The sequence below is a fragment of the Pseudomonas sp. PIC25 genome, assembly GCF_002286785.1.
GTDB lineage: Bacteria > Pseudomonadota > Gammaproteobacteria > Pseudomonadales > Pseudomonadaceae > Pseudomonas_M.
Genome location: NZ_MUJY01000032.1, coordinates 1 through 54,414, shown reverse-complemented (window position 1 = coordinate 54,414; position 54,414 = coordinate 1). Strand labels below are relative to the sequence as shown.

Sequence of the window (54,414 nt, the reverse complement as noted above, 5' to 3'; positions counted from 1 at the left end):
CCGACTTTCAGTGTGCTCTTGGATACGCGGACCTTGGCGGTAGCGCCCAGATCACCATAGGTGTCCTGAGCCTCACCGGTTTCCTTGTCCACTTGCAGCAAGCCAGTGCCGGAAGTACCACGACCGGAATCCAGCTTCACGCCCAGGGTGCCGATGGCATCCAGACCGAAGCCGACGGTGCCTTCGGTGAAGCCCGACTCGTAACGCACGATGAAACCCTGTGCCCACTCTTCGGACTTGCTGCGGAACTCGGCCGGGGTCTTGCCGGTGACACGCGGCGGGTTCGGCTCGCCCAGGTCCTGGCGGAAGTCGCGGTTCATGTAGAAATTGCGCAGCTCCAGACTAGCCTTGCTGTCCTCGAAGAAGCCGGCAGCGCTCGCCTGCTGGCTGAGGGTGATGCCCAGGGTACCGGCGGCGACGGCCAGCGCCAGGGTGGTTTTTTTCATTATGGTTTCTCCAGTGTGTTTACGGTTGGGCAAAACGGTCCGGGGAAACTTCACGGGAGAAGCGGCAGCCCCGGGACCGGATCCGACAAACCGCACGCCGTCGCACGAGCGGACAAGGTCCGTCGCGTACAAGGCATGCGGTTGGAAAACTAGGAGTATTCGATCCGTGGACGGACGAAGGCCGCGGACGGGAAGACGGGCGTTACGGCGAACACCGGATATCGGCAGTGTTTCATCGGCTGCTCTCTCATCTTTTTATAGTGGCCTTACATGGCATCATCGAGATGGTCGAGCCAAGGCAGATATTGTGCCAGTCATTACGATCACCCCTGCCACGCTTGTTTCAGAGGTATTTCAAAGTATTTACGGATGTGTTTCCGCGCACCCATAGGCAAATTTCCGCCCACGCTGATAATAAATTTGGCGGGTTTCCGCCAATCACAGTCGTAGGCCGACCTTCAGCTCCCCACTCGGCTGACCAATAAAATTTGGTCCATGTCACGAAACGCCGACGCCAGGTGGCTTTCAGCGATCAGGCACGGCCCCGGAGCACGCCAGGATCTCCCGCAATGGCTCCCGAAGACTGGGCGATGCCAGCAGCCGTTCGAGCTGCCGCTCGATGAGTGCCATGGGGTTTGCCGGGCCGAGATGCTCCGGCTGGATATCCCCACCCTTGCTGACCAGCAGCGCGAAGTGGATGACATTTTCCAGCTCCCGGGTATTGCCAGGCCAGATGTACCCTTCGAGTTGCCGCTGGGCCTCGGGGCTGAGCAACGGCGGCGACAGGCCCAGCCGCTGGGCGTAGATACCGAGGAAGTATTCGGCCAGGGGCAGGATGTCGCCGACCCGCTCGCGCAACGGTGGCCAATTCAGCCGGCCTTCGCTCAGGTAGAGATAAAGACGCTCGTCGAAGGTGCCGGCCTCCACCGCTCGCACCAAATCGATACTGGTCGCGGCCAGCAAGCGGACATCGAGCGGATTCGGCCGCTGCGCGCCGACTCGCATCACCTCGCGATTCTCCAGGGCGGCCAGCAGTTTGGCCTGCAGAGAGAGCGGCAGGTCACCGATCTCGTCGAGGTAGAGACTGCCGCCATTCGCCGAGCCGAACCAGCCGGCACGCCCGGCCGTTCCGGCACGGGCTCCGGCAGCATGGCCGAACAGCTCGGCCTCGGCGTGCTTCGGGCTCAATGCGCCGCAATTCACAGCGACGAACAGCCCCTGGCGGTCGCTGCTGCGATGGATGTGGCGCGCCAGCAGCTCCTTGCCGCTACCGGTCTCGCCCTGGATCAGCACCGGCAGCGCGCTCGCCGCCAGCCGTTCGACCTCGGCGCGCAACCGTTGGGAGGTGGGGTCGGCGAACACCAGGGCGCGCGCCCGGATACTCAGCGGGCTGCGGTCCGCGTCGGACAGCGTCAGCAAGGCGGGAGGAGCGGAAAACGTCATGGCAATCCAGTCAGGCTCGGCGCCGCTCCAGTTGTTCGATGCGGTTCTGCAGGCGATAGTGATAGCCGAACCCCTGCTCCCAACGACGGTGGCCGGACTTCACATTGATGTGGCCGGCGCCGGACAGGATCGCCGCTTCCGCGCCCCAATCGCACGCCATTTCCAGCGCCCGGACCGCGCTGGCCGCCGCATCGTTGTCCGAGCCGACCAGTTGGCTCGGGAACGGCAGCGGGCCGCGGGGGATGGGGGCGAAGTTACGCAACGGTTCAGGGCAACCCACCCGCTCTACGTCGGCCGGAGCCACCAGCAGCGCGCCGCGCACACGACTCAACGATGCTGTCGGCGCCTGGGCCGCCCAGTGGGCCACGGTGACACAACCGAGGCTATGGGCAATCAGCACCACCGGCCGGGCGTCCGCCGTCACCGAGCGCTCCAGCTCGGCGACCCAGTCGGCACGACGCGGCAACATCCAATCGGCCTGCTCCACCCGGGCGCTGTTCGGCAGGCTGCGTTGCCAGTGGCTTTGCCAATGGCCGTCGGCGGAGCCTTGCCAGCCCGGCACGATCAGATAGCGGATGGGTTCGCTGCGCATGGCGCTGCCTCCTGCTGTTCACGAGCAGGCAGTATAGGAAGACACCTTATATGAGTTAAGGAATAAGAAATTATTTACTTATTCCTTAATTAAGAAAAGGGCGCACCACATTACCGGCACGCCCTTCGATTCAGGCCAGAACGATCTGGTTCTTGCCTTGGCGCTTGGCTTGGTACATAGCTGCGTCTGCACGGGCGAACAGGGCGCTGAGGCTGGTGTCCTTCGGGCCGAGGCAGGTCAGCCCCTGGCTCACTGTGACGCCGAACGACTCGCCGTCGACATGGATGACCAGGCGCTGGATTTCCCGCTGTAGACGCTCGGCGATCTGTTGCGCCAGTTCCGGGGCGCAACCGGGGAAGACCGCGGCGAACTCTTCGCCACCGATCCGCCCGAACAGGTCGCCCCGTCGCAGGGCGCCGGCGCCGCATTGGGCGACGCGCTGCAAAACCAGGTCGCCGGTCTGGTGGCCATGGGTGTCGTTGATCCGCTTGAAGTCATCGATGTCCAGCAAGAGGAACGCCAGCGGGTTGCCGTACTGCCGCGCCAGTTCGAATTCGCGCTGGGCGCATTCGAAGAAGTGCCGGCGGTTGCTGCTCTGGGTCAGCACGTCGGTGGTGGCGAGGCGATGGAGTTCGCCTTCCAGTTGTTTCTTCTCGGTGATGTCTTCGGCGATGCCCACCACGATCGGCGGCTTGCCGGTCTCGCCGCGCTGGCTGACGAAGCACTTGTCGCTGAGCCAGCGGATCTGCCCGTCGGCACGGATGATCCGGTACTCGCGGACCTCGATGGCGCCTTTCTCGATCACTTCGGCGAGGCTCTGCTCGGCGTAATCGAGGTCGTCCGGATAGATGCTGTTGAGCCATTCGCCATAGTCGGCGAGCAGCAGCGCGGCGGAGCGGCCGAAGATGCGCTCGTAGGCCGGGCTGACGTAGATCATCTTCCTGGCTTCCCAGTCGAAGGCCCAGAGCACGGCATTCACGCTGGCCAGCAGCGAACTGAACAGTTGTTCGCGCTCGCTCAGCCGTGCCACTTCGGCACGCGCATGCATCAGCGCGAGCAGCGTCTCGGCGGGAGCCGGCAGCTCGGCGATTTCTGAAACGGGAAGCTCGTTTTTGCTATCCATCTAGCACGACCCAAAACTGGAGGGCTATTCCTGACGTATGCCGCAGGCATACGGGCACAATGAAGCCCGCCGGATGGCGAGCACTCATCAGATGAATTACAGCGCATGAAGTTCCGGTCAGCCTGCGCGCCAGCGAAGCGTGCCGATCAACGGTTGATCCGGACGACGGCGCGTCAGGAACGGGCGAGCGGCGTCCGGCGGCTCGCCCGCGCCACGCTGAGCGGGTCCAGTGCGCAGAGCGCTTCGTACTGGCTGACGAATACGCGCCCGCCGAAGCGTTCGAGAAAGTCCGAGCGCCTGAGCTGGTCCATCACCGGGCCCTTCACTTCCGACAGGTGCAGTTGCACCCCGGCGGCATGCAGGCGTTCGACGATGGCCTCCAGGCTGTCCAGGGCGCTGGCATCGATCAGGTTGACTCCGGAGCACATCAGCACCAGATGACGCACCTGCGGCCGCGCCGCCACCAGGGCGGCGATGCGTTCCTCCAAATAGCGCGCATTGGGGAAATACAGGCTCTCGTCCACCCGCAGCGACAGCACGCCGGGGCTTTCCACCACATCGAAACGCTCGACATTGCGGAAATGCTCGCTGCCCGGCAGTTGGCCGACCACCGCCATGTGCGGGCGGCTGGTTCGCCAGAGGAACAGCAGTAACGACAGCCCGACGCCGATCAGGATGCCCGTTTCGACACCCAGCAGCAGCACCCCGGCCAACGTGGCGAACTGGGCCGCGCCGTCCTGCCGGGAGAAGCGCCAGGTGCGGCGCAGCGCGCCGAGGTCCACCAAGCTGAGCACGGCGACGATGATGGTCGCCGCCAGCACCGCCTGGGGCAAGTTGTGGAACAGCGGAGTGAACAGCAGCACGGTGACGGCGATCCCCACGGCTGTGAGCACACCGGCCATGGGCGTCCTCGCCCCGGCGTCGAAATTCACCACTGAACGGGCGAAGCCACCGGTGACCGGAAAGCCGCCGCTCACCGCCGCCGCCAGGTTGGCCGTACCGAGGCCGAGCAGTTCGCTGTCCGGTTCGATGCGTTCGCGGCGCTTGGCGGCCAGGGTCTGCGCCACCGACACCGATTCGACGAAGCCGACCAGGCTGATCAGCAAAGCCGCCGGCAACAGTTGCAGCGCCAGCGACAGGTCCAGCGTCGGTAACGCCAGCCCCGGCAAGCCTTGGGGAATCGCCCCCACCACCTTCACCCCGGCCTGATCCAGGTGCAGCGCGGAGACCGTCAGTACAGAGATCAGGATTGCCAGTACCGGCCCGGCCTTGGCCAGGTTGCCGGCCAGACCGGTCCTCAGGCCGAGCTTCACCAACAGCGGCTTGAGACGCGAACGCACCCACCAGAGGAACACCAGGCTGGTCGCGCCGATTGCCAGCGTGGGCAGGTGCGTCTGCGGCAGGCTGGCCACCAGGGCGGGCACGAGCTGCGCCAAGGTGTCGCCGGCAACCGGCACCCCCAGGACATGCTTGAGCTGACCGACGGCGATCAGCAGGCCGGAAGCGCTGATGAACCCGGAAATCACCGGGTGGCTGAGGAAGTTGGCGACGAAGCCCAACCGCAGCAGCGCCATGCCGGCCAGCAGCAGCCCCGACAGCAACGCCAGCAGCATGGCGGCACCGACGTAATCGGCGCTGCCGGCGGGGAACAGCGGGTCGAGCGTCGCCGCGGTCATCAGCGAGACCACCGCCACCGGCCCCACCGCCAGGGTACGGCTGGAGCCGAACAGGGCGTAGGCCAGCAGGGGCAGGATGCTGGCGTAGAGCCCGGCCACCGGCGGCAGGCTGGCGAGCATGGCGTAGGCCAGGCTCTGCGGGATCAACATCAGCGTCACGATCAACGCGGCCAGCCCATCCTGGGCAGCCATCGAGCGATCGTAATGCCGCCCCCATTCGAGGCAGGGCAGCCAGCGGCGCAGTTTCATCCACGCTTCTCCTGCTGGAAGTCGCAGGCCGGCGTCGCCTCCACCGGACGCGGCTCATGGGGCAGGCGATGGGGCTCGGCAAGCCATTCGCGACCGCGCAGCATCAGGTCGAAATAGATGCTCGGCATCGCCTTCACCTTCAGGTCCCAGGCCATACGCCGGGGAACTCGCGGGTCCAGGGGAAAGGTGGGCAGCAGCTTGCCGCCGTAGCCGAACTCGGCCAGCACCACCTTGCCGCGCTCCACCGTCAGCGGGCATGAGCCGTAACCGTCATACAGCGCCTGCGGGCCGCGGCCGGCGAGCACCGCCAGGACGTTCTCGGCGACCACCGGAGCCTGCTTGCGTACTGCCGCGGCAGTCTTCGCGTTGGGTGCGGCGCACACATCGCCGAGGCTGAAGATGTTGCCGTAGCGCGGATGGCGCAGGGTCTCGTGATCGGCCTCCAGCCAACCGTCGGCGTTGGCCAGCGGGCTCTGGCGGATGAAGGCCGGTGCACGTTGCGGCGGGACCACGTGCAGGAAGTCGAAGTCCTTCTCGACGAGGGCGCCGCCTTCGGCTGCGGTCGGCTTGAACCAGGCCTTGTGCGCCGGTCCGTCGACCGCCACCAGGTTGGTGTTGAAATTCAGTTGCGCACCGTAGCGCTCAACGTATCGCATCAGCGGCGGCACGAAGTCGGCGACACCGAACAGCACCGCACCCGCCGAGCAGAACTCCACCTCGATGTCTTTCAGCACACCCTGGCGATGCCACCAGTCGCAGGACAGGTACATGGCCTTCTGCGGCGCGCCGGCGCACTTGATCGGCATGGGCGGCTGGGTGAACAACGCCCGACCGTGGCGCAGCGCCTGCACCTGCTGCCAGGTGTAAGGCGCCAGCTCGAACTGGTAGTTGGACGTCACGCCGTGCTTGCCGAGGGTCTCCTGCAAGCCTTCGATGGCACCCCATTCCAGGGTCAGGCCGGGGCAGACCACCAGCACCCGGTAGCCCAGGCGATTGCCATCCTCCAGCACCACCCGCTGCTGTTCAGGTTCGAAACCCGCCACCGCCGCACGCACCCATTGCGCGCCCTTGGGAATGCAGCGGGACATCGGCCGCTCGGTGCGGGCACGGTCGAACACACCGGCGCCAACCAGCGTCCAGCCCGGCTGGTAGTAGTGCTGCTCGCGCGGCTCGATCACTGCGATACGCAGGCCGGGATCGCGCCGCAGCAGGCTGGCGGTCACGGCGCATCCCGCCGCGCCACCGCCCACGACCAGGACGTCGTAGCGGGCGGTATGGGTCGGCGGCTGGATCGCCTCGGTGTGTGGCGCCTGCTGCCAGCGCTGTTCCAGACGCGGCAACAGCCCGACGAGGTCGTAACCCGCAGCCTTTGCCGCCGTCATCAACGTCTCGGGGTCGAGGTGATGCGCCTCGCTCAACGCCCACAGGCTGGTGGAGCGAGTGCCGGTGCGGCAGAACGCCAGGACCGGCCCTCGCACCTGGTCGAGCAGCGCAGTGAAAGCGGCGACGTCGTCATCGCCGATCTGCCCGGAAATCACCGGCAGATAGTGGTAATCCAGCCCGCTGGCCTTGGCGGCCGCTTCCATCTCGGCGGAGGTCGGCTGGCCCTCGCCTTCGCCATCGGGGCGGTTGTTGATCACACAGCGGTAGCCGGCGGCAGCCAGGGTGCCCATGTCGGCCGGCTGTAACTGAGCGGCAACGGCGATGAACGGGGTGAGGCGTTTCAACGAATCCATGACGCGGACCTCCGCTCAGAGCACGTTCAACGGGATTTTCAGATAGCGAGTGCCGTTGCCCTCGGCGGGCGGCAGCTCACCGGCACACATATTCACCTGCACCGACGGCAGGATCAGCGTAGGCATGCCCAGGGTAGCGTCGCGGGCGCTGCGCATGGCGACGAAGTCGTCCTCGCTGACGCCTTCATGGACGTGCACGTTATGCGCACGCTCCTCGGCCACGCTGGTCTGGTAGCGAAAGTCTTCGCGCCCCGACGCCTTGTAGTCGTGGCACATGAACAGGCGGGTATCGTCGGGCAGCTCGAACAGCTTGCGGATCGAGCGGTACAGCACCCGCGCATCGCCACCGGGGAAGTCGCAACGGGCGGTGCCGTAGTCCGGCATGAACAGGGTGTCGCCGACAAAGGCGGCATCGCCGATCACATAGGTCATGCACGCCGGGGTGTGGCCCGGTGTATGCAGGGCACGGGCTTCGAGGGTGCCGATGGTGAAGCGGTCGCCGTCGTGGAACAGGTGATCGAACTGGCTGCCGTCGGTGGCGAATTCGCTGCCGACGTTGAACAACTTGCCGAAGACGCCCTGGACCACAGTGATGCGGTCGCCGATAGCCAGCCGGCCGCCCAGCGCCTGCTTCAGATAGGGCGCGGCGGACAGGTGGTCGGCGTGTACGTGGGTTTCCAGCAGCCATTCGACCGTCAGCCCTTGCTCGCGGACATAGGCGATCAGGCGATCGGCGCTGGCGAAGGAGGTGCGCCCCGCCGCCGGATCGTAGTCGAGCACCGAGTCGACGATGGCGCAGCGCCCGGTGGCGAGGTCGCTGACCACATAGCTGTAAGTGAAGGTGTGCGGATCGAAGAAGGCTTCAACGTGGGGTTGCATGTTCGTCATCCTCAAGAATCGCGGAACGGGATAGTTAATGAAGAGCGTAACTGTTATTTGGTTCTATACTTAGACCTTTTAAGAATATAAGAGAGGAGCCTTCTTCCCCTACGCCCTAAGCCATAGTAACTATCTGATTCAAAAGAAAAATAATGGTGATTCGACGATAGTCGCAGAGAGCTGTCGAAAGGATGGCAAGACGCGACGACCGAGCCAACGCCTCGGTCGTCGTGTAGATGCAGGTCGGGATCAGTGGGGCCGGTTACGGCAGGTATTCAGCCCGAGCAGCGAATAGGCGGGACAGAACCTGAACAGGCCGGTGGCAATCGGCACCACCCCGATCCAGCCCCACAGGCCGATCACGCCGCTCAGGCTGAGGCCGATCAGAATCAGGCCGGCGGCGATGCGCAGGCCACGGTCGAGGGTTCCAACATTGGCTTTCATGATGACCTCCAGGGTCAGTGGGCGCGCCGTCGCTCCAGCGCGGTGTACAGCAACATCCCGGCGATCATCGCCAGAACGAACAGCAGCACCTGCCAATGCCCGGTGAGCAGGATCGCCAGCGCCGGGCCGGGGCAGATACCGGCGATGCCCCAGCCGACGCCGAAGACGAGGCTGCCGACGATCAGGCGGCGATCCAGCTCACGCTTGCGCGGCAACTGTATGGGCGCACCCAGCAGCGAGCGTTCATGCCGGCGCGCCCAGGCGAACGGCAGCAGCGCGGCACCGATGCCACCCACCATCACCAGCGCCAGGGACGGGTCCCAGGCACCCGCCAGGTCGAGAAACCCGAGCACCTTGGCCGGGTTGGCCATGCCCGCCAGCAGCAGGCCGAGACCAAACAGCAGGCCGGCGGCGAATGCTGTCAGTTTGCGCATGCTCAGCCCCCCAGAAGGTGACGCAGGGCAAACACAGTGGCGAAACCGCTGGCCATGAAACACAGGACCGCCACCAGCGAGCGTGGCGACAACCGGGCCATGCCGCAGACACCGTGTCCGCTGGTGCAACCGGCACCGTAGCGGGTACCGACGCCCACCAGCAGGCCGGCGGCGACCAGCCCCGGCCAGCCAGTCTGGAATTCCACCTCGGGCAGTGCGCCGGACAGCAGCCAGAGCAACGGCGCCAGCAGCAGGCCGAGCAGGAACAGCGCCTTCTCGCCACGCCCCTCGGCGCCGGGCTCCAGCAGGCTGCCGAGCAATCCGCTGATACCGGCGATCCGGCCGTTGAAGAGGACGAACGACCCGGCCGCAATGCCGATCAGAATGCCGCCGGCAAGTGCGCTCCAGGGGGTGAAGTTCGTCCAGTCGATAGTCATTGGTTTTCCTGCCCCTCGCAGAACAGTTGGTACAAGGTATTGATCACGGCCAAGGCCGCCGGACTACTGATCCGGTAAAAGATCTGCTTGCCCTCGCGGCGGGTTTCCACCAGCCCCTCGCGGCGCAGCACCGCTAATTGTTGCGATAGCGTCGGTTGCTGGATGCCGAGCAGGGCCTCCAGGTCGCTGACGTTGCGTTCGCCTTGGGAAAGCTGACAGAGCAGCAGGAGCCGGTCAGGATTGGCCAGGGCCTTGAGCAACTGGCCAGCGGCATCTGCATTGGCGCGCAACTGCTGGATATCGATTTCCGATGAGGTCATAGCGAGCCTTTCAGTTATATTATTTACAATATATATATTGATAGAATGATTTCAAGCCGCATCGGCTTAACGGTCGAATCGGTGCCGGCAAACCGCCATCTGTACTGGAGAATGCAATGAGCGACAACCAACGGATTCACCTGCGCCTGCGGCAGGAAGAGGATTACCGCTGCACCCTGGCGTTCGACGACGGCGTTCCGCCCCTGACCGCCGACGAGCCGCCGCCCCTCGGCCAGAGCCAGGGACCGAGCCCGGTGCAACTGTTGCTCGCGGCGGTCGCCAACTGCCTGACCGACAGCCTGCTGTTCGCCCTGCGCAAGTTCAAGCAGGACGCCGAGCCGTTGTCCGCCAACGCCGTCGCGGAGGTCGGGCGCAATGCGGAGAACCGCCAGCGGGTAGTGGGTATCGAAGTGGATCTCAGCCTCGGCAAGCCGGCGGCGGAGATGCAGCACATCCCGCGCATTCTCGATCAGTTCGAGGCGTTCTGCACTGTGTCGCAGAGCGTGGCGGCGGGCATTCCGATCCGCCTGCGGGTGTTCGACCGCGACGGCCAGTTGCTGAAAGGCGAGTGAACCCCGAAAAGCAGAACGCCCCGAACCGGTCGGGGCGTTCTGGCGATGCGTCGGCGATCAGGCGATGGCCGGTGCCGGGCGCAGCGAATAGGTCTTGAGCTGCTCGGCGAATTCTCGCAGCGACTGGATGCCGCTGGCTTCCGCCTCGTGGACCCACTCCTTGATGGCCGCGAGCATATCGTGGCCGTTGGCGCTGGTCTTGACCCAGATCTGCTGCAGGGCTAGGCGCTTCTCATAGATCACCTTCAGCGCCTGGCTGTGCGCCAGCATCTCCTGGATGCGCATTTGGTGACGCTCTTCCAGCAGGCTGGTTTCGCGCGACAGCAGGCGCTTGGCACGACGGAACAGATGGCGGACCGACTCGTCGGCCTTGGCCAGTTCCTGTTTCACCAGCGGCGCGATCACCAGCTTGCGGTACTGCGCCATGATCTGGAAACGGTTGTTGAGGATGGCCATGGCGGTGTCCATGTCCAGCTGGCCCTTGCCTTCCACACGGTGGGCGATGGGCGCCACGCGGGCGACCTTGGCCAGGCCGAACAGGCTGAACAGCTTGATCCAGGCGAAACCGATGTCGAACTCCCACTTTTTCACCGACAGCTTGGCCGAGTTCGGGTAGGTGTGGTGGTTGTTGTGCAGCTCTTCGCCGCCGATCAGGATGCCCCAGGGCACCAGGTTGGTCGCGGCATCGCGGCATTCGAAGTTGCGGTAGCCCACCGCATGGCCGAGGCCGTTGATCACACCGGCCGCCCAGAACGGAATCCAGATCATCTGCACGGCCCAGACGGTCAGGCCGAGGGCGCCGAACAGCGCCAGGTCGATCAGCGCCATCAGGGTCACACCCAGGTTCGGGTAGCGGCTGTAGACGTTGCGCTCGATCCAGTCCTCGGGGCAGTTCTTGCCATAGATACGCAGGGTGTCCTCGTTCTTCGCCTCTTCCTTGTACAGCTCGGCGCCCTTGCGCATCACGGTGGACAGGCCCTTGATCACCGGGCTGTGCGGGTCGTCCACGGTTTCGCACTTGGCGTGGTGCTTACGGTGGATGGCGGTCCATTCACGGGTGTTCATGGCGGTGGTCATCCACAGCCAGAAGCGGAAGAAGTGCTTGAGCGCGGGGTGCAGTTCCAGTGCGCGGTGCGCGGAGTAACGATGAAGATAGACAGTGACGCTGACGATGGTGATATGGGTCAGTACCAAGGTGACCGCCACCAGTTGCCACGGTGACAGATCGAGAAAACCGTTGTACCACATGCGGGTATTGCCCTCGGAGGATGGAAACGCAGCTTGTCGAACAAGCATCGCCGCATTATCACTGACCGGGGCCAGAAAACCAGTCCGTCTTTTAGATAAGACAGGGCACTGTGCCATCACGCTATACTCGCCGCATGCCCGCAGGACTACCCCCTTGAAGAAACTCCAGCAGAGCGCGTTGCGCATCAGCCTGATCTATCTCGTCTTCGCGAGTTTCTGGATTCTTTTCAGCGACGGCATCGCCCTGTGGCTGGCCGGGGACACCAGACGGCTGGCCGAATGGCAGACCGCCAAGGGGCTGCTCTTCGTCGCCGCCTCCAGCGCCTTGCTGTACGGCCTGATCCGGCTGAACCTGGGCCGCGTGACGCTACTGCTCAAAGCCCGGCTCAATCATGAAAGCCGCCTGCGCCAGGCCGCCGCCGTGTTCGAGAGCACCCAGGAAGGCGTGCTGGTGGCCGACAGGAACAACCGCATCGTCCATGTGAACCCGGCTTTCAGCCGCATCACCGGCTACGCGGCGAAGGAAGTGCTGGGCCAGAACCCGAGCCTGCTGAAGTCCGGCCGCCACGACCGGCAGTTCTACGAAGAAATGTGGCAAACCCTGCAGCGCCAAGGCTTCTGGAGCGGCGAGGTGTGGAACCGGCGCAAGAGCGGCGAGGTGTACCCGCAATGGCACTGCATCCGGGTCATCCATGACGAGGCCGGCGTGCCCAGCCACTATGTCGCGGTGTTTTCCGATCTCAGCGCAATCCGGCATTCGCAGAGCGAGCTGAACCACCTGGCGAACTACGACCCGCTCACCGACCTGCCGAACCGCCTGCTGTTCAGCGAACGGATCGAACAGGCCCTGCAGCGCCAGCAACCGGACAGGCCGGGCGGCGCGCTGCTGCTGATCGACCTCGACCACTTCAAGCACATCAACGAAAGCCTCGGCCACAACGTCGGCGATCAGCTGCTGAAGGCCGTGGCGGAGCGCTTCGCCAGCCTCCAGAGCGGCGCAACCACCCTGGCCCGCCTGGGTGGCGACGAATTCGGCCTGCTCTGCGAAGACCTGGACCAGGCCGCCCAAGCCGGGGCGAAGGCCCAGCGGCTACTCGACCTGATGAGTACCCCGTTCAACTTGAACGGCCAGGAGTTCTTCATCGGCGCCAGCGTAGGCATCAGCCTGTTTCCGACGGACGGGCAGAATGCCGATCAGCTGCTACGCAACGCCGACTCGGCCCTGTTCAAGGCCAAGAGCAGCGGGCGCGAATCCTATGCCTTCTACACCCAGGAGCTGACCCAGCAGGCGCGGCAACGCATCGAGTTGGCGGCGGCCCTGCGCCACGCGCTGGAGAACGATGAGCTGCGCGTCTATTACCAGCCGATCCACGACCTGGAGAGCGGCCGGGTGGTGGGCGTGGAATCCCTGGTACGCTGGGAGCACCCGGAACGCGGTCTGGTTCCGCCAGGGGAATTCATCCCGATCGCCGAAGAAAGCGGCCTGATCGGCGCCATCGACCTATGGGTACTGGCGCAAGCCTGTCGACAGATGCGCCAGTGGCAGCAGACCGGGATCATGCTGCAGTTCATCGCGGTGAACATTTCCAGCCGCCTGTTCGGCCGTGCCGAGTTGGACGTGCGGGTCGCCCAGGTCCTGGAGGAGACCGGCCTGTCCCCCTCCTGCCTGGAGCTGGAGGTCACCGAAAGCGCGGTGATGGACAATCCCGATGCCGCGCTGGAACTGCTCGAACGCCTGCATCGCCTGGGCGTGCGGCTTTCCATCGACGACTTCGGTACCGGCTATTCCTCGCTGCAACGCCTCAAGCGCCTGCCGGTACACAAGCTGAAGATCGATCAGGGTTTCGTCGCCGGCCTGCCGGACGACAGCGAGGATGCCGCCATCACCCGCGCCGTCATCGGCCTGGCGCACAACCTGGGCCTCAGCGTCCTGGCCGAAGGTATCGAGCAGCCGGAGCAAGCGCTGTTCCTGCTCCAGCACCGTTGCGAACTGGGCCAGGGCTACTGGTTCGGCCGCCCGCAGCCGGCCGACCGGCTGCGCCTGAAGCCTCACCCGCTACCCACCTTCTGGGCCGACAACATCTGAATCGGCCGGCCCCGTCAGGCGATAGAGCTTCTGGCAGCGCTCGCAGAAGAAGCTGCGCCGCCGCGTCTTGCCCAGGTACTCCTTGACCAACGGAATCCGACAGCGCGGGCAGACCGTCCGGGTATGCACCAGCCAGTGCCGCTTGAGTACGAAGGCTTTCTTCCAGGCGAGGAACTCGAAGCCGTACTGCCGCACCTGCTCCACCAGCGCACGCAACTTGGCCGGCGGCAGCGCACCGACCTGCGACAGCGGATGGACGCGGATACGGAACAGCACCTCGTTCTTGATGATGTTGCCGGACCCGGCGAACAGCGTCTGGTCGAGCAATGCATCGCAGGCCAGCAAGGCGGGACGCTCGCGCAGCTTGCGCCGGGCCGCCGCGGCATCCCATTGGTCGGCCATGACGTCCGTGCACCAGTCGTAGAGATCGTCCAGGCGGCCTTCGAGGAATTGCACGGAGCAGGCGTAAAAGTTCAGCTCGCCGTTGGCGAAGCCCAGGCTCAAGCGTGGCGAGCGGTTTTCCTTGCGCGCGTCGATGCTGTAGCTGCCGAACAGCAGAAAGTGAATCCGCAGCACGAAGCCCGGCAACTGGACGAGGAAGTGCTTGCCCCAGCTGCGCATGTCCAGCACCGGCTGACCAACCAGCCGCGCCTTGTCCTGGGTGGTGTTGCCCTCGACGTGCAGGATGGTCTCGCCGACGAACCGGGCGGTCTCCTCCCGCAGGATGACGATGGAAGGCCCTTCGGGCATGGTTCACGCCTTTTTCTGCCTGTTTCAGGTAGGAGCCGTGCGGGGTCTGGACGTTCCGTCCGGCCCGCCCCCGGCTGGGCTACCTTTAGACGATCCCACTGTCCCATCGCGAGACCCGCCATGCCCTTTCCCCGTCTTTCCGATTTCCCTCGCCTGCCTCTGCTCGGACCGCCCACCGCGTTGGAGAAACTCGAGCGACTTTCCGCCCACCTCGGTCGGACGGTCTATGTGAAACGGGACGACACCACGCCCTTCGCCCTGGGCGGCAACAAGGTGCGCAAACTGGAGTACCTGGCGGCCGACGCCTTGCGCGGCGGCGCCGATACCCTGCTCACCGCCGGCGCCATCCAGTCCAACCACGTGCGCCAGACCGCCGCCGTGGCTGCACGGCTCGGCCTGGGCTGTGTCGCGCTGCTGGAGAACCCCATCGGCAGCGAGGACGCCAATTACCTGGGTAACGGCAACCGCCTGCTGCTCGACCTGTTCGGCGCAGAGGTGATCACAGTGGACAACCTGGACAACGCCGACGACCTGCTCGAAGCCCATGCCGAACGCCTGCGCACACTGGGCCGTAAGCCTTACCTCGTGCCGATCGGCGGGTCCAATGCCCTCGGTGCCCTGGGCTACGTGCGTGCCGGATTGGAATTGACCGAACAGATCGCCGCCTGCGGCGAGCCATTCTCCGCCGTGGTGCTGGCCTCCGGCAGCGCCGGCACCCACGCCGGACTGGCACTGGCCTTGGCACAGGTGCGCCCGGAACTGCCGGTGATCGGCGTCACCGTCTCGCGCAGCGCGGCGGCCCAGCAACCGAAAGTCGAAGGGCTGGCGCAACGCACCGCCGACCTGCTCGGCAGCCCGTTGCCGGCGGCGTTCCGTGTCGAACTGTGGGACGAGTATTTCGGCCCGCGCTACGGCGAACCGAACGAGCGCACCCTGGAGGCGATCCGCTTGGTGGCAAGCCAGGAAGGCCTGCTGCTCGACCCGGTGTACACCGGCAAGGCATTCGCCGGCCTGCTCGACGGCATCGTCCGCCAGCGCTTCCCCGGCGAGGGGCCGCTGCTGTTCCTCCACACCGGCGGCGCTCCGGCGCTATTCGCCTATCGCCCGGCCAGTGGGGCTTAGGTTCTGTGCAAGGCAAACCCCTCTCCCCCGGCCCCTCTCCCGTAAACGGGAGAGGGGAGATTCGTGCTGCCCGCCGTAATGAACTGATCCGGCACCTAACTATTGCCTGTTAGATGGGTGGCCAGAACAGGGTATTCGCCTAGTCTGTCTATGTATTCGTGCGACCTATCACACTGCTTTATTCAAAAAAGAAATAAACAGATCGCTTTTAACCATTTCAGCGCATATGCGCTTCTGCCTATAGTGGCGTCACCCAACGCTTCATCAAGGAGGCTCCATGACGTTCGCTACATTCCGTCGTCCCCTGCTGCTCGCCAGCCTGACCGCCATCCTCGCGGCCGGGTTCGCCGGCCTGGCTAGCGCCGCCGATGACCTGCTCAAGGACATCCAGCAGCGCGGCAGTATCAAGATCGGCCTGGAGGGCACCTACCCGCCGTTCAACTACCAGGACGAAAACGGCAAGCTGACCGGCTTCGAGGTGGAATTCGCCGAGGCGCTGGCCAAGGAGCTGGGGATCAAGGTCGAGTTCCAGCCGACCAAGTGGGACGGCATCCTCGCCGCTCTCGAGTCCAAGCGGCTGGACGCGGTGATCAACCAAGTGACCATCTCCGAGGAGCGCAAGAAGAAATACGACTTCTCCGCGCCCTACACCGTCTCCGGCATCCAGGCGCTGACCCGCAAGGGCCAGGAGGACAGCATCAAGAGTGCCCAGGACCTGGCCGGCAAGAAGGTCGGCGTCGGCCTCGGCACCAACTACGAGCAATGGCTGAAGGAGAACATTCCGCAGGCGGATATCCGCACCTACGATGATGACCCGACCAAGTTCCAGGACCTGGCTGTCGGACGCCTGGACGCGGTGCTGGTGGATCGCCTGGCGGCCTTCGAAATGGTCAAGAAGACCGGCGGCCGTCTGGCCGTGGCCGGCGAGCCGTTCTCCCGCCAGGAAGCCGGCATCGCCCTGCGCAAGGGCAACCCGGAACTGCTCGCCGCCCTGGACAAGGCCATCGCCACGCTGCGCGAAAACGGCACCCTCGAACGACTCTCCGAGAAATGGTTCCAGGCTAACGTGACGCAATGATCGAAACCAGCCTGCAGCTTGCGCTGGACTCCGCGCCCTTCCTGCTGAAGGGCGCCCTCTACACAGTTATTCTCAGCCTCGGCGGTATGTTCTTCGGCCTGCTGCTCGGCTTCATACTGGCCCTGACCCGGCTCTACGCCGTCGCCCCGCTGCGCGGCGTGGCCCGGGTGTACGTGTCGTTCTTCCGGGGCACGCCGCTGCTGGTCCAGTTGTTCATGATCTACTACGGCCTGCCGCAGCTCGGCATCCAACTGGAGCCGCTGCCGGCGGCGCTGATCGGCTTCTCGCTGAACATGGCCGCTTACACCTCGGAAATCCTTCGTGCCGCCATTGCCTCCATCGACCGTGGCCAATGGGAGGCTGCCGCCAGCATCGGCATGAGCAAGGTTCAGGCACTGTACCGGGCGATCCTGCCCCAGGCCGCGCGTACCGCCCTGCCGCCGCTGGGCAACAGCTTCATCTCGCTGGTCAAGGACACCGCGCTGGCTGCCACCATCCAGGTGCCCGAGCTGTTCCGCCAGGCGCAGTTGATCACCGCGCGAACCTTCGAGATTTTCACCATGTACCTGGCGGCGGCGTTGATCTATTGGCTGCTGGCGACCGTGCTGTCGCACTTCCAGGGCCGCCTGGAAGCCAGGGTCAACCGTCATGAGCAGGACGCCTGATGATTTCCATCCGCAACCTGAGCAAGGCCTTCAAGGGCCAGAGCGTCCTCCAAGGCATCGACCTGGACGTGCAGCCCGGCGAAGTGGTCGCCATCATCGGCCCCAGCGGCTCCGGCAAGACCACCCTGCTGCGCTGCCTCAACCTGCTGGAGGAACCTAGCGGCGGGCGCATCCAGGTCGGCGGTATCGAGATCGACGCCGACCGTCCCCTCGGCCCGCAGCAAGGGCTGATCCGCAAGCTGCGCCAGCACGTCGGGTTCGTTTTCCAGAACTTCAACCTGTTCCCGCACCGCACGGCGCTGGAAAACGTCATCGAAGGGCCGGTGCATGTGAAGAAAGAACCGCGCGAGCGTGCCGTCGAGCGCGGCCGGGCCCTGCTGGCCAAGGTCGGCCTGGCGGGCAAGGAAGACGCCTACCCGAAACGCCTCTCCGGCGGCCAGCAGCAGCGCGTGGCGATCGCCCGGGCGCTGGCCATGGAGCCGGACGTGATTCTCTTCGACGAACCCACCTCGGCACTGGATCCGGAACTGGTGGGCGAAGTGCTCGCCACCATCCGCAGCCTCGCCGAGGAGCGCCGCACCATGGTCATCGTCACCCATGAAATGAGCTTCGCCCGCGACGTGGCCAACCGGGCGATCTTCCTCGACAAGGGCGTGATTGTCGAACAGGGCGACGCCCGCCAGTTGTTCAGCGCGCCCCGCGAAGAGCGCACCCGGCAGTTTCTGAGCAAGTTTCTCGGCGACGCGCGCTGAGCTCAGAGCCCATCCAAAGCCCGCACAAAATCCGCGACAATATCCTCCGCATCCTCGATGCCTACCGAGACGCGGATGGTGCCGTCGTGGATATCCAGCTCAGCCAGGGCCTCGGGCGACAGGGCTCGGTGAGAGGTCTTGCCGGGATGGCTGATACTGCTGGCGACGCCGGCCAGGGATGGAGCGAAGGCGGTGTGCCGCAGCCCGCGCATCAGCCGGTCCACTTCGTCCAGCCCGCCGTGCAGGGTAAAGCTGAGCATGCCCGAGCAGCCCTTGCCGAAGAGGCGCCGGGCCAGGTCGTAGTCGGGATGCGAGGCGAGCCCCGGGTAATGCACCTTGGCCACACGCGGGTGCGCTTCCAGCGCCTCGGCCAACGCCTGGGCATTGCGCGAGTGGGCCTGCATACGCAAAGCCAGCGTCTTGGCGCCACGGAAGGTCAGCCAGGCCTCGAATGGGCTGGCGCTGCCGCCGGCGTTGATCTGGAATCGGCGTGCCTGGGCGATCCAGTCGGCATCGCCGACCAGGATGCCGCCGGTAGCGTCGCTGTGGCCGTTGAGGTACTTGGTGGTGCTGTGCAGCACCAGGTCGGCGCCGTCGGCCAGCGGCCGGTACAGCGCCGGCGAGAGAAAGGTGTTGTCCACCAGCAGCTTGAGGCCGTGGGCCTTGGCCAGCGCGGCCAGGGCCGGCACGTCGCTCACCCGCACCAGGGGGTTGGAGGCGGTCTCGGTGTAGATCAGGCGCGTCGCCGGGGTGATCGCCGCCTTCACCGCGTCGAGGTCGCCGATGTCCACCAGGGTGGAAGCGATGCCGAAACGGCTCAGTTCCTTCTCGATCAAGCTCTGGGTGGTGCCGTACAGCTCGCGGCTGGCGATCAGGTGGTCGCCGGCGCTCAGCAGACCGAGCAGCGCGGCGCTGATGGCGGCCATGCCGGAAGCGGAGAACAAGGCCGCCTCGCCGCCCTCGAGGTCGCGCACCAGCGCTTCCAGCGCCGCCTGGTTGGGGTTGCCGATGCGGGTGTACATGTAGTTGTCCGGGTTGCCGGCAAGAAAATCGTCGACCTGCGCCAAGCTGTCGTAGACGAATACAGAGGTTTCGTAGATCGGCAGGCTCTTGGCCCGGGTGACCATGTGCTGGTCGATGTCGTTGCCGCTGTGCACGGCACGGGTGGAGACGCCGAGGGGACGTTCGGACATGGGAGGCTCCGCTGCGCAGAAAAAGACGCCGACGATCATAGCGCTCGCCGGCGTGAGGAGTAGCACGGAATACGCCGCGCATGGGAGATCAGAACGCCGGCACCACCGCACCGGCATAACGGCTTTCGATGAAGGCTTTCACTTCGGGACTGGTCAGGGCGGCGGAAAGCTTTTTCAACGCCTCGCTGTCCTTGTTATCCGGTCGCGCTACCAGATAGTTCACGTAGGGCGAGGTGCTGTCTTCGATGACCAGGGCATCCCTGGCCGGATTGAGCTTGGCTTCCAGCGCGTAGTTGGTGTTGATCAGCGCCAGGTCCACCTGATCCAGCACGCGCGGCAGCAGAGCCGCTTCCAGCTCCTTGAACTTGAACCCCTTGGGATTCGCGGCGATGTCCTTGGGCGTCGCCAGGGCGTTGTCCGGGTCCTTCAGCGTCAGCAGACCGGCCTTTTGCAACAGCAACAGTGCGCGGCCGCTGTTGCTGCCCTCGTTGGGGATGGCGATAGTGGCGCCCTCCGGCAATTGCTCGAGCGAGGTGTAGCGACGCGAGTAGCCGCCGAACGGCTCCACGTGCACACCCTGGACGATCACCAGATGAGTGCCCTTGCCGGCGTTGAAGTTATCCAGGTAGGGCTTGGTCTGAAAATAGTTGGCATCGAGGCGCTTCTGATCCACCTGCAAGTTCGGTTGCACGTAGTCGGTGAAGACCTTCACTTCCAGATCGATGCCCTCCTTCGCCAACTGCGGCTTGATCAGTTCGAGGATTTCCGCATGCGGCACTGGCGTTGCGGCCACGCTCAGCTTTTCCCCGGCAGCCGCCAGGCCAGCGGATAACGCGGCCGCCAAGGCCGTCAAAAGCAACGTTTTTTTCATCGAAGAATCCTTCTCGTCGGTTCAGCCGCGCCATGCGACCGGTAGAAGAAGCCGGCAATGGATGAGCCGGGTAAGGCCGGACAATACGGAGATTTGTTATTCCCCATAAATACTGTTTTTTCATTTTTATATTCTTAATAGATATTAAGAAACGCCCGAACAGCCTGAAACGGCTTCAATCCGCGGCGTTGCGATTCTCTACACCTTTTAATTCCTATTTGTTATATAAAAATTCATAAACAATATTTTTAGAAATATCTCAGCCGCTCCTACTATCCGCACCACGCCGGTCGCCCGGCTCAGCCTTTGCACAAGCGCAACCCAACAGGAGCGACACCATGAGCGCGACGACCCTTCGCAGCCTGGAAGGCCAGGACGAGGAAAGCATCCTGCGCGAAATCCGCAGTGCCCTGCGTGGCCTGCGATTCGGCTCGGTGGAAATCACCGTGCACAACGCCCAGGTGGTGCAGATCGAGCGGAAGGAAAAATTCCGCCTGCAGGCACCGACCAAGCAATCCTGACGTAACCCACAAGCCCGACTGGACAACCGGAGGGCGTGACCATGAAACCGAGCCTACGCATGAACACGCACCGGTACTGCAGCTGTCGACCGCGAATGCGGCCTTGACCGAGCCCCTAGCCAACACACCAATAAGTTTTCAGGAGCTGCACCATGTCCATTCGCCGTTTCGCCCTGGCTACCCTGGCCAGTGCTTTCATCGCCGCGCCCGCGCTGGCCGCGACGGAAATCCTCAACGTTTCCTACGACCCCACCCGCGAGCTGTACCAGGCGTTCAACGCCGCGTTCAACAAATACTGGCAGGCCGAAGGCCACGAGCCGGTCACTGTCCAGCAGTCCCACGGCGGCTCCGGCAAGCAGGCACGTGCCGTGATCGATGGCCTGCGCGCCGACGTGGTCACCCTGGCCCTGGCGGGCGACATCGACGAGCTGCACAAGCTCGGCAACCTGATTCCCGAGGACTGGCAGAGCCGCCTGCCCGACGCCAGCACCCCCTACACCTCCACCATCGTATTCCTGGTGCGCAAGGGCAACCCGAAAGGCATCAAGGACTGGGACGACCTGGTCAAGCCCGGCGTGGAAGTGATCACCCCGAATCCGAAGACTTCCGGCGGCGCCCGCTGGAACTTCCTCGCCGCCTGGGCCTTCGCGCAGCAGAAATACGGCAGCGAGGAGCAGGCCAAGGCCTTCGTCGAGAAGCTCTACAAGAACGTCCCGGTGCTGGACACCGGCGCCCGCGGCTCGACCATCACCTTCGTCAACAACCAGATCGGCGACGTCCTGCTGGCCTGGGAGAACGAGGCCTTCCTGGCGCTCAAGGAACAGGGTGGCGAGCACTTCGAGATCGTCGCGCCGAGCCTGTCGATCCTCGCCGAACCGCCGGTGGCGGTAGTCGACAAGAACGTCGAGAAGAAAGGCACCCGGGCGGTCGCCGAGGCCTACCTGAACTATCTCTACAGCGAGGAAGGCCAGCGCATCGCCGCGCAGAACTTCTACCGTCCGCGCAACGAGAAGGTCGCCGCCGAGTTCGCCAGCCAGTTCCCGCCGTTGAAGCTGGTCACCATCGACGGCGCCTTCGGCGGCTGGAAGCAGGCCCAGCCGAAGTTCTTCAACGATGGCGGCGTGTTCGATCAGATCTACCAAGCGCAATAAGAGCAGCCGTAAGCGACAAGCCTCGAGCTGCAAGCGGGTTTGTCGCTGTGGCACCTATGTGTCGCTTGCAGCTTGGCGCTTTCCGCTGAGGTCCTATGTCCCGCCGTATCTCCCCCGTCATACCCGGCTTCGGGCTGACGCTGGGTTACACCCTGGTGTATCTCAGCCTGTTGGTGCTGATTCCCCTGGGTGCGCTGTTCCTCAAGACCGCCCAGCTGAGCTGGGAGCAATTCATCGCCGTGATCGGCGCGCCTCGCGTCCTGGCGGCGCTGCGCCTGAGCTTCGGCACCGCGTTGCTGGCCGCCGTGCTCAACGGTGTGATCGGCACCCTGCTGGCCTGGGTGCTGGTGCGCTACCGCTTCCCCGGGCGCAAGCTGATCGAAGCCATGATCGACCTGCCGTTCGCCCTGCCCACGGCGGTCGCCGGCATTGCCCTGGCGGCCCTGTACGCACCGGCCGGGCCGGTGGGCCGCATCGCCGCCGAGCTGGGTTTCAAGATCGCCTACACCCCGCTGGGCATCACCCTGGCGCTGACCTTCGTCACCCTGCCCTTCGTGGTGCGGACCCTGCAACCGGTGCTCGCCGACATCCCCCGGGAAGTCGAGGAAGCCGCGTCCTGCCTGGGCGCCAAGCCCTGGCAGGTGTTCCGTCACGTGCTGCTGCCGGCACTGCTGCCAGCCTGGCTGACCGGCTTCGCCCTGGCCTTCGCCCGCGGTGTCGGCGAGTACGGCTCGGTGATCTTCATCGCCGGCAACATGCCGATGAAGACCGAGATTCTGCCGCTGCTGATCATGGTCAAGCTGGACCAATACGACTATGCCGGCGCCACTGCCATCGGCGTGCTGATGCTGGTGGTCTCCTTCCTCCTGCTGCTGCTGATCAACCTGCTGCAGCGGCGCATTTCCACCCCCTGAGGAGGCCCATCATGTCATCCCTCACCCTGACCGCCGCCTCTTCGTCCCAGGCCGTCCGCCGCAGCCGGACCTGGGGCCGGCGACTGCTGATCGCCGGCGCCTGGCTGGTGTTCGCCCTGTTCCTGCTGCTGCCATTGCTGGTGGTGCTGGCCGAGGCACTGAAGCAGGGCTTCGGCACTTTCTTCTCCGCCCTTCTCGAGCCGGACGCCCTCGCCGCGCTGAAACTCACGCTGATCGCCGTGGGCATCTCGGTCCCGCTGAACATGCTGTTCGGCGTGGCCGCCGCCTGGTGCGTGAGCAAGTACGAATTCCGCGGCAAGAGCCTGCTGGTCACCCTGATCGACCTGCCGTTCTCGGTGTCGCCGGTGATCGCCGGCCTGATCTACGTGCTGATGTTCGGCGCCCAGGGCTGGTTCGGGCCCTGGCTGCGCGAGCACGACATCCAGATCGTTTTCGCCGTGCCGGGGATCGTCCTCGCCACCCTGTTCGTCACCGTGCCCTTCGTCGCCCGAGAGCTGGTCCCGCTGATGCAGGAGCAGGGCACCCAGGAGGAGGAAGCCGCGCGCCTGCTCGGCGCCAATGGCTGGCAGATGTTCTGGCACGTCACCCTGCCGAACATCCGCTGGGGCCTGATCTACGGCGTGGTGCTCTGCACCGCCCGCGCCATGGGCGAGTTCGGCGCGGTGTCGGTGGTCTCCGGGCATATCCGCGGGGTCACCAACACGCTGCCGCTGCACGTCGAGATTCTCTACAACGAATACAACCACATCGCTGCCTTCAGCGTCGCCAGCCTGTTGCTGCTGCTGGCGCTGTTCATCCTGCTGCTCAAGCAGTGGAGCGAACGCCACGTGAATGCCAACCGCGGGGAATGAGCCATGTCCATTGAGATCAAACAGGTCAACAAACGCTTCGGTACCTTCCAGGCGCTGCGCGACATCGACCTGAATATCCACAGCGGCGAACTGGTCGCCCTGCTCGGCCCGTCCGGCTGCGGCAAGACCACCCTGCTGCGGATCATCGCCGGCCTGGAAACGCCGGACACCGGTAGCATCGTGTTCCATGGCGAGGACGTCTCGGCGCGAGACGTACGCGACCGCAACGTCGGCTTCGTCTTTCAGCACTATGCGCTATTCCGCCACATGACGGTGTTCGACAACGTCGCCTTCGGCCTGCGCATGAAACCCCGCCGCGAGCGGCCGAGCGAAACGGCGATTGCCGCCAAGGTCCACGAACTGCTCGGTCTGGTGCAGCTCGACTGGCTCGCCGACCGCTACCCGGAGCAGCTCTCCGGCGGCCAGCGCCAGCGCATCGCCCTGGCACGCGCCTTGGCGGTGGAGCCCAAGGTGCTGCTGCTCGATGAGCCCTTCGGCGCCCTCGACGCCAAGGTGCGCAAGGAGCTGCGCCGCTGGCTTGCGCGGTTGCATGAAGAAGTGCATCTGACCAGCGTGTTCGTCACCCATGACCAGGAGGAAGCCATGGAGGTCGCCGACCGCATCGTGGTGATGAACAAGGGCGTAATCGAACAGGTCGGCGCGCCTGGCGAGGTCTACGACAACCCGGCCAGCGACTTCGTCTACCACTTCCTCGGCGACGCCAACCGCCTGCATGTGGGCGAAAACCACCTGCTGTTCCGGCCGCATGAGGTGTCGCTGTCGCGGCAGGCCATCGCCGATCACCGGCCGGCGGAAGTGCGCGACATCCGCCCGCTGGGTGCCATCACCCGGGTGACCCTGAAGGTATCCGGCCAGGACGAACCGATCGAAGCCGAAGTGACCAAGGACCACGCCAGCCTCGCCGGGCTGCTCCGTGGCGAGACGCTGTATTTCCGGCCGAATGCCGGCCTTCGGCCCTGACCGCGAAGAAGCCCCTCCGGCGTGCTACTCCGCGTAGGGACGAATTCATTCGCCCACCCAAGCCTCGTTGGGCGGATAAATCCGTTCCCGCCCTAGGCATCCGCCTGCGCAGCGATCCGGCCGATAGCCCGGCGACCTTCCGGCGATACGTGCAACGCCCGGGAGCCGTTGGAGGCGCGTAGCCAGCCGGCCTGCTTGCAGGTGTCCAGGAGCGCCGCACCGAGCGCGCCGCCCAGGTGTGGTTTGCGCTCGCTCCAGTCGGGGCAGGCGCAGGCCAATTGCCGACGGCGCCGCCCCACGCTGCCAAGGTCGATGCCCAGGGCGCTCAGGCCGGCGTTACCAAGGTCGGTGACCACCACCTGCTTGCCGTCCTGCACCAGCCAGCCGGCACCGGCCATACGTTCGAACAGCCCCACCGCCAGTTCGCCGGCGAGGTGGTCGTAGCAGGTCCGCGCTTCGCGCAGGGCCAGCGGCGTGCCGCGCGACACGGGGATCGGCCGGGGCTTGCGCGGCTGCGCGGCCAGGGCGGCGCTGGCCAGGGCCTCGACCACCTGCCCCACCTCCGGCCCGGCGAGCTTGTAGTAGCGGTTGCGCCCATGGGTTTCCTGCACCAGCAGGCCGCCCTCGGTCAGCTTGGCCAGATGCCCGCTGGTGGAAGACGGCGACAGCCCGGCCAACAGCGCCAGTTCCCCGGCAGGCCGCGCACTGCCGTCCATCAGCGCCCAGATCATCGCCGCCCGTCCGGGATCGGCGAGCAACCCGGCGACCTGGCTGATACCCGGTGTGTAATCCATAGTTCACCTCACGACGAAACATCCCATGCACGTGGAAGGGATACTGGCCCCGAAACCCGCAACGCGCCAGCCGGCGCCGACGAAAAGGAGCCACGCCATGATTGCCGTGATATTCGAAGCCCAGGCCCATCCCGGGCGTCGCCAGGATTACCTCGACCTCGCCGCCGAACTGCGCTCGCTGCTGGCGGACCAGGACGGCCTGATCTCGGTAGAGCGCTTCGAGAGCCTGAGCACGCCGGGCAAGACCCTCTCGCTGTCGTTCTGGCGCGACGAAGCGGCCGTCGCCGCCTGGCGCCGCCAGGAAGCGCACCGGCATGCCCAGGCCGCCGGGCGCGGGACGCTGTTCGCCGATTACCGCCTGCGCGTGGCCACGGTGAGCCGCGACTACGGCATGCACGACCGCGAGCAGGCACCGGTCGATAGCCTTCGCCATCACGCCGCTGTCCAGGGATAAGGAACGCCGCCATGTACGAATCGTTTTCCACCTACTGGCCGCTGATCCTGTTCACCTTCCTGCTCGCCGGCACCGTGAAGGGGGTGGTCGGGCTTGGGTTGCCGACCATCTCGGTCGGACTGCTCGGCCTGGTGATGCCGCCGATGCAAGCCGCGGCGCTGCTGATCGTCCCGTCGATGGTGACCAACATCTGGCAACTCGCCGATGGTCGCAGCCCCTTCGCCATGTTGGTGCGGCTCTGGCCGATGCTGGCCGGCATCGCTGTCGGCACCTGGGGCATGAGTGCCCTGGTGAATGCCGCCGAACTGCCCGGTGCGACCCGCTGGCTGGGCATCGCCCTGGTGGTCTATGCCGTGCTTGGCCTCGCTTCGGTACGCTTCAGCGTATCGGCGGCGAACGAGCGGTGGCTGGCGCCGCTGATCGGTACGGTCACGGGCGCCATTACGGCGGTGACCGGCGTTTTCGTGATCCCGGCAGTGCCTTATCTGCAGGCGATCGGTCTGGAGAAGGACGAACTGGTGCAGGCGCTGGGGCTGTCGTTCAGCATGTCCACCCTGGCCCTGGCGGTGAGCCTCGGCCACAGGGGCGATCTGCTGCAACCGGCGGTGCTCGGGGTGTCGCTGCTGGCGTTGCTGCCGGCCCTGCTGGGCATGGCCGGCGGCCAACGGCTGCGCCGCAGGATCAGCGCCGAGCGCTTCCGCCGCTGGTTTTTCTGCGGCTTGCTGGTGCTCGGCGCCGATCTCAGCCTGCGCGGGCTGTTCTGACACTAGGCAAACGCCGGCTGCGAACGCTTCAGGCCGAAGAACTCCAGCTCGGCGAACAACGCTACCACCAGCGCCTGGCCGATGACGAAGACATACCCGAGCACAGTCGGCGCTACCCAGCCACCAATCAACAGCAGCACACTGTCGGCCACCCATAGCGCGTTGACTGCTATTACCGCCCAGATCCAGCCGCGCTGCAGGGTGTCGCGGTTGCTCAACCAGGCCAGCACCAGGGCGAACGGCAGCAGGCTGACGCCGGCCCCCAGCAGCAGTTCGAAAGGCAGGCCGAGCCATTCGGTCAGCCAGCCGGCGGCCAGCGACATCAGCAGGCCGGTGGCGCCGCTGGCGGCGGCATCCAGCAGCAGGGCACGACGCAGCAGCGGAGAGGGTTGCAGATGAGTCATGACGAGATCCTCCTGAACGAGTGGGAAGGCGCCGTCTGGCGCCTTGGCCACAGATTCTCCCGAGCGGGTCATGACGTCGATTACCTGCCAGGTAATGGCCGCCCGGCCGCCCCTGGTCTATCGTCTCGAACCATGAACACCGCCATCGCCCACACCCGCCAGTTCGCCCCGGTCGGCGCCCTGCTCCGCCAGTGGCGCCAGCGCCGTCGCCTGAGCCAGCTCGATCTGGCCTGTGAGGCGGACATTTCCACGCGCCACCTGAGTTTCGTCGAAACCGGCCGAGCCCAGCCGAGCCGGCAACTCTTGCTGCACTTGGCCGAACAACTGGACATTCCGCTGCGCGAGCGCAACCAGTTGCTGGTGGCTGCCGGCTTCGCTCCGCTGTTCCCGCAGCACCGGCTGGACGACCCGGCGCTCGGCGCCGCGCGCGAAGCAGTCGAGGTGCTGCTCAAGGCCCACGAGCCCTACCCGGCCCTGGCCGTGGATCGCCACTGGAACCTGCTGGCGGCGAACCGCTGTGTCGCGCCATTTCTCGCCGGCCTGCCCGAGGAACTGCTGAAACCGCCGCTCAACGTACTGCGCCTGAGCCTGCATCCACAGGGGCTGGCGCCGCGCATCGCTAACCTGGCGCTATGGCGCGAACACCTGCTGGCACGCCTGCGCCGCGATCTGGAGATCAGCGCCGACCCGCAATTGGCCGCGCTGCTGGAGGAACTCGCCACATTTCCCGCACCGCCGCCGGCACCTCGCGACGAGAACGCGCCGCTGCCGATGGTGGTACCGCTGCAACTGCACAGCGATCTTGGTCTGCTCAGCCTGATCAGCACCACTACGGTGTTCGGGACCGCCGTGGACGTCACCCTCGCCGAACTGACCCTGGAAACCTTTTTTCCCGCCGATGCGGCAACCGCGGCAGTGCTACGGCAACTCGCGCCTCAGGTTTGAGGGCGAGGGTGATTCCTGAAGAAATCACTCTTTCGGGTCATTCCAGATAGCCAGCGGGACAGTAGTCTGTGCACACTGTCACACGGACGGTCCAACGCTGCTCACAACAATAAAAAAGGAGCACCCGGATGTATCGCAGGTCTACACGCGTTCGCTTCTTCGCCTGGCTGCTGGTCTGCCTGGCTAGCCTTTCCCTGCCGGTTTTCGCCGAAAGCACACCGCTTACCCAGATTCAGGTCCATGCCTGCCGTGCCACCGGCAGCCTGCTGCTGCTGCGCGGCGAAGGCTTCCAGGAGAGTCACGCGGCGCGCCTGGAAAACGACATCCGCGCCCTCGACGAGGCGATGCGCGGCCTGCCCCAGGCCAGCGCGGAGCTGCGCCAGCACCAGCTACAACTGGTTGCGCAATTGAGAAGGGGGGTGGCCTTCGGGCCGGGGGACGAGAACATGCCCTGGCGCTATCCGCAGGAGCTGGCCAAGTCGCTGCGCGACTTCCTCACCGCCGCCCGCGCGGAACCCGGCGCCAATCCGCAGGACGAGCTGCCGGCCAAGCTGGAATACCTCGCCGTGCAATACCTCAGCCGGTCCTACATCGGCACCTTCGAAATCGCCCGGGAACAGCCGGACACCTATCTCGGCCAGGACGAGCGCCAGTTGGTCCCGGCGCTGGACAACGAACTGGCCGCCCTGGATACCAAGGCCAATCCCAAGGCGGTGAAATTGCAGACCCGCTGGAAATACCTGCGCGCCGCGCTGATGGACATGAACAGCCAGAGCAACGCGCTGGTCAGCGCCTCCGGGCGGCCTTTCGCGCCGACCACCGTGGACCGTAACGCGCGCTCCCTGAGCACGCAGTTGATGGCGCTGAACCCGGGAAGCTGACCCCCGGCTCGCTTCAGGCTGTGGCCTTGCGCTCGCGGATGCAGGTCGGGCCGGCACGCTCTTCCACTGCGCGACGGACCTCGTCGCGCAGACCGAGCAGGAAACCCAGCTCGGCCACCACGAACAGCGGGCCGACGATCAGGCCGACAAGGTCGTCGACGAACGCCGGCTTGCGGCCTTCGTAATAATGGCCGACGAACTGGATGATCCAGCCGACCACGAACAACGCCAGCCCGCCGCTCAGCCAGACCAGGGTGGTTTGCGCCGCCAGCACCTGGCCGGCCCACAGGCTCAGCAGCAGCAACAGGGTCATGACCACACCGAAGCGCAGGTCCAGGCGGACATAGAACACCGCTGCGGCCAGCGCCACCACGGCCGCCGGCGACAACCAGAATCCGGCCAGGTCGAAACCGGGACGCGACAGCAGCACGGCGACCGCCACGACTATCATGGGAATACCGACGAAATGGGTGGCGATGTTGCGCCGGTCGCGGTGATAGGCCGCGTACTGGGCCAGATGATCGATGAGTGTCTTCATGTTTTTTTGTTCTCCTCGGCAAGGCAGGTCCGGGCATGATGGCCCCACCCTCCTTCCATGCTCTGTCAGCTAGCCGACAAACCTCCGGAGCCTCCGATGAGCGACGCAACCCTCTACCGTGAACGGCTGTTGAACGGCCACTGGTTCAGCGGCCTGCCGACGTCGTTGCAGGACAGCCTGCTGGGCGCTGCCCAGGTGCGGCGGCTGGATGCGGGGCAGCGGCTGTTCAGCCGGGGCGACAAGCCGTGCGGGCTCTATGCGGTGGTGGAGGGGGCGATCCGCATCGGCGCGGTGGCGCAGAGCGGCAAGGAGGCGCTGCTGACGCTGGTCGAGCCACCCTACTGGTTCGGCGAGATTTCGCTGTTCGACGGCCAGCCACGTACCCATGACGCCTACGCCGAAGGCGCGACGGTGCTGTTGCAGGTGCCTCAGGTAGCGCTGCTCGCCTTGCTCGAACAGGAGCCACGGCACTGGCGCGACTTCGCCCTACTGATGAGCCAGAAGCTGCGCCTGGCCTTCATCGCCCTGGAAGAAATGAGCCTGTTCCCCGCCGCCCCGCGCCTGGCCCGTCGCCTGCTGATGATCGCCGAAGGCTACGGCGACGCCAGCGGCCCTCGTCGTACCCTGCAACTGGCCCAGGAACAACTGGCCCTGATGCTGGCCATCTCCCGCCAGACCACCAACCAGATTCTCAAGGACTTGGAAGCCCAGGGCATCGTCCGCCTCGGCTATGGCGAGATCGAGATCGTCGATCTGGATGGGTTGCGTTTGGCGGCGACCGGACCGTAGAGAACTCATAGCTCTGCCTGTCGTGTAGGGGGACGAGCGGCATGGATGCCGCGAGAGGCGCGATTGGCCAGGGATGGCCCTTCGCGCCGGCTCCCCGGAACGGCGATGGAGCGAGGGAACCCCGGCGAAGCCGGGCGGGGACGCCTAGTTCGGATGCCGGGGCAAGCCCTCTTGGTTACTTCTGGGGCGGCTGCCAGAAGTAACTCGCCGGGGGGCGAAACAAGATATCTCGGAGAAACCCAGCAATCGGTTTGGCTCAGAACTTTCCAACAACGCTTGGCGCAGACAAAGCCCATCTATTTGGTTGTCAGGTGCATGATCAAGCACCGCCGGGCGAATGAATTCGCCCCTACAGGTTTCGTCTCAACGCTCCGGCCGATACCCCATGCGCAAGCCGCCCCAGTGCCGGCCCTGGACAAAAATGGGCACGGAAAGGTCATGCATCAGCTCGCCGGTGTCGCGCATGTAGGTCTGTAGCAGCAGGCGCTGCTGGTGGCTGCCGCAGCGAGCGCCGGTGCGGTCGTTGAACAGGCGCTTGCTGCGGCTCTTCAGCATGTCCACCTTGGGGTCGCCGGTCTGCGGGTGGGCGAAGGCACGGTTGTGGGTCGGCACGTAGCCTTCCGGAGTGGTGGCGATGGCGAAGACCAGTCCGTCATGGCGTTGCAGCAACGGCTCCTGGATCTCGGGCAGGACCTGGTCGGTGTATTCGTCGAAGCGGGTGCGGTACTTGGTCGGGTGGGTGTTGGGGATTGGCTGGTAGTTGCGGTCGAACAGGTCGTCCAGGCGAATCCGCCCCGCCGCCAGGTCGGCCTCGAACCTCGCGGCGATGGCCGCCGCGCCCTCGCGGGCGAGGTCGAAAACGCGCTGGTGGTAATCGTCCAGACGCACTTCAGCCAGTTGCTCGCTGACCGTCTCGGCCTGGGCCACCAGTTGCGCCGCCGCCTCGCCGAGCTGGCGGGTCTGCGCTTCGCTGGCATGGGCGTCGGCGCGCAGTTGCTCCAGCGCCTCGAAGAGGCTGGCCAGCCGCTGGTGGTTGCTCTCGGTACCCGCGGTGATCTGCGCCACCTGTTCTTCCACCTCCCCTGCCAGCCCGGCGATCCCTTGCAGATGCTGCCCGGTTTCCTCGATCTGTTGTGCCGCCTGGTCCAATTCGCTGGCCTGCTGCTGGATATGTGCCACCACCGCGCTGCTCTGTTGGCGGATATCGGCAACCATCTGCCCGACCTCTTCGGTGGCGCTGGCGGTGCGCCCGGCCAGGCTGCGCACCTCGTCGGCGACCACCGCGAAGCCGCGCCCCTGCTCGCCGGCACGGGCCGCCTCGATGGCGGCGTTGAGGGCCAGCAGGTTGGTCTGGCTGGCAATGGATTGAATCACCGAGGTGACCTGCTGGATCTGCTCGGTGCGCGCGCTCAGGCCGTCGATCAGCTCGCGGCTGGCCGTGGTCTGTGCGCTCAGCGATTGCATGCGGGCGATAGCTCGTTGCAGTTCGCCCTGCCCGCTGGCACTGCTCTGGCGCACCGACTGCGCTGCGGCGAGGGTCTGCTGGGCGAGCCGGGCGCTGTCCTGCTCGGTGGCGGTCATCGCCTCGGCGCCGCCGGTAACCTGGTCCACCGCGCCCATCTGCGATTTCAGTTTGTTCGCCAACTGCTGCACGCTGAAGGCTACCTTCGCCGCCGACAGGGCATTCTGGCTGGTGTGCCGGGAGAGGTTGGCGCTCAATTGATCGAACGTCGGCCCACCGTCCGACTTCGGTCCGTGCGAGCCCTCTTCCGTCGAACGCTGCCAGGGCCCCAGCCAGGGCCAGAGCGCCAGCAGCAGGAACGACGGGATACTCACGTACAGAGGCAGTTGCATCCGCTGGTAGACCAGCATCAAGGCGGCCAGCCCCAGCGCGTGGATCAGGCAGGCAACGGGATGACCGATGAAGGCAGGACGCATGATGGACCTCTTGTTGTTTTTCCCGTCGGCATCATCGCTCCGGGAAGCGGTGACGCCGGATAAATCCTCGATCGAGCCGGTCTTTCCACCAGCCGCAAGCACGGCCGCCGGCGCTCCAGTCATCCCAGCCGAGCAGCGCGCCGCCGTCGCCGGTAGCCAGCAGCGCCAGGCTGCGCCGCTGCGGCCGGTAGACGCGCAAAGCCCCACCGCAGAGCGCCGCATTCAGGTTGGCGGCGAGCACCGGCCCCTGGCGTACAGCATAGACACCGCTTCTGCGCGCACCGGGCAGGCTCGCGCAATCGCCCACGACGTAAATCTGCGGATGCGACAGGCTCTGCAAGGTGGAGGCGATCCGCGCGAAACCCGCGCTGTCGCATTCCAGCCCGCTCCGGGATATCCAGGGGAGCGCCGCCGCGCCGCTGGCCAGCAGCAGGCGCCCACCACGCCACACCGGCTCCTCGCCGCTGAGCAGCCACTCGTCGTCTATGGAGGTTATCGGACAATGTTCGCGAACCTGAACCCTGCGTGCGCGCAAATGCCCGAGGGCGCGCAGGCGCAGGCCCGGCGCCAGGTTGGCGAGCAGCGCATCGGCACAGAACAGCGCCAGCCCCGGCACTTGGCCGGCCAGTGCCAGCGCCAGTTCGACTGCCGCCGCGCCACCGCCAAGGATCGCCAGCCGCTGCGGCTCGGCCCGCCAGCGTTCCCAGCCGGCGAGGAAATCGGCGAAGGGCTTCACCGCCAGCACCTCCATGACGTCGCCGCGCCGGGGCGGTGCAGCCACCCCGGCACCGACGTTGAGCGACAGCCAGGACGCCGCCAGGGTTGGGCCATCGACCAATTGCAACGCGCGCTCGTCCGCCGCCAGCGCGTGGACTTCGCCGATGAGCAGTTCGACACCGGCGGCACGGCACAAGGGCGCCAGGGGGATGCGGCAGTCTTCCGCCCGGTAACGCCCGGCCAGCAGCCCCGGCAGCATGCCGGAGTACCAGGCCTCGGGCGTTGCGCTGAGCAATCCGATGCGTCTTGGCGGCGCCACCCCGTTGGCCCAGCGGCGCAGCACGCCGAGGTGGGCATGGCCGGCGCCCACCAATAACAGGTCGTAGAGGCTCACGGGCGCAGCAATCCCTCGCGGTATTGGCTCGGCGACTGTCCTGTCCAACGCTTGAAGGCGCGGCTGAAGCTGCTGGTGTCGGCGAAGCCGAGCAGGTAGGCGATCTCGCTGATGGAGCAGCGGGGGTCGCGCATGTGGCGCAGGGCCAGGGCCTGGCGGGTGTCGTTGAGCAGGCTCTCGTAGCTCACGCCCTCGTCGGCCAGGTGGCGTTGCAGGCTGCGCAGGCTCAGGTGCAGGGCCTGGGCGATCCACTCGGCGGACGGTTCGCCGTTGGGCAACTGTGCTTCCAGGCAGGTGCGCACCTTGCGCTGCCAAGTGGGCGGCTGGAGTTGTTCGAGGGTGCGCTCCAGCACTGCCTCGTTGTGCAGGGCGAGTTCCGGGTTGGCATCCTCCAGGGGCCGCTCGAAGTCGGCGCGGGCGAACTGCAGCAGGGTCTCCGTAGCGCCGAAATGCAGCGGCGCGCGGAACACGTCGTGCCAGGGTTGCGGGTCGGCCGGACGCGGCCGGCTCAAGTACACCGCCAGCGGGGCGTAGTCGCGGCCCAGGCGGTTGCGGCAGGTGCGTACGTAGATCGCGGCGAAGGCATCCAGCGCCTCGGGCGCCGGCTCGGGTCCGCCCGGCGGCACCTGCAGGCGGAATTCGTAGCGCTCGCCGACCTGTCGCAAGTCCAGCTCGGAGGCATCGCTGACCACCTTGTGGTAGCGCACGATACGCTCGAACACGTCGAGCAGGCTGGCGCTGGCGATCAAGGCGTACCCCAGGGCGTGGAAGGTGGTGGGGCCGACGTACTGGGAGACCTTCAGCCCCAGCGCGGGGTCGCCGCTGGCCTGCACCGCCAGCCGCCACAGGCGGGTGGTGGCGGAGAGCGGGTAGCGGGCGTTGGGGTCGTCCATCAGCGCCGGGTCGAGGCCAGCCTCTCGGCACAGCGCGATGCTGTCCAGGCCGAGGGCATCGAGCTGCTTGCGCAGGGCGCGCGTCCAACTGGCCAGGGTGGTGGGTTCGTCAGTCATGCAGGTTGGCGTGTCCGGTCAACAGGTTGGCGTCCAGGGTCAGGCCGGCTTCGGCATGACGATGCAGAGTAGCGTCGTGCCCTGACGTGCGCTCCGCGTGCGCGACGATAACAAGAGGATGCGAGCATGACCCCGACTCCCGCAAGCCGCGATCTGCAGAATGACCAGCAGAAATCCGCGTATATCCGCGAAGTGGTGATGGCCCATGGCGAGGAACTGCGCCGGCGCTACCCAATCCTGAAGCATCAGGACGCCCTCGGTGCCGGCATCCTGGCCTTCGCCCTGGCCGGCATGATCGGCGCCGCGGCGCTCTATGTGAACGGCATGATCGCCTGGTGGGCCTGCCTGCTGGCCAACGCCTTCTTCGCGTCGCTGACCCACGAACTGGAACACGACCTGCTGCATTCGATGTACTTCCGCAAGAAGCGCGGACCACACAACCTGATGCTGGCCCTGGTCTGGCTGGCCCGACCGAGCACCATCAGCCCCTGGATTCGCCGCGAGCTGCACCTGAACCACCATAAGATCTCCGGCAGCGCCACCGACGTCGAGGAGCGCGCCATCACCAACGGCGAGCCCTGGGGTCTGGCCCGGCTGCTGATGGTGGGCGACAACATGATGTCGTCGTTCATCCGTTTCTTGCGCGCACCGACCTGGGCGCACAAGAAAAGCATCGTCCTGCGCACCCTGAAAGGCTATGCGCCGCTCGGCCTGATCAACTGGGGCATCTGGTACCTGTTCCTCGGCTTCCATCTGGTCGACGCCGTCGCAACGGCGGCCGGCGCGCCCATCGACTGGTCGGCCACCACCCTGCAAGTCATGGGTGTGGTGAACGCTGCCGTGGTGGTGCTGGTCGGCCCGAACGTCCTGCGCACCTTCTGCCTGCATTTCGTCAGCTCCAACATGCACTACTACGGCGATATCGAGCCGGGCAACGTGATCCAGCAGACCCAGGTGCTCAACCCCTGGTGGCTGTGGCCGCTGCAGGCGTTCTGCTTCAACTTCGGCAGCACCCATGCGATTCACCATTTCGTGGTCAAGGAACCCTTCTATATCCGCCAGATGACCGCGCCGGCAGCGCACAAGGTGATGCGCGAGATGGGCGTGCGCTTCAACGACTTCGGCACCTTCGCCCGCGCCAACCGCTGGAGTCCGGTGGAACGGCAGGCCGCACAACATACCCAGGCCGCCTGACCATGTCGCAAAACCCGATGAACGTCCTGATCGTCCATGCCCATCCGGAGCCGAAGTCCTTCTGCGCCGCCATGAAGGACCTCGCGGTCGAAACCCTCACCGCGGCCGGCCATGCGGTGCAGGTCTCCGACCTGTATGCGATGGGCTGGAACCCGGTGGCTTCGGCCGCCGACTTCCAGACCCGCAACGACCCGGATTACTTGGTCTATGCCCTGGAGCAGCGCCACGCCCATGCGGGCAATGCCCTCGCCGCCGATATCGCCGGTGAGCTGGACAAGCTGCTCTGGGCCGATCTGCTGATTCTCAACTTCCCGCTGTACTGGTGCTCGGTGCCGGCGATCCTGAAAGGCTGGATCGACCGGGTGCTGGTTTCCGGCGTCTGCTACGGCGGGTTGCGCTTCTACGACCGGGGCGGCCTGACCGGCAAGCGTGCGCTGCTCAGCTTCACCCTGGGCGGGCAGTCGCACATGTTCGCCAACGAAGACGCCATTCACGGCGACTGGGAGCCCATGCTGCGCCCGCTGCAACGCGGCACCCTGGCCTATGTCGGCTTCCGCGTGCTGCCGCCATTTCCGGCGTATCACGTGCCTTACATCGGCGACGACGCGCGCCGCAAAATCCTCGACAGCTACCGACTGCATTTGAACAACCTGGATCGCCTCAAGCCCCTGCGCTTCCCGTCGATGGCCGACTTCGACCGCCAGCTCCACCCGTTCACGGAGGCTCCGGCATGAAGACCTGGATCTGCATCGTCTGCGGCCTGATCTACGACGAGGCCAAGGGTTGGCCGGAGGAAGGTATCCCCGCCGGCACACCCTGGGCGGAGGTGCCGGACGACTGGCTGTGCCCGGATTGCGGGGTGAGCAAGGGGGATTTCGAGATGCGCGAGCTGGCCTGACGGCTCAGCCGAGCCGCCAGCGGTGGAACCGTTGCAGCAGCCGTAGCGCCATCTGCGGCGCGTGGGCCTTGCGCCACTCGCCGGCGGCGTACTTGTTGGCCTCGGCCAGGGTCGGGTAGGCGTGGACGGTGCCGAGGATCCTGTTCAGCCCGAGGTTGTGCTTCATCGCCAGGACGTACTCGGCAATCAGGTCGCCGGCATGCTCGCCAACCAGGGTCACGCCGAGGATACGGTCCTTGCCGGGCTCGGTAAGCACCTTCACGAAGCCACGGGCGGCCTCGTCGGTGATCGCCCGGTCGAGGTCGTCAAGGCCGTAGCGGGTCGTCTCGTAGGCAATGCCTCGCGCTCGCGCCTCGTCTTCCGACAAGCCGACCCGCGCCACTTCGGGGTCGGTGAAAGTGCAGTGGGGAATCACCCGGTAGTCCGCCTTGAAGCGCCGGAAGCCGCCGAACAGCGCGTTGACCGCCGCATACCAGGCCTGGTGCGCCGCGAAGTGGGTGAATTGATAGGGACCGGTAACGTCGCCCACCGCGTAGATGTTGGGAAAGCGCGTGGCCAGGTATCCGTCGGTTTCCAGGGTGCCGTCGGCGCGCACGGCCAGGCCCAGGGTTTCCAGCCCGTAGCCTTCGACATTGGCCACCCGGCCGAGGGCCAGCAGCAGGGTATCGAAGGGGATGCGTTCCTCATCGCCCGATGCGGTACGGGTGATAAGGCAGGGCTCGCCATCATGCCGTTCGAAACGCTCGGGCGTATGTTCCAGGCGAAGCTCGACTCCGTCCGCGCGCAGTCCGGCCATCACCGCCTCGGCCGCGTCGGCATCTTCGTGAGGCAGCAGGCGCGGGCCGCGCACCACTTGGACGACTTGGCTGCCGAGGCGCTGGAAGGCCTGCGCCAGCTCGCAGCCGACCGGCCCGCCACCCAGCACCAGCAAACGCTTCGGCTGCTCGCGCAAGCTCCAGATACTGTCCGAGGTGTAGGGCTGCAGGTCGGCCAGGCCGGGGATATCCGGAATCTTGGGACGTGCTCCGGCGGCGATGATCAGGTTGCGGCTGGTCAGCACCCGGCCGTTCACTTCGACGCTCCAGGGCGAAACGATCCGCGCTTCGCCGTGAATCACCTCGACGCCCAGTTCGCGGTAGCGCTGCGGTGAATCGTGCGGCTCGATGGTACCGATCACCCGCTGCACGCGCGCCATCACCGCGGCGAAGTCCACCTCGCCAGCCACGCCTCGAAAGCCCAGCGCCTCACCCTTCTTCAGCTCCGCCGCCAACCTGGCCGAGCGCAGCAGGGCCTTGGATGGCACGCAGCCGGTGTTCAGGCAGTCGCCACCCATGCGGTGTTTTTCCACCAACCCGACCCGGGCTTTCACTGCCGCAGCGATGTACGCACTGACCAGCCCTCCGGAGCCCGCACCGATCACCAGCAGGTTGCGCTCGAAACGCCTGGGCCGCGCCCAGCCGGCATAGACCCGCCGCGCCTTGAGCGCATCCAGCAGGCGTCGTGCCAGCAACGGGAACAGGCCGAGCAGCACGAAGGCGCCGAGCAGCCCCGGCGAGAGGATGCCGCCCAGCGAGTCCAGCCGGCCCAGCTCGCGTCCGGCGTTCACGTAGACCAGGGTCCCCGGCAGCATGCCGAGCTGGCTGACCCACCAGAAGGTTCTCACCGGCAAGCGGGTGAGCCCCATGGCCAGGTTGATCAGGAAGAACGGGAAGAGTGGCACCAGGCGCAGGGCGAACAGGTAGAACGCGCCTTCCCGACGCACGCCGTCGTCGATGCCCTCGAAGCGCCGGCCGAAACGCGCCTGCACCCAGTCGCGCAGAAGAAACCGGCTGCTCAGCATGGCCAGCGTCGCGCCGAGGGTGGAGGCGAAGGACACCAGCAGGAAGCCTTCCAGCAGGCCGAACAGCGCGCCGGCCAGCAGTGTCATCAGCGCCGCCCCGGGCAGCGACAGCCCGGTGATCGTCACGTAGGCCAGGAAGAACAGCATGGCCGCCTGCCAGGGATGCGCTTCTACCCGGGCATCGAGCGCCGCCTGCTGGGCCTTGAGGTTGGCCAGGGTGAAGTAGTCCGCCAGATCGAATGCGAAGAAGCCGACGATCAGCGTCAGGATCAGGCTAAGCAGGAGAAGCTTGCGGGTGTTCATGACGCTCCTGGGTACGAAGTTCGTTGGCCGGCGATCTAAAGGTTTTCCCGGCTAGCAGCAGCCTCCGGCGGTGCCGGCCGTCATGTCGAACGGCAGGGTACTGCCGCAGCCTTCGAACAGGCCGAAATGAGTAGAGAAGTCGCCGATGAAGTCGAAATGGGCGGCGAAACGGCTGTCCCGGAGCATGCGCCAGGTGTTCCCGCAGACCGGAAACACCCGGCCGCGCTCGATGCGGTGGTGCTTGTCGAGAACGAAAACCTCCGGCTGCTCGGCCAGGGTGCCCTTGTAGATCACCGCCTGACCGTAGTCCTCGCAGGCGCTTTCCAGCCCCTCCAGCTTGAACAGCCGGTAGGTGGCGGAAAAGAAACGGACAGGGCCGATGCGCACGGCAATCGAGCCGTCCAGCGCGATGGGGCGGTCTTCCACCAGACGCGGATCGGCGAAACCGGCCGCCTTGGCCAGGCACAGGAAGTCGTTCCAGTAGAGCGCCCCGGCGAGGCATTCGCCGTACAGCTCGGGATCGTCCGCCAGCGCGGCGGGTATCCGTCTGTCGGCGTACACGTCGGAGAAGTACAGTTCGCCGCCGGGCTTGAGCACACGCCACGCCTCGGCCAGCACCCGCGCCTTGTCCGGCACCAGGTTGATCACGCAGTTGGAGACCAGTACGTCGAAGCTGTCGGCCGGCAGGCCCAGTTCGTCCAGGCGTTCGATATCGCCTTCGATGAAACGCAGATTGGATTGCCCGTGGCCGAACGCCTGTGAATGGAATGCTTGGTGCCGACGGGCCACGGCCAGTTGTTCGGGCGTCATGTCGACGCCGGTCACGCCGCCGCGCTCGCCGACCAGGGCGGACAGGCAGTAGGCATCGCGCCCGGCACCGCAACCGAGGTCCAGTACTTGGCAGCCTTCCAGCGCCTGGGGTGCGATCAGGCCGCAGCCGTAATAGCGCTCCAACACCTCGGGGTGCAGCCTGGCCAGGACCGTCCGCAGATGCACCGGCGGCGGCGTGGCAGTACAGCAGGCGCTGGTCTTCAGGTCGGCGCTGGATTGCAGGGTCTGGCCGTAGTAGGTCTTTACGTCTTCGCGCATGGTCTTGTTTCCCGTTCGATGACTATCCCAGCGCGCCGCCGCAACTGGAGCCCTGCCCGGCGGTGCAGGCGAAGCAGTGGTCGCGGGTGACGATGGGGTTGCCCGCCAGCATCGAGCCCAGCAGATCGCGCAAATGGGCGCGGTCGCGGCCGATCAGCTGCAACGGCAGGTCGAGCATCTGATTGAAGTCGCAGTCGTAGAGGTAGCCCTGCCAGTCCACGCTGATCAGCGAGCGGCACATCACCGCGTCGAGGTTCTCCGCACGGTAGCTATCGCGCAGGAGTTGCATGTAGGCGTTGAACTGCCCCTTGCTCACCAGGGTGCTGCCGAAGCGGGCGATGGGCTGATTGGTGATGCACAACAGGTGGTCGAAGCGGATGCCGAAGTCCTCGATCAGGTGGCGCTTGTAGTCGGCTTCCAGCTTCTCCTGGGGCGGCGGCAGGCTCGGCCCCTGAGGGTTGTAGACCAGATTGAGAACCAGGCCGCTGCCCGCCTCGCCATAGCCCAGGGCATTGAGTTGCCGCAGTCCGGCGATGCTCGCCGCGAACACGCCTTCGCCGCGCTGGCGGTCGACGTTTTCCCTCGAATAGCAGGGCAGCGACGCGGTGATCTCAACGCCCTGCCCGGCCAGGAAGGCCGCCAGGTCTTCCTGATCGGGCTCGCCGAGGATGGTCAGATTGCAGCGGTCGATCACCCGCAAGCCTTCGCGACGGGCGTGGCGGACGATGTCGCGGAAGCGCGGATGCAGCTCCGGTGCGCCGCCGGTGAGGTCGAGGGTGTGTACCGGGTGTGCATCGATCACGCGGTGCAGGATGTCCAGGGTTTCGTCACTCATGCTCTCCGTACGCGTCGGCCCGGCATTCACATGGCAATGCAGACAGCGCTGGTTGCAGCGGTAGGTGAGGTTGACCTGCAGGGCCTCCAGCGCGCCACGGCGGATCGCGGGAAAGGCCAGGCGGTCGAGCAGGGGCAGCATGGCGTGCACGGGCCGTCTCCTGTTAGGGGATGAACTATGGAGTCCGGCCCCTTGGGCTTGTTACAGCATGGAACGAACGGGGTTCAGCATAGCGTTCATGCCGGGCATTGGGCGGCGCAAGAATTAGCGGATATGACAAACCGTCCAGGGCATGGCAGGCGAAATCCGGTGAAAGCGACCAGACTGCACGGGTGCCCAATCGAGGAGAATCCCGATGCCACGCTTCGCCCTGTTCTTCGCCGCCGGCTTCCTCGCCGTGCTCTGCTTCCACCAACCCGTGGTCGGGCTGCTGCATGCCTATGGGGTGATTCCCTTCGCACCATTCAATGCCCAGCCCACGGTGCCGCTGGCCGTGCCGGCCTGGCTGTCCGCCGCGTTCTGGGGCGGCGTCTGGGGCGTGGTGATGCTCTGGCTGCTGCGCTGGGAGGCGGGTAAACCGCAACCCTGGCTCAAGGCGCTGCTGTTCGGCGGCCTCGCCCTGACCGCCGTGGCCTTGCTGGTGGTCCGTCCGTTAAAGGGGCAAGGGCTGGAACTCGCCGCGCTGCCACCGCGCTTCCTGCTCGGTTTCGTGATCAACGCAACCTGGGGTGTCGGTACCTTGATCTTCGCCCGCACCTTCAGAACGGCTTAGGAAGCGAACAGATCGGCCGGCAACCTCTCCAGCAAATCCGCCTTGAGGCGCAACAGGCGCGCCGCGCGGGCTTCGAGCAGGGCCAGGGGCGCTTTGTCCGGCGGCAGATTCATCAATTGGCCGGTCAGGTTGAGCACCAGGGCCTCACGGGAAAACGCCTTCTGGCCGAGCCCGTAGAACGCCGAGACCAGCTCGCGCAGACCGATCGGCAGGCGCCACTGGACGCGTAGCGCGGAACCGAAACCGGACGCGTGCTGCGCCATGGCCCGGTCGATCTCGGCGTCGCGGAGCCCGCCTCCGCTGTTGCGCCAGTCCTGCAGACTGCGCAGCAGGGCGAGATCGCCCAAGTTGTGCAGCAGGCCGGCGGTGTAGCAGACCTCCGCATCCAGAGCCAGCTCGCCCGCCAGCCAGTGGGCCAGTTCGGCGCTCTGCTGCGCCCTGGCCCAAGCCTTGCCCGCCCGCTCCGCCAGACGCTCATCGCGCAGACTGGCGCTGCGTTGCAGGCTGAGGTTCAGCACCAGATTCAGGGCGCGCATGACCCCGAGGTGCGGCAGCGCCTGCATCAGCGTTTGACAAGGCGCACCCCGGTGCTGGCCGGCGCTGTTGGCGACGGCGATCAGGCGTGCCGTGATCTGCGGATCACGCGCGAACGCATCGTTCAGTTCGCTGAGGCTCTTCTCACTCGCTTGCAGGTATTGCCCGACGGCGACACGGACCTCGCCGAGCAAGGGTGCGCCCTGCCCTTGCAGACGCACGCTGTCTAGGTAGTCGTCGAGGCTTCGTTTCTCCACGGTATCGGTCGCAATCCCCAACAGGCCGTGAAGACGCTGGCGCAGCTTGGCCGGGTCCAGCGGACGCGCCAGATAGGCGGATGGCGCCAACGGCAGGGCGGCCCGTACGCTGGCCGCATCGAGACGTGCGCTCATCAGCACGAACGGCAATCCCACCGCCCGTGGCTGGCCACGCAATGCGCGCAACAACTCCAGGCCCGGCAGGCCGGGTAACTCGCCATCGGCAATCACCAGGTCGGGCAGGCGCTGCTCGCAGGCAACCAGTGCGGCTTTCCCGTCGGTCATCGCAACGACTTCGGCATCCGTCCGTACCTCCCGAACCAAGCGCTGAAGCAGGTCGGCGGTAACCGCCTCGGCTTCGACGATCAGGACATAGGGAGCGGGAACGGACATGGAGGCGCACTCGAGGGTGACAGAACGATGAAAGTCTACTGGGTGATGGCCCGAATGATAGAGCGACCGATACCAAAGTCTGTCTTTCCGGACAGCTTTCACGGGCCGATTTGCCGCGGATCAACAAACCGAGGTCGCTTCGCAGCAGCGGCTGGCCGCCCTGGGAGAAGGTTGTCGGAAGGGAATTGAAGGAAGCACGGGATCGCTCCCATGGAGGTTATCCAGGGGAGCGATCGCAGTGAGGTCAGGCGAGTTCGTCGAAGCACTCGGCAAGAATCGCCAAGCCCTTGTCCAACACCTCATCCGGCGCGGTGATCGGCACCAGGATGCGCAACACGTTGCCGTAGGTACCGCAGGAGAGCAGGATCAGGCCCTTCTCGCGTGCCTTGGCGACGATCTGGCCGACCAGCGCAGCGGCCGGCTTATGCACATCGCCACCTTCGAACAGCTCGACGGCGATCATCGCGCCCAGGGCACGCACGTCGCCAATGGACTTGTGCTTGGCCTGGATGGCCTTGAGACCAGTGACCAGATGCTCGCCGACCGCCTTGCAGCGATCCAGCAGGTTCTCTTCCTCGAATACTTCCATCACCGCCAAAGCCGCGGCGCAGGCCAGCGGGTTGCCGGCATAGGTGCCGCCCAGACCGCCGGGTGCGATGGCATCCATGTACTCGGCCTTGCCGCAGACACCGGCCAGCGGGAAACCGCCGGCGATGGACTTGGCAAAGGTGGTCAGGTCAGCCGCGACACCCATCTGCTCCATGGCGAAGAAGGTGCCGGTACGGCCGGCGCCAGTCTGTACCTCGTCGGCGATCAACAGGATGCCGTGCTGGTCGCAGAGCGCGCGCAGGCGCTGCATGAACTCCTTCGGCGCCACGTAGAAGCCACCTTCGCCCTGCACCGGCTCGATGATGATCGCGGCAATGTCACGCGGCTCGGCATCGTTCTTGAAGATACGCTCGATGCTGGCCATGGCGTCGTCGACGCTCACGCCGTGCAATTCACAGGGGTACTGGGCGCGGTAGACGCCACCAGGCATCAGGCCCATGCCAGCGGAATAGGGCACCACCTTGCCGGTCAGGCTCAGGGTCATCATGGTGCGGCCGTGGTAGCCGCCGGTGAAGGCGATCACCCCGGCGCGGCCGGTGGCGGCGCGGGCGATCTTCACGGCGTTCTCTACCGCCTCGGAGCCGGTGGTCACCAGCAGGGTCTTCTTGGCGAAGTTGCCCGGCACGCGCGCGGCGACCTTCTCGCAAACCTCGACGTAGGGCTCGTAGGCGAGGACCTGGAAGCAGGTATGGGTCAGCTTGGTCAGTTGGTCCTGTACCGCCGCCACAATTTTCGGGTGCAGGTGACCGGTGTTGAGCACGGCGATGCCGCCGGCGAAGTCGATGAACTCGCGGCCTTCCACGTCGGTCACGATGGCATTCTCCGCCTTGGCGGCGAAGATCGGGTGGATCTGTCCGACGCCCCGCGGAACAGCAGCTACACGGCGTTGCATCAGGGATTCGTTGGTCTTGCTCATGGGCTCCTCATTGGCCGTTCATCGTGCGGCCGGATTCAAGGATGAAAAATGCGCCCGTCACCGGTCGCGGCAGCATACGATGATCGACTGCCGCGCCCCACGTGCGCTCGGAGTAGCAACAGGGCTTCGGCCGGGTAGGCCGGAACCCTCGTTCACACCCCAGCCGGTCCTCGGCGGGGCGGAAAAGGCCGGAGGGATGACCGGCGGCCTCTTCCCGGCCCTCCTCCTCGCGGAGAAGAGCCATGGGTCCTCAGATGCCACCCAGGCAGAGGTACTTGATCTCCAGGTAGTCTTCGATGCCGTACTTGGAACCCTCGCGGCCCAGGCCGGACGCTTTCACGCCGCCGAACGGCGCCACCTCGGTGGAAATGATCCCGGTGTTAATGCCGACCATGCCGTACTCCAGCGCTTCAGCCACGCGGAATACGCGGGACAGATCGCGGGCATAGAAATAGGAAGCGAGACCGAACTCGGTGTCGTTGGCCATGGCAACCACTTCGGCCTCGTCCTTGAAGCGGAACAGCGGAGCCAGCGGACCAAAGGTCTCTTCCTTGGCCACTGCAGCGGTCTTCGGAACATCGACCAGGATGGTCGGCTCGAAGAAGCTGCCGCCCAAGGCATGGGGCTTGCCGCCCGCGACCAGCTTAGCGCCCTTGTTCAGCGCATCGTCGATGTGCTCCTTCACCTTGGCCACGGCCTTGTCATCGATCAGCGGACCGGTGGTAACGCCCTCTTCCAGGCCATTGCCGATCTTCAGCTTGGCCACCGCCGCCTTGAGCTTCTCGACGAAAACATCGTAGACGCCATCCTGCACATACAGGCGGTTGGCGCAAACGCAGGTTTGGCCGTTGTTGCGGTACTTGGAGATCAGCGCGCCTTCCACGGCGGCGTCCAGGTCGGCGTCGTCGAAGACGATGAAGGGTGCGTTGCCACCCAGCTCCAGGGACACCTTTTTGATGTCATGAGCGCACTCAGCCATCAGCTGGCGGCCGATCTCGGTGGAGCCGGTGAAAGACAGCTTGCGCACGATCGGGTTGCTGGTCAGCTCACCGCCCACTTCACCGGCACTGCCGGTAACAACGCTCAGCACACCTTTCGGAATACCGGCCCGCTCTGCCAACTCCATCATCGCCAGCGCGGAGAACGGCGTCTGGCTGGCCGGCTTGATCACCATGGTGCAACCGGCGGCCAGGGCCGGGCCCGCCTTGCGGGTGATCATCGCCGCCGGGAAGTTCCAGGGGGTGATGGCTGCGGTCACGCCGATCGGCTGCTTGATCACAATGATGCGCTTATCCGGCTGGTGGCCAGGAATGGTATCGCCGTAAACGCGCTTGGCTTCTTCGGCAAACCATTCGATGAAGGAAGCGGCATAGGCGATCTCACCCTTGGCTTCGGCCAACGGCTTGCCTTGCTCGAGGGTCATCAACCGGCCCAGGTCGTCCTGGTTCTCCATCATCAGCTCGAACCAGCGACGCAGCTTATTCGCCCTCTCCTTGGCGGTCAGCGCACGCCAGGCCGGCAACGCCCGCTCGGCGGCCTCGATGGCGCGGCGGGTTTCCGCACGCCCCATCTTGGGCACGGTACCGATGATCTCATTGGTCGCAGGGTTGTTGACCTTGATCGTCTGACCGTTGTCGGCGTCCTGCCAAGTTCCGTCGATATAGGCTTGCTGGCGGAACAGGGAGACATCTTTCAGTTGCATGGGGCGATCTCCTTCACACCGACGCGGTGCGCCGGGCAGTACTTGTTATGGCCGTGCCGGAGCCCGACCAAGCGATTCACGCGCGGAACACCGCGCCGATAAAGACTTGCGGCAGCACTGGAAGCAAGGAGCCCGATCACACTCACCCGTTCCACCCCACTGCCAGGGAAGGCGTTTGAAATCTCAAACGAATCCTAGGGTCGAGCGCGACAAAGGGCAATAGGATGTTCGGAAAAAACAACGAAATATTCAACGATCTGATACTTTGCTGAGCAGTTTCGCTACTAGAGCCATCAGATTGTTCAAGATCGCGAACAAAACAGTACACATTGGACGAGAGCGCCCGAGATGCGTATCATGGCGCCCGCGCTGCATCCGTAGCTCAGCTGGATAGAGTACTGCCCTCCGAAGGCAGGGGTCGTGGGTTCGAATCCCGCCGGGTGCGCCATCTTCCCTAAGTGCTTGTCAGGCATGAAAATACTGACGATCACTGCTCCGGAATCGCTGGTGTGACACTGAGTGGTGCTCGTAGGTGGGGCATCGCAGAGGTGCGAACCCATGCCAGCACAGCCCGCTTATATCACCCGGAACCGTCACGGAACCTTCTACTTCCGTATCGTCGTTCCGCTGCCTTTGCGCAGCGCATTGGGCTTCCAGCGAGAAATTCGGCGCTCCCTCAAAACAGACAGCCAGCGGCTGGCGCTTCGCCGTGCTCGACAGTTCGCCGCCCGCTATGAGGCTGCCTTTGACAAGGTGCTTACTATGGTTGAGCGCGACGATTACCAAATCACAGACGAAGATATCGAAGCCTGGGCGGCTGAGATTGAGGGAGCTGGCAGCTCGGAGCCGTGGGGATCGTGGAGCAGTCCCTCAACGGAGCAGCCCGAGCAGTCGGACTCACCTATTACCGATGCAGAACGCCGCGAAGACGACGAGCAGCAGCGACGGGCATTGATTGCAAAAGTGCTCACCGGAAGCAGCAAGCGGACGATCCCTAACCATCAGCAGGAGCTTGCGGAACAGCTCTTCGACTTCGGTCGAAGCCTGCCCTATCGGCTCTTTGCGAAACTGCTTCCGGAGCGGCTCAAGGCGCTGGCGCTTGAACAAGGGCGAGCAAACACACCACAACCGGTCAACACGGCGCGCCCAGCAGAAACAGCCAGCCCTACGCTGTATGAGCTGTGGAATCTTCACCGGGAGTCTGAGGACAAACGGGGCAAGCCCATCTCCAAAAGTGCCTATGTGGATGAGCGGGGGCACGCTTGTCGATTGAACATTCTCAGCGAGAACAGGCCAGTCAGTGCACTGTCGCTTGAGGATTTCAATCAGCTATACATGCTTGCAAAGGAGGTGAAGCTATCGCGCGGGGTGAAGCTACCAGCGCCTGACTCACCGCCTGAGACTATCCTGGCTGGGCCAGGCGACGAGCGCTTGGGGGCTGCAACCCTTCAGAAGCTCATTCTGCGGCTGGACGTACTACATAAGTTTGCCTACAAGCGTGGATTTACCACAGTAGACCCGGCGAAGACGGACAAGCCGCATATTGAGTACGAAGCCCCCTCATCCGAAGAGAAGGCTTTTACACCCGAAGACCTATCCGCAATTTTCAATGGTTATCTCTATACCGGCATTGATAGCGGCTCGTTCAAGTACGTTTACCCCTATCAGTTTTGGCTACCCCTGCTCGGGCTCTATACGGGTGGACGCCTGAATGAGATTTGCCAGTTAGATACAGAAGACGTTCGTCAAGATCGCCGAACGGGTATCTGGATCATCGACATTGCCGATGACCCGAAGGATAAGCCACTACCGAAGGCGCTCAAGAACAAGTCCAGTAGGCGTCACCTGCCAATTCATGACGAGCTTATCCGCATGGGCTTTCTAGATTTTGTAGAGCAGGCTCGGCGAGAAGACAGGGAAAAGTTGTTCTCTGACGGGCTCGTTTACCACGCTGGGAAAGGCTGGGGCAGCAAAGCAACAACTTTCTTTACCCGGATGCCTAGCGATAGCACGCCGTCTGGCGGGTATTTCTATAGTGTGGGTATCCGCAAGCGCCTGGAGAACGGCAAGACGGATAAAAAGAAGTTCCACACGTTTCGGCATACTTTCGTTGACTTAGTGCGCAACACCAGCGCGGAGGCACTCAACGTGCTCACAGCCTTGACCGGGCATTCCGACCCAGACAGAAATGAGTCGGCCACCTACGGGACAGGTTTTTACATGCAGAACAAGCACCGAATCCTACACAGCGTCGACTTCCCTGTAGACCTCTCTCAAGTCACATATGCTGATTTTGAGCGGCGTTTGGGCCACATAGTTGCCCCATGCGTTAAGGCGCACCGTGCAGAATTCGGCCTGAATCAGTCAGAGCGGCTTCCGGAGTAGGTTTGGCTGTGTGGCTCAAAAGGTACACCTTCTGAGCCCTTCTGATTGGGGCGAACATCGGCCAAAGAATGGGGCTCTCACGATAGATCAGAAGTGTTGATTTTCATTGAGCCACATCTCATAATCTGATCCAGCTTTATGAGCCAATCAGGTGGAACAATGTCAGCAATCCTCGCCTACTCCCGTGTAAGTACCGATGGTCAATCAATCGAAGCCCAGCGGCACGCTATCAGCCAACGCTACAACGTGGCCAAGTGGTTTAGCGATGAAGCCACTAGCGGAGCGACCAAAGCGCTTGACCGAAACGGCTTCAAAGAGCTGCACAAATACGCCCGGGAAGGTGACACCGTTGTAGTTGCTGCCGTTGACCGGCTCGGACGCAATACCATTGACGTGCTTGAAACCGTTGAAGCCCTGAAAGCCAAGGGAGTATCAGTTGTTTCTTTGCGAGAAGGCTTTGACCTTTCCAGCGATGTTGGAAAGATGATGCTGACTATGTTGGCTGCCGTTGCAGAGCTGGAACGGGCCAACATCAAGGCTCGTCAGATGGCAGGAATAAACCGGGCAAAGGATGAAGGGCGCAAGCTGGGGGCGCCTAAAAGAATCAATGATGCAGAAGTAGCCGCCTGGAGAAGAAACAACGCAGCCACTATCAGCGCAACAGCAGCAGAGTTTTCAATCTCAACTGCTGCAGTCAAGCGCGCCTGCCAGAAGTTCCAGCATATGGACGACCAGCAACTCCAGCCAGCAAGCTAGACGCGAAACACAACACACGATAAAATTTTGGCGCTGAAATTTTTGATCAGCGCCATCAACCAAAAACATGCGAGGTAAACCTATCGAAGAGCCGAATTCATACACCGTTACTTAGGAGTAACAAATGCACAACCTAGTAGAAGCTGCCCGCAAGTTCATGCAATCCGACAACGGCAGTTATTCCCGCCTAGCTGACCACCTCAATAACTTCGCCCCTCGCTCCGACGGTTCACGTTGGACAAAAGACGCCGCTTACCACTTCTGCCGAACTCACGGCATCAAATCCAATCGCCCCTGTAAGAATCAGCCTGCTGCCGGATGCGCCCAACGCGCCAGAACTCGGCATAACATCATCAACGCCACGCTTGAAGCCTTGTCCAGACAGGGCCAAACCATTCATGACATCGCCCCGGTACAGCTCAAGAACATCGCGATGCTGTCCCGCGCCCCGCTCTACAACGTGCGCAACAACTGGCACGAACTCTCGAACGAGCTAAACGCCCTGGCCGGCCTCCCGAAAGCGCTCCGCATCATCGAGGACTGACCAGCCATGAGCCGCAAGACCAAGCCAGACATTGAGGCTCAGGCCGTGATACTGCGCGAGGCTGGTTACTCGTGCCCGGCAATAGCAGCCCAGCTCGACCTATCCCTCTCGACCACCAAGCGGATACTCAAGCGACGGGGCGCTGTTGCTGGCGCTGCAACCGAAGCCCTCATTGAGCAAGCCCGGCAGAACATGCTCAATGCCGCCTTTGATTTGGAAACGGTGCAAGGGCAAGCCGCAGCGCTCGCCCTGGAGGACATCGCCCTTGCCCGACTGATCAGGGAAAAAACGGTGGAAACGCTCGAAGCGCTCGACCCCAGCACCAGCACGCCCTATCAGATGATGCGCACGACCGTAGCAGCGGCAACGGCCCTCGACCTTACGCAGAAGGTCAGCCGTCGCGCCCTTCCCCTTGAAAGGCTGGCAGAGGCTACCCACGTTGAGCAGCTTTCCGAGCTACGTATTCGGATCATGACCGACGAGGACGTTCGGGTAATGCGAGAGCAGCAACGCAGGGAGTCAGCAGAACGTATCACCGGCAATCCCCTACTGAATGAGCGAAGCCCCGAGGACGATGAGGTAGTGGAGCTGGTGCACGAGTAGCGAGACACCGAGCCGACACCGGGCCGAACCTGACACCACAGGCCCGGTTGTCAAAACCCTAGAAGAACGAAGATGACTCGACCCCATAGCGCTTTCTGCGGACGACCAGAAATTGAAAATCGGGCAGAGGGACGAGCGACCACAACGAGCACGGGCAATGCAACAGAAGACAGGACATACACTGAGCGAGGAAGAGCGCGAAGCGCTTTTTGATGAACTCGAAGCAACGCTATACCCCGACACCGGCCATTCGCTGCTCATCAAAGAGCACGCGGGCGAGATAGACATCCCGCTCCAAGTCGAGAGCGAGCGGCTCCATAAGACCCCCGAGGAGCTGGATCGTGAGCTAGACGAGATGTGTGATGAACTTCTGGCCAAGTATCGTCGGCCGTCAGCACCCTCACTCCCCGAGCCAGCCGAGAAAGAAGAGAATGAACCAGCTTCTTTGCCAGTGAACACTCCTGAGCCCGAGGGGTGGGCGGCCTTCTCGACCGCCGATCCCTCTGCGAATGAAGAGTACGAACCAAGCTTTTTGCCAGTGAACGCTTCCAAGCCCAAAGATTGGGCAGCCTTTTCCTCCCCCGCTTCAGGCACCAGAAAGCGCTCTCTTGCAAAAAAATCTTCTGGATCAGCGGCTGCCCCATCGGGAGTAGATGCAAAAAACGGCAAGCGACGCACCGCATCCATACGGCTCCCAAACGCCCATAAAGCGGGGCTTCTAGCGAATTTCCAAGGCATGCGCGAGCAGGGTGTAGCAGCTATTAGCGAACTAGACCCAGACCTTGACCATGAGCAGATAGCTCAGATTGAAGCCAAGATCAGTTTCATCGACCAAGTGGCACAGTCATACGCAGGGAAAGGCTCCGGCAAGCTGGCTGACTGGTCGAAGCATGTGCCGGCAGAAATCAAACAGTTCTTCCGGTTGCTCTGGCTGGCCCGTCAACCTGACGCAGTTGCCGTGACCATTCGCCTGGATCACCGCACAGCGACAAAGGCGCTCGCTGCGAAGCGAGGCCCGGCTAACCACCTTGCGGAGATCATCCAACGAACGCTAGCAAAACTGGGGATCAGCACTGACCTTGCCTTCAATCTGGAGTACACCCACGGCGCCAGCACCGAGAACCACCCGCTTCACTTACACGGGATTGTGCGCATCCCGGCTGACCGCATCGAAGAGGTTAGGCTGGCGCTCAGGTCGGCACTTGCCGAGGGATACCGGCAGCGCTTCGGCAATCTTACCGTCCACATCGAGGCAATCAGCAACCCACGGTGGTGGGCTGGGTACTGCACCAAGGAGCACGGAATATCCGCCGACATCCTCAAGAAGGCCCGGGGAAAACAGACTGTTCCGGACTACGCCAGCGAATCGGCGAGAGACGGCGGTAAAACGCTCTACGAGAGCGTAGGAGAGCTTTTCAGTGATTACGGCTAGATGGGTGGCAGCGCTGGCCCTTTTCGCGCTCAGCGCGACCGCAGAGCCCGCTCCGCGCACTGACAGCATCGATCAGGACTACGAAGAATCGCAGATTGACAAAGACGGTCCGGATCAAGACCCGGTGTACGACGAGGGCGACCCGACTTATGACGAAGCGGACGACTACGAACAACAAGAGGAGTGAGGCGGAATGAAAAGAGTCAGCGGTTAGTCGAAGTAACTAACCGCTGACTTAATTACGAGCTTGGACGTTACGCATTATACATAGCCGGAACAAATTTCGGCAGTCTTACACCCCTCCCATAGCCCTGGTAATGTGATCGGACACAACAACCCACGGGGAGTACATCATGCAACATCGCTTAATTAGCTATGAGAGTGCTTGCGAACTAATTGACCACCTCGACGCAGTTGAGATACTTAGCGCCGGCAGCTTTCAAGCCTTCACTAGCTCCAAGGGTGCTCAGCAGAAATTCATCTTGTTAACAGGCACCTCTGAATGCCTCGTTATTGAAAATCCGCTGAAACTAAGGCTAGTTAGTGGCAGCGGCCAAACTAACGCGAAGCAGCATGAGCTTTGAAGCTAGCGATTATCCTTTTTAGATCGGCCAAGTCCTCAAGCGCGGTAGCAATATTTTTGTCACACATAGAGAAAATATAGTCGCCTGGGGTGGCTCGATCGTATCCAGCTATAAATTTTTCTCGCTCAGACTGAGAGATTATGTAGTCCATGACCTCTCCGCCTGCCTCTTTTCGAAAGTTTGGATTGGCCGCCATGGAGTCAGTCAGCGCATTCAGGTAGTCACCCAAGATGTCATGCCGTTTGCAGCCCGTGATATGGGCAATATCTATTGGGGCAAAGTACTTATATATCGTTGTAAGGCGAGCGTTGTGGTCATCTTGGGCATAACCAGCACCCGATAGGCTTAGTGACGAGAAAGCAAGGATGGACAGCAGAGACACCGATTTACGCACAACCAAACTCCTTGGGTGTTGAGCGGGAGGGTTACAGCAGGGCATCCTCGAAACTGGCAGCCGACTGGCATAGCCGAAAGATGAGGAAGAAGTCCCGCCTGCTAATCATAGTATGTAGAATCATGGTATGCATACGCTGACATTGGGCGGATGCCCGTCAAACCTCAGCAATGCGCCCTTGTCACCGTCTACGCCGCCAATGTGCGGCGTAGACGCCTTGAGCTTGGTCTCTCTCAAGAAGAGCTGGCTGAGGCAGCCGGTGTGCATCGTACCTATGTGGGGATGCTGGAACGGGGGGAGAAGAACGTGACGATTTACAATATCGAGCGGATCGCAATGGCTCTGGATGTTGAGCCAGCCCTGCTACTAGTTCGGCTTAGCACCGATCAGTAACGGCCCAAATAGCCACTGGACCTTAACCAAGACAAAAGGCGGAAAAAAATAAGGCCCTCTCGGGCCTTATTTGATTATATCTAGATTCTTTAATCTATACTCCATAGCCTTATTTGACACCTTAAACAAGGAGGCTAGGCGTGCGGTGAATATAGCGGCAGGCATGGCGGAAACTCCATGACGGGCCTTATATTCGTCAATAACTTCTTGACCATGCTCCAGTATCAAGTTTCTAGGCATCAACAATTGAGCGGCAAAACTATTGGCCTCAGACTCTTTAGAATCCCAGTAGGAGAGGCTCCTGCTCATGGTTTTTCGATTATCTTTAAATCCACTCTTTACCTTGTCAGTGTGAAGGCAAAAATGCCCCAACTCATGAGCAAGAGTAAAGCGCCTTCTAGGCTCATAGGAATTCTGTATTGGATTAATAGATACCACAGCTTCGTCGCCATCGTGAAAGCAAATTTGCCCAATGGCATCCTCAAGCTCTAGAGAGATGTCCTCTTCAACTCGAACATTCAAGAACTTCGCCAAATCATCAACATTGATCGGCGCCTTTAACTTGATGCCTGCTTCCTCCTCATACTTAGCGAGGAGCTCAGCAGCTGACTTGAAATTTTGCGCTGTCACTCTCCACCTCCACCATTAAGCTGTGCGGCTAATCCATTTAGTGCACGCTCTTGTGCTTGGGCCTGAGCTAGTGCTCCTTGGCTATCAGCAAGGCGATCGTTAATAAGCTGTTTCACCTTTTCATTAAGCACAGACTTCAGATGTTCAGTTACATCGGGATTCTCAAGCATGGCGTTTGCCAGCTTAATTCCCAGTCCTTCATCGACCTTCACACGCTCCTTAAGTTCATCAATAATTTGATGCTCTTGAGTAGCCTTGGCCGTGGAAAAATGCTGGGTAATCACATAGCCAGCTATAGCCAAGAGAACGGTAATCCCTACAAAAATGATAGTTGTAAAAACTATATAAGTATTCGCAATCGCATAAGCATCGGAGGGTGTTGCAACGCTTACGCTACGAATCCACCCGAGAATCCAAGGGGTAAGCGCACCGCCAGCAAAACCACTGAACACGAACGCTGAAATTTTTGCGATGCGATGAAGAATGCCACCCTGCACGATTGTTTACTCCTAATACCCTTGGAAATTAAAGCAAATGCTTGACTAAATAGGGGCTAGCATTGTGCCATCATCAAGAGCATGCAGTAAACGAGATGCAGACACAGCAATACTGTACGCACATACAGTATTGGTCAAGCAAAAATTCCTTCCTATTGCCGTCCTCCTTTCAGCAACGTAGATTCGGTGAGCCATCAACTGTCCCCATGCACGTGATCCACTCATGCCGGCGTATAGCCGGCGGGCCAGCAAATGAGGCGTCAGCCAGTCCTGGGTTCGAATCCCGCCGGATGCGCCATCTTTTAAGGGGAGCCTCTCCCTACGCAAAGCCCACCACGCGGTGGGCTTTCTCATTTCTGCCATGCCTTTCCGGTCATCATACGTATGTGGGTGCAGGGGCCATCATTCACAGGCAGCCAGAGCAAGCTATCTCGGTTGAATAGCTAGCCATATCGCCCGACTGCGAAACAACATCTCTCGAAGAAACAGGCCGCTTTATACGGCGAGCAAGATCAGAGGCCGTCCATAGGTTGATCGGTGCTCCAAAGGACTCGGACGAGGCCTGAAAGCGTTTGGCCAAGGGCTGTAGAAGTGGCGTGCTCGACGGTGAAGGAGCCGGAGCAGCGAAGAGATCGTTGGAGAAAGCCCAAGATACTGACCAATATCCAATC

The 54,414-nt window shown here is 63.7% G+C and carries 57 protein-coding genes and 1 tRNA gene (1 of these 58 only partly in view); 28 read left to right on the top strand and 30 right to left on the bottom strand.

The features are described from left to right. The 11 genes from BZL41_RS01540 to BZL41_RS01490 form a co-directional block, all read right to left on the bottom strand. A protein-coding gene (locus BZL41_RS01540; protein ID WP_095597670.1) for an OprD family porin crosses the window boundary here: on the bottom strand, positions 1-446 show its start. 856 nt of this gene lie to the left of the window's left edge; only the first 446 of its 1,302 coding nucleotides appear in the window; its start codon is at positions 444-446; its stop codon lies beyond the left edge, outside the window. Positions 447-971: 525 nt separating this feature from the next. Then, the gene (locus tag BZL41_RS01535) at positions 972-1,889 is read right to left on the bottom strand and encodes a sigma 54-interacting transcriptional regulator (protein WP_095597669.1); all 918 of its coding nucleotides are present in this window, start codon (positions 1,887-1,889) and stop codon (positions 972-974) included. Between the two features lie 10 nt (positions 1,890-1,899). Continuing rightward, a complete protein-coding gene (locus BZL41_RS01530; RefSeq protein ID WP_095597668.1) occupies positions 1,900-2,481 on the bottom strand; it encodes an alpha/beta hydrolase in 582 nt (193 codons plus the stop codon). A 130-nt stretch (positions 2,482-2,611) separates the two neighbouring features. After that, positions 2,612-3,604, bottom strand: coding sequence for a sensor domain-containing diguanylate cyclase (locus tag BZL41_RS01525; RefSeq protein ID WP_095597667.1), 993 nt, complete (start codon positions 3,602-3,604; stop codon positions 2,612-2,614). 173 nt (positions 3,605-3,777) lie between these two features. Next, positions 3,778-5,529, bottom strand: coding sequence for a SulP family inorganic anion transporter (locus tag BZL41_RS01520; RefSeq protein WP_095597666.1), 1,752 nt, complete (start codon positions 5,527-5,529; stop codon positions 3,778-3,780). Continuing rightward, entirely contained in the window at positions 5,526-7,265 is a 1,740-nt protein-coding gene (locus tag BZL41_RS01515; RefSeq protein ID WP_095597665.1) for a bifunctional protein tyrosine phosphatase family protein/NAD(P)/FAD-dependent oxidoreductase, read from the bottom strand. The genes BZL41_RS01520 and BZL41_RS01515 overlap by 4 nt, the downstream gene beginning before the upstream one ends. 15 nt (positions 7,266-7,280) lie before the next feature. Then, positions 7,281-8,144 (bottom strand): MBL fold metallo-hydrolase, encoded by an 864-nt coding sequence (locus BZL41_RS01510; RefSeq protein ID WP_095597664.1) that lies wholly within the window; start codon positions 8,142-8,144, stop codon positions 7,281-7,283. A 249-nt stretch (positions 8,145-8,393) separates the two neighbouring features. Beyond that, positions 8,394-8,588 (bottom strand): DUF2892 domain-containing protein, encoded by a 195-nt coding sequence (locus tag BZL41_RS01505; protein ID WP_095597663.1) that lies wholly within the window; start codon positions 8,586-8,588, stop codon positions 8,394-8,396. 14 nt (positions 8,589-8,602) lie between these two features. Beyond that, positions 8,603-9,022 carry a YeeE/YedE family protein gene (locus BZL41_RS01500; protein ID WP_095597662.1) on the bottom strand — a complete coding sequence of 140 codons (420 nt, stop codon included), beginning with the start codon at positions 9,020-9,022 and terminating at the stop codon, positions 8,603-8,605. A 2-nt stretch (positions 9,023-9,024) separates the two neighbouring features. Next, the gene (locus BZL41_RS01495) at positions 9,025-9,459 is read right to left on the bottom strand and encodes a YeeE/YedE family protein (protein WP_095597661.1); all 435 of its coding nucleotides are present in this window, start codon (positions 9,457-9,459) and stop codon (positions 9,025-9,027) included. Next, positions 9,456-9,779 carry a metalloregulator ArsR/SmtB family transcription factor gene (locus BZL41_RS01490; protein ID WP_095597660.1) on the bottom strand — a complete coding sequence of 108 codons (324 nt, stop codon included), beginning with the start codon at positions 9,777-9,779 and terminating at the stop codon, positions 9,456-9,458. Before BZL41_RS01490 ends, BZL41_RS01495 begins: the two co-directional genes overlap by 4 nt. Positions 9,780-9,895: 116 nt before the next feature. On the opposite strand from BZL41_RS01490, the gene BZL41_RS01485 reads away from it, so the two are divergent. Then, positions 9,896-10,351: an OsmC family protein gene (locus BZL41_RS01485; RefSeq protein ID WP_095597659.1), complete on the top strand. Its 456-nt coding sequence runs from the start codon at positions 9,896-9,898 to the stop codon at positions 10,349-10,351. Positions 10,352-10,408: 57 nt separating this feature from the next. On the opposite strand, the gene desA is transcribed toward BZL41_RS01485, so the two are convergent. Continuing rightward, positions 10,409-11,599, bottom strand: a complete 1,191-nt coding sequence (gene desA / locus BZL41_RS01480; protein WP_095597658.1) for a delta-9 fatty acid desaturase DesA — start codon at positions 11,597-11,599, stop codon at positions 10,409-10,411. 154 nt (positions 11,600-11,753) lie between these two features. On the opposite strand from desA, the gene dibA reads away from it, so the two are divergent. Continuing rightward, positions 11,754-13,685 (top strand): phosphodiesterase DibA, encoded by a 1,932-nt coding sequence (gene dibA, locus BZL41_RS01475; protein WP_256578057.1) that lies wholly within the window; start codon positions 11,754-11,756, stop codon positions 13,683-13,685. Here dibA and BZL41_RS01470 read toward each other — a convergent pair. After that, on the bottom strand, positions 13,656-14,435 hold the full coding sequence (locus tag BZL41_RS01470; protein ID WP_095597656.1) for a DNA-formamidopyrimidine glycosylase family protein: 780 nt from the start codon (positions 14,433-14,435) through the stop codon (positions 13,656-13,658). The two genes, dibA and BZL41_RS01470, sit on opposite strands and share 30 nt — an antisense overlap. A 120-nt stretch (positions 14,436-14,555) precedes the next feature. Between BZL41_RS01470 and BZL41_RS01465 the strand changes: the two genes are divergently transcribed. The 4 genes from BZL41_RS01465 to tcyN all read left to right on the top strand — a co-directional run bounded on the left by BZL41_RS01465 (position 14,556) and on the right by tcyN (position 18,052). Then, complete coding sequence (locus tag BZL41_RS01465; protein WP_095597655.1) at positions 14,556-15,557, top strand: D-cysteine desulfhydrase; 1,002 nt, start codon at positions 14,556-14,558, stop codon at positions 15,555-15,557. Between the two features lie 277 nt (positions 15,558-15,834). Beyond that, the gene (gene tcyJ / locus BZL41_RS01460) at positions 15,835-16,635 is read left to right on the top strand and encodes a cystine ABC transporter substrate-binding protein (protein WP_095597654.1); all 801 of its coding nucleotides are present in this window, start codon (positions 15,835-15,837) and stop codon (positions 16,633-16,635) included. Beyond that, positions 16,632-17,300: a cystine ABC transporter permease gene (tcyL, locus tag BZL41_RS01455; protein ID WP_084339310.1), complete on the top strand. Its 669-nt coding sequence runs from the start codon at positions 16,632-16,634 to the stop codon at positions 17,298-17,300. The genes tcyJ and tcyL overlap by 4 nt, the downstream gene beginning before the upstream one ends. Further along, entirely contained in the window at positions 17,300-18,052 is a 753-nt protein-coding gene (tcyN, locus tag BZL41_RS01450) for an L-cystine ABC transporter ATP-binding protein TcyN (RefSeq protein ID WP_095597653.1), read from the top strand. Before tcyL ends, tcyN begins: the two co-directional genes overlap by 1 nt. 2 nt (positions 18,053-18,054) lie before the next feature. On the opposite strand, the gene BZL41_RS01445 is transcribed toward tcyN, so the two are convergent. Further along, entirely contained in the window at positions 18,055-19,245 is a 1,191-nt protein-coding gene (locus tag BZL41_RS01445) for a PLP-dependent aspartate aminotransferase family protein (protein WP_095597652.1), read from the bottom strand. 88 nt (positions 19,246-19,333) lie between these two features. Beyond that, a complete protein-coding gene (locus BZL41_RS01440) occupies positions 19,334-20,116 on the bottom strand; it encodes a MetQ/NlpA family ABC transporter substrate-binding protein (protein ID WP_084339307.1) in 783 nt (260 codons plus the stop codon). Positions 20,117-20,454: 338 nt separating this feature from the next. On the opposite strand from BZL41_RS01440, the gene oscA reads away from it, so the two are divergent. The 5 genes from oscA (at position 20,455) to BZL41_RS01415 (ending at position 24,555) form a co-directional block, all read left to right on the top strand. Beyond that, positions 20,455-20,637, top strand: coding sequence for a sulfur starvation response protein OscA (oscA, locus tag BZL41_RS01435; protein WP_095597651.1), 183 nt, complete (start codon positions 20,455-20,457; stop codon positions 20,635-20,637). Positions 20,638-20,789: 152 nt separating this feature from the next. Beyond that, positions 20,790-21,788 (top strand): sulfate ABC transporter substrate-binding protein, encoded by a 999-nt coding sequence (locus BZL41_RS01430; protein ID WP_095597650.1) that lies wholly within the window; start codon positions 20,790-20,792, stop codon positions 21,786-21,788. Positions 21,789-21,883: 95 nt separating this feature from the next. Then, the gene (cysT, locus tag BZL41_RS01425) at positions 21,884-22,702 is read left to right on the top strand and encodes a sulfate ABC transporter permease subunit CysT (RefSeq protein WP_095597649.1); all 819 of its coding nucleotides are present in this window, start codon (positions 21,884-21,886) and stop codon (positions 22,700-22,702) included. 11 nt (positions 22,703-22,713) lie between these two features. Continuing rightward, entirely contained in the window at positions 22,714-23,574 is an 861-nt protein-coding gene (cysW, locus tag BZL41_RS01420) for a sulfate ABC transporter permease subunit CysW (RefSeq protein WP_095597648.1), read from the top strand. Positions 23,575-23,577: 3 nt separating this feature from the next. Beyond that, positions 23,578-24,555, top strand: a complete 978-nt coding sequence (locus BZL41_RS01415) for a sulfate/molybdate ABC transporter ATP-binding protein (RefSeq protein WP_095597647.1) — start codon at positions 23,578-23,580, stop codon at positions 24,553-24,555. 92 nt (positions 24,556-24,647) lie between these two features. Here BZL41_RS01415 and BZL41_RS01410 read toward each other — a convergent pair whose 3' ends face one another. Beyond that, positions 24,648-25,349, bottom strand: a complete 702-nt coding sequence (locus BZL41_RS01410) for a helix-turn-helix transcriptional regulator (RefSeq protein WP_095597646.1) — start codon at positions 25,347-25,349, stop codon at positions 24,648-24,650. 97 nt (positions 25,350-25,446) lie between these two features. On the opposite strand from BZL41_RS01410, the gene BZL41_RS01405 reads away from it, so the two are divergent. Together BZL41_RS01405 and BZL41_RS01400 are read left to right on the top strand one after the other, a co-directional pair. Beyond that, positions 25,447-25,803, top strand: a complete 357-nt coding sequence (locus BZL41_RS01405) for an antibiotic biosynthesis monooxygenase (RefSeq protein ID WP_095597645.1) — start codon at positions 25,447-25,449, stop codon at positions 25,801-25,803. 11 nt (positions 25,804-25,814) lie between these two features. Beyond that, positions 25,815-26,567, top strand: coding sequence for a sulfite exporter TauE/SafE family protein (locus tag BZL41_RS01400; RefSeq protein ID WP_095597644.1), 753 nt, complete (start codon positions 25,815-25,817; stop codon positions 26,565-26,567). 2 nt (positions 26,568-26,569) lie between these two features. On the opposite strand, the gene BZL41_RS01395 is transcribed toward BZL41_RS01400, so the two are convergent. Continuing rightward, positions 26,570-26,971 (bottom strand): hypothetical protein, encoded by a 402-nt coding sequence (locus BZL41_RS01395; protein ID WP_095597643.1) that lies wholly within the window; start codon positions 26,969-26,971, stop codon positions 26,570-26,572. 132 nt (positions 26,972-27,103) lie between these two features. Between BZL41_RS01395 and BZL41_RS01390 the strand changes: the two genes are divergently transcribed. Continuing rightward, a complete protein-coding gene (locus BZL41_RS01390) occupies positions 27,104-27,916 on the top strand; it encodes a helix-turn-helix domain-containing protein (protein WP_095597642.1) in 813 nt (270 codons plus the stop codon). 128 nt (positions 27,917-28,044) lie between these two features. Beyond that, positions 28,045-28,797, top strand: coding sequence for a hypothetical protein (locus tag BZL41_RS01385; protein WP_095597641.1), 753 nt, complete (start codon positions 28,045-28,047; stop codon positions 28,795-28,797). A gap of 13 nt (positions 28,798-28,810) precedes the next feature. Here BZL41_RS01385 and BZL41_RS01380 read toward each other — a convergent pair whose 3' ends face one another. Next, positions 28,811-29,335 (bottom strand): DUF962 domain-containing protein, encoded by a 525-nt coding sequence (locus tag BZL41_RS01380; protein ID WP_095597640.1) that lies wholly within the window; start codon positions 29,333-29,335, stop codon positions 28,811-28,813. A 96-nt stretch (positions 29,336-29,431) separates the two neighbouring features. Between BZL41_RS01380 and BZL41_RS01375 the strand changes: the two genes are divergently transcribed. Continuing rightward, a complete protein-coding gene (locus tag BZL41_RS01375; RefSeq protein ID WP_095597639.1) occupies positions 29,432-30,124 on the top strand; it encodes a Crp/Fnr family transcriptional regulator in 693 nt (230 codons plus the stop codon). A gap of 363 nt (positions 30,125-30,487) precedes the next feature. Here the strand turns inward: BZL41_RS01375 and BZL41_RS01370 are convergent, their stop codons facing one another. The 3 genes from BZL41_RS01370 to BZL41_RS01360 all read right to left on the bottom strand — a co-directional run bounded on the left by BZL41_RS01370 (position 30,488) and on the right by BZL41_RS01360 (position 34,183). Beyond that, entirely contained in the window at positions 30,488-31,705 is a 1,218-nt protein-coding gene (locus tag BZL41_RS01370) for a methyl-accepting chemotaxis protein (RefSeq protein WP_371916465.1), read from the bottom strand. A 388-nt stretch (positions 31,706-32,093) separates the two neighbouring features. Further along, the gene (locus BZL41_RS01365; RefSeq protein ID WP_095597637.1) at positions 32,094-33,173 is read right to left on the bottom strand and encodes an FAD-dependent oxidoreductase; all 1,080 of its coding nucleotides are present in this window, start codon (positions 33,171-33,173) and stop codon (positions 32,094-32,096) included. Next, complete coding sequence (locus tag BZL41_RS01360) at positions 33,170-34,183, bottom strand: AraC family transcriptional regulator (RefSeq protein WP_095597636.1); 1,014 nt, start codon at positions 34,181-34,183, stop codon at positions 33,170-33,172. The genes BZL41_RS01365 and BZL41_RS01360 overlap by 4 nt, the downstream gene beginning before the upstream one ends. Positions 34,184-34,309: 126 nt before the next feature. Between BZL41_RS01360 and BZL41_RS01355 the strand changes: the two genes are divergently transcribed. The 3 genes from BZL41_RS01355 to BZL41_RS01345 are packed head-to-tail and all read left to right on the top strand — an operon-like array spanning position 34,310 to position 36,275. Continuing rightward, positions 34,310-35,377 (top strand): fatty acid desaturase, encoded by a 1,068-nt coding sequence (locus BZL41_RS01355; protein ID WP_095597635.1) that lies wholly within the window; start codon positions 34,310-34,312, stop codon positions 35,375-35,377. A 17-nt stretch (positions 35,378-35,394) separates the two neighbouring features. After that, the gene (locus BZL41_RS01350; RefSeq protein ID WP_095597686.1) at positions 35,395-36,111 is read left to right on the top strand and encodes an NAD(P)H-dependent oxidoreductase; all 717 of its coding nucleotides are present in this window, start codon (positions 35,395-35,397) and stop codon (positions 36,109-36,111) included. Continuing rightward, positions 36,108-36,275, top strand: coding sequence for a rubredoxin (locus BZL41_RS01345; RefSeq protein WP_095597634.1), 168 nt, complete (start codon positions 36,108-36,110; stop codon positions 36,273-36,275). The genes BZL41_RS01350 and BZL41_RS01345 overlap by 4 nt, the downstream gene beginning before the upstream one ends. Before the next feature lie 4 nt (positions 36,276-36,279). On the opposite strand, the gene BZL41_RS01340 is transcribed toward BZL41_RS01345, so the two are convergent. From BZL41_RS01340 to arsS, 3 genes are read right to left on the bottom strand one after another with little or no spacing between them, the layout of a single operon-like run. Next, entirely contained in the window at positions 36,280-38,418 is a 2,139-nt protein-coding gene (locus BZL41_RS01340) for an FAD-dependent oxidoreductase (protein WP_095597633.1), read from the bottom strand. 51 nt (positions 38,419-38,469) lie between these two features. Next, positions 38,470-39,507: a methyltransferase domain-containing protein gene (locus tag BZL41_RS01335; protein WP_095597632.1), complete on the bottom strand. Its 1,038-nt coding sequence runs from the start codon at positions 39,505-39,507 to the stop codon at positions 38,470-38,472. 22 nt (positions 39,508-39,529) lie between these two features. After that, positions 39,530-40,483: an arsenosugar biosynthesis radical SAM (seleno)protein ArsS gene (gene arsS / locus BZL41_RS01330; RefSeq protein ID WP_218224365.1), complete on the bottom strand. Its 954-nt coding sequence runs from the start codon at positions 40,481-40,483 to the stop codon at positions 39,530-39,532. A 214-nt stretch (positions 40,484-40,697) separates the two neighbouring features. On the opposite strand from arsS, the gene BZL41_RS01325 reads away from it, so the two are divergent. Continuing rightward, entirely contained in the window at positions 40,698-41,114 is a 417-nt protein-coding gene (locus BZL41_RS01325) for a hypothetical protein (protein WP_095597630.1), read from the top strand. Here the strand turns inward: BZL41_RS01325 and BZL41_RS01320 are convergent. The 3 genes from BZL41_RS01320 to gabD all read right to left on the bottom strand — a co-directional run bounded on the left by BZL41_RS01320 (position 41,111) and on the right by gabD (position 45,525). Continuing rightward, the gene (locus BZL41_RS01320; RefSeq protein WP_095597629.1) at positions 41,111-42,298 is read right to left on the bottom strand and encodes an HDOD domain-containing protein; all 1,188 of its coding nucleotides are present in this window, start codon (positions 42,296-42,298) and stop codon (positions 41,111-41,113) included. The two genes, BZL41_RS01325 and BZL41_RS01320, sit on opposite strands and share 4 nt — an antisense overlap. A gap of 244 nt (positions 42,299-42,542) precedes the next feature. Continuing rightward, positions 42,543-43,823, bottom strand: coding sequence for a 4-aminobutyrate--2-oxoglutarate transaminase (gene gabT / locus BZL41_RS01315; RefSeq protein WP_095597628.1), 1,281 nt, complete (start codon positions 43,821-43,823; stop codon positions 42,543-42,545). Between the two features lie 250 nt (positions 43,824-44,073). Beyond that, positions 44,074-45,525, bottom strand: coding sequence for an NADP-dependent succinate-semialdehyde dehydrogenase (gene gabD / locus BZL41_RS01310; protein WP_095597627.1), 1,452 nt, complete (start codon positions 45,523-45,525; stop codon positions 44,074-44,076). Between the two features lie 371 nt (positions 45,526-45,896). On the opposite strand from gabD, the gene BZL41_RS01305 reads away from it, so the two are divergent. From BZL41_RS01305 to BZL41_RS01280, 7 genes are all read left to right on the top strand, one after another. Then, positions 45,897-45,973 (top strand) — tRNA-Arg (locus tag BZL41_RS01305). Positions 45,974-46,083: 110 nt separating this feature from the next. Then, positions 46,084-47,910 (top strand): site-specific integrase, encoded by a 1,827-nt coding sequence (locus BZL41_RS01300; protein WP_095597626.1) that lies wholly within the window; start codon positions 46,084-46,086, stop codon positions 47,908-47,910. Positions 47,911-48,069: 159 nt separating this feature from the next. Next, a complete protein-coding gene (locus BZL41_RS01295) occupies positions 48,070-48,666 on the top strand; it encodes a recombinase family protein (RefSeq protein WP_095597625.1) in 597 nt (198 codons plus the stop codon). Between the two features lie 124 nt (positions 48,667-48,790). Then, entirely contained in the window at positions 48,791-49,210 is a 420-nt protein-coding gene (locus BZL41_RS27695; protein ID WP_143518005.1) for a hypothetical protein, read from the top strand. 6 nt (positions 49,211-49,216) lie between these two features. Then, the gene (locus tag BZL41_RS01290) at positions 49,217-49,813 is read left to right on the top strand and encodes a helix-turn-helix domain-containing protein (RefSeq protein WP_095597624.1); all 597 of its coding nucleotides are present in this window, start codon (positions 49,217-49,219) and stop codon (positions 49,811-49,813) included. Between the two features lie 157 nt (positions 49,814-49,970). Next, positions 49,971-51,245, top strand: coding sequence for a hypothetical protein (locus BZL41_RS01285; protein WP_095597623.1), 1,275 nt, complete (start codon positions 49,971-49,973; stop codon positions 51,243-51,245). A 4-nt stretch (positions 51,246-51,249) separates the two neighbouring features. Next, positions 51,250-51,432: a hypothetical protein gene (locus BZL41_RS01280; protein WP_095597622.1), complete on the top strand. Its 183-nt coding sequence runs from the start codon at positions 51,250-51,252 to the stop codon at positions 51,430-51,432. A gap of 371 nt (positions 51,433-51,803) precedes the next feature. Here BZL41_RS01280 and BZL41_RS01275 read toward each other — a convergent pair whose 3' ends face one another. Beyond that, positions 51,804-52,223, bottom strand: a complete 420-nt coding sequence (locus BZL41_RS01275; RefSeq protein WP_095597621.1) for a hypothetical protein — start codon at positions 52,221-52,223, stop codon at positions 51,804-51,806. Between the two features lie 150 nt (positions 52,224-52,373). Here BZL41_RS01275 and BZL41_RS01270 point away from each other — a divergent pair, with 150 nt between their 5' ends. Beyond that, the gene (locus tag BZL41_RS01270) at positions 52,374-52,616 is read left to right on the top strand and encodes a helix-turn-helix domain-containing protein (RefSeq protein WP_095597620.1); all 243 of its coding nucleotides are present in this window, start codon (positions 52,374-52,376) and stop codon (positions 52,614-52,616) included. A gap of 66 nt (positions 52,617-52,682) precedes the next feature. Here the strand turns inward: BZL41_RS01270 and BZL41_RS01265 are convergent, their stop codons facing one another. After that, positions 52,683-53,246, bottom strand: a complete 564-nt coding sequence (locus BZL41_RS01265) for an ImmA/IrrE family metallo-endopeptidase (RefSeq protein WP_095597619.1) — start codon at positions 53,244-53,246, stop codon at positions 52,683-52,685. Next, complete coding sequence (locus BZL41_RS27690; protein ID WP_143518004.1) at positions 53,243-53,743, bottom strand: hypothetical protein; 501 nt, start codon at positions 53,741-53,743, stop codon at positions 53,243-53,245. Before BZL41_RS27690 ends, BZL41_RS01265 begins: the two co-directional genes overlap by 4 nt. Positions 53,744-54,414: the final 671 nt, after the last annotated feature.

What these genes read in the sequence shown, in the direction of transcription:
- BZL41_RS01535 (WP_095597669.1), bottom strand. Translation starts at nt 1,889, where the DNA reads ATGACGTTTTCCGCTCCTCCCGCCTTGCTGACGCTGTCCGACGCGGAC.
- BZL41_RS01530 (WP_095597668.1), bottom strand. Translation starts at nt 2,481, where the DNA reads ATGCGCAGCGAACCCATCCGCTATCTGATCGTGCCGGGCTGGCAAGGC.
- BZL41_RS01525 (WP_095597667.1), bottom strand. Translation starts at nt 3,604, where the DNA reads ATGGATAGCAAAAACGAGCTTCCCGTTTCAGAAATCGCCGAGCTGCCG.
- BZL41_RS01520 (WP_095597666.1), bottom strand. Translation starts at nt 5,529, where the DNA reads ATGAAACTGCGCCGCTGGCTGCCCTGCCTCGAATGGGGGCGGCATTAC.
- BZL41_RS01515 (WP_095597665.1), bottom strand. Translation starts at nt 7,265, where the DNA reads ATGGATTCGTTGAAACGCCTCACCCCGTTCATCGCCGTTGCCGCTCAG.
- BZL41_RS01510 (WP_095597664.1), bottom strand. Translation starts at nt 8,144, where the DNA reads ATGCAACCCCACGTTGAAGCCTTCTTCGATCCGCACACCTTCACTTAC.
- BZL41_RS01505 (WP_095597663.1), bottom strand. Translation starts at nt 8,588, where the DNA reads ATGAAAGCCAATGTTGGAACCCTCGACCGTGGCCTGCGCATCGCCGCC.
- BZL41_RS01500 (WP_095597662.1), bottom strand. Translation starts at nt 9,022, where the DNA reads ATGCGCAAACTGACAGCATTCGCCGCCGGCCTGCTGTTTGGTCTCGGC.
- BZL41_RS01495 (WP_095597661.1), bottom strand. Translation starts at nt 9,459, where the DNA reads ATGACTATCGACTGGACGAACTTCACCCCCTGGAGCGCACTTGCCGGC.
- BZL41_RS01490 (WP_095597660.1), bottom strand. Translation starts at nt 9,779, where the DNA reads ATGACCTCATCGGAAATCGATATCCAGCAGTTGCGCGCCAATGCAGAT.
- BZL41_RS01485 (WP_095597659.1), top strand. Translation starts at nt 9,896, where the DNA reads ATGAGCGACAACCAACGGATTCACCTGCGCCTGCGGCAGGAAGAGGAT.
- desA (WP_095597658.1), bottom strand. Translation starts at nt 11,599, where the DNA reads ATGTGGTACAACGGTTTTCTCGATCTGTCACCGTGGCAACTGGTGGCG.
- BZL41_RS01470 (WP_095597656.1), bottom strand. Translation starts at nt 14,435, where the DNA reads ATGCCCGAAGGGCCTTCCATCGTCATCCTGCGGGAGGAGACCGCCCGG.
- BZL41_RS01465 (WP_095597655.1), top strand. Translation starts at nt 14,556, where the DNA reads ATGCCCTTTCCCCGTCTTTCCGATTTCCCTCGCCTGCCTCTGCTCGGA.
- tcyJ (WP_095597654.1), top strand. Translation starts at nt 15,835, where the DNA reads ATGACGTTCGCTACATTCCGTCGTCCCCTGCTGCTCGCCAGCCTGACC.
- tcyL (WP_084339310.1), top strand. Translation starts at nt 16,632, where the DNA reads ATGATCGAAACCAGCCTGCAGCTTGCGCTGGACTCCGCGCCCTTCCTG.
- tcyN (WP_095597653.1), top strand. Translation starts at nt 17,300, where the DNA reads ATGATTTCCATCCGCAACCTGAGCAAGGCCTTCAAGGGCCAGAGCGTC.
- BZL41_RS01445 (WP_095597652.1), bottom strand. Translation starts at nt 19,245, where the DNA reads ATGTCCGAACGTCCCCTCGGCGTCTCCACCCGTGCCGTGCACAGCGGC.
- BZL41_RS01440 (WP_084339307.1), bottom strand. Translation starts at nt 20,116, where the DNA reads ATGAAAAAAACGTTGCTTTTGACGGCCTTGGCGGCCGCGTTATCCGCT.
- oscA (WP_095597651.1), top strand. Translation starts at nt 20,455, where the DNA reads ATGAGCGCGACGACCCTTCGCAGCCTGGAAGGCCAGGACGAGGAAAGC.
- BZL41_RS01430 (WP_095597650.1), top strand. Translation starts at nt 20,790, where the DNA reads ATGTCCATTCGCCGTTTCGCCCTGGCTACCCTGGCCAGTGCTTTCATC.
- cysT (WP_095597649.1), top strand. Translation starts at nt 21,884, where the DNA reads ATGTCCCGCCGTATCTCCCCCGTCATACCCGGCTTCGGGCTGACGCTG.
- cysW (WP_095597648.1), top strand. Translation starts at nt 22,714, where the DNA reads ATGTCATCCCTCACCCTGACCGCCGCCTCTTCGTCCCAGGCCGTCCGC.
- BZL41_RS01415 (WP_095597647.1), top strand. Translation starts at nt 23,578, where the DNA reads ATGTCCATTGAGATCAAACAGGTCAACAAACGCTTCGGTACCTTCCAG.
- BZL41_RS01410 (WP_095597646.1), bottom strand. Translation starts at nt 25,349, where the DNA reads ATGGATTACACACCGGGTATCAGCCAGGTCGCCGGGTTGCTCGCCGAT.
- BZL41_RS01405 (WP_095597645.1), top strand. Translation starts at nt 25,447, where the DNA reads ATGATTGCCGTGATATTCGAAGCCCAGGCCCATCCCGGGCGTCGCCAG.
- BZL41_RS01400 (WP_095597644.1), top strand. Translation starts at nt 25,815, where the DNA reads ATGTACGAATCGTTTTCCACCTACTGGCCGCTGATCCTGTTCACCTTC.
- BZL41_RS01395 (WP_095597643.1), bottom strand. Translation starts at nt 26,971, where the DNA reads ATGACTCATCTGCAACCCTCTCCGCTGCTGCGTCGTGCCCTGCTGCTG.
- BZL41_RS01390 (WP_095597642.1), top strand. Translation starts at nt 27,104, where the DNA reads ATGAACACCGCCATCGCCCACACCCGCCAGTTCGCCCCGGTCGGCGCC.
- BZL41_RS01385 (WP_095597641.1), top strand. Translation starts at nt 28,045, where the DNA reads ATGTATCGCAGGTCTACACGCGTTCGCTTCTTCGCCTGGCTGCTGGTC.
- BZL41_RS01380 (WP_095597640.1), bottom strand. Translation starts at nt 29,335, where the DNA reads ATGAAGACACTCATCGATCATCTGGCCCAGTACGCGGCCTATCACCGC.
- BZL41_RS01375 (WP_095597639.1), top strand. Translation starts at nt 29,432, where the DNA reads ATGAGCGACGCAACCCTCTACCGTGAACGGCTGTTGAACGGCCACTGG.
- BZL41_RS01370 (WP_371916465.1), bottom strand. Translation starts at nt 31,705, where the DNA reads ATGACCGCCACCGAGCAGGACAGCGCCCGGCTCGCCCAGCAGACCCTC.
- BZL41_RS01360 (WP_095597636.1), bottom strand. Translation starts at nt 34,183, where the DNA reads ATGACTGACGAACCCACCACCCTGGCCAGTTGGACGCGCGCCCTGCGC.
- BZL41_RS01355 (WP_095597635.1), top strand. Translation starts at nt 34,310, where the DNA reads ATGACCCCGACTCCCGCAAGCCGCGATCTGCAGAATGACCAGCAGAAA.
- BZL41_RS01350 (WP_095597686.1), top strand. Translation starts at nt 35,395, where the DNA reads ATGAACGTCCTGATCGTCCATGCCCATCCGGAGCCGAAGTCCTTCTGC.
- BZL41_RS01345 (WP_095597634.1), top strand. Translation starts at nt 36,108, where the DNA reads ATGAAGACCTGGATCTGCATCGTCTGCGGCCTGATCTACGACGAGGCC.
- BZL41_RS01340 (WP_095597633.1), bottom strand. Translation starts at nt 38,418, where the DNA reads ATGAACACCCGCAAGCTTCTCCTGCTTAGCCTGATCCTGACGCTGATC.
- BZL41_RS01335 (WP_095597632.1), bottom strand. Translation starts at nt 39,507, where the DNA reads ATGCGCGAAGACGTAAAGACCTACTACGGCCAGACCCTGCAATCCAGC.
- arsS (WP_218224365.1), bottom strand. Translation starts at nt 40,483, where the DNA reads ATGCTGCCCCTGCTCGACCGCCTGGCCTTTCCCGCGATCCGCCGTGGC.
- BZL41_RS01325 (WP_095597630.1), top strand. Translation starts at nt 40,698, where the DNA reads ATGCCACGCTTCGCCCTGTTCTTCGCCGCCGGCTTCCTCGCCGTGCTC.
- BZL41_RS01320 (WP_095597629.1), bottom strand. Translation starts at nt 42,298, where the DNA reads ATGTCCGTTCCCGCTCCCTATGTCCTGATCGTCGAAGCCGAGGCGGTT.
- gabT (WP_095597628.1), bottom strand. Translation starts at nt 43,823, where the DNA reads ATGAGCAAGACCAACGAATCCCTGATGCAACGCCGTGTAGCTGCTGTT.
- gabD (WP_095597627.1), bottom strand. Translation starts at nt 45,525, where the DNA reads ATGCAACTGAAAGATGTCTCCCTGTTCCGCCAGCAAGCCTATATCGAC.
- BZL41_RS01300 (WP_095597626.1), top strand. Translation starts at nt 46,084, where the DNA reads ATGCCAGCACAGCCCGCTTATATCACCCGGAACCGTCACGGAACCTTC.
- BZL41_RS01295 (WP_095597625.1), top strand. Translation starts at nt 48,070, where the DNA reads ATGTCAGCAATCCTCGCCTACTCCCGTGTAAGTACCGATGGTCAATCA.
- BZL41_RS27695 (WP_143518005.1), top strand. Translation starts at nt 48,791, where the DNA reads ATGCACAACCTAGTAGAAGCTGCCCGCAAGTTCATGCAATCCGACAAC.
- BZL41_RS01290 (WP_095597624.1), top strand. Translation starts at nt 49,217, where the DNA reads ATGAGCCGCAAGACCAAGCCAGACATTGAGGCTCAGGCCGTGATACTG.
- BZL41_RS01285 (WP_095597623.1), top strand. Translation starts at nt 49,971, where the DNA reads ATGCAACAGAAGACAGGACATACACTGAGCGAGGAAGAGCGCGAAGCG.
- BZL41_RS01270 (WP_095597620.1), top strand. Translation starts at nt 52,374, where the DNA reads ATGCCCGTCAAACCTCAGCAATGCGCCCTTGTCACCGTCTACGCCGCC.